Consider the following 54,619-nt stretch of genomic DNA (forward strand, 5'->3'; position numbering starts at 1 on the left):
CGCCTTCCAGCGGGCCGGTTTTGTGGTGGGCGAGCCAGGTGTTGAAGCGGAGGGTGAGGGTTTCGGAGACAGCAAAGGCTTTGAATGTTTTAGCGTCCATCTCCAGCCATGGCTCGTCCTGTCTCTGTTCGTCACTGAGTGCAATCGAGGGTGCCTGCAACGGAGCGCCGACTGCGTAGGCTTCGGCGTACATATGCTGCAACGGAAGTTGCGACATAACATCCTGAGGGCCACCCAGCGACTTGCCCTGATCACCCGGCGGATACCCACCACCGACATCGGAGTGCATGCCGGGGTAGAGGTATTCGACCGTGTTAGTGCGGTAGGTCGAAGGGCAACTCGGGTCATCGGGGTCGTTCTTGCGCCGGATCGAGTCCACCGGGAAACAGGTGCGTTGCTCATGGGCGGCGACCAGATGCACGCAGCGCTCCAGAAACATCTCCGATGTCCGACAGGCGCATGGAGTCATCGGCCCACCCCATATGGCCCTCGGCGAACGGCATCGCGTAGGCCATGCCGGTGGAGGCCACGGTGTCGAACAGGCCCAGGAAGGCAATGCAGATCGGCAGGCCGGCAAACAGGTAACAGGTTTCACCCTCGATTTCGACTTGGGTCAGGCTCTCCAGCCAGGTGGCAAAGGCCCGGGCTTCGGCAGCGCCCCGGGAAAAGCCGTACACGTACAGGCGCAGGCCGATGATCCGCGGTTTGGTCTTGCGCACATGCACGAAGTCGACCTTTTTTTGCAGGGCCAGCAACGGCGCCTGTAAGGCCTCGCGCCGACGGCTGTCACCACTCTTGAGCAACGTCGCGCCGAGCATCTCTTCAGTGAACGAGGTGCCCATTTTTTGCACCAACTCGTAGGCAACGCCAGGATCCAGATACGGCTCGCCGCAAGCCCGGCCCACCGCATCCAGCAGGCGCGTAATGCCCCAATTGATCCGGTTCTCGCCGCCGACCGCGCCAATCAGCCCCAGGTCTTGTGGTTCGAACTCGCCGATTTCCTTGAACTCGGTGCCTACCCCTTGCATGTAATAACGATAGAAACCCATCTGGTTCGCCCGGCTCTGCTCTGTGCCTGAGTCGGCACCGACGCTGGCGTGGTAAAGCCGCGCGACGTTGCTGGTGCTCGGGGGTTGACCGAGTTTGTCCGAGGGCTCGTGGTTGTTGGTGCCGTCGAAGCACAGGGTGATGTTCAGCACATTGATGCACGGCGCACCGGCATACGTTTCACCCGCCGCCTTGGCGGCCCGTTTAGCCGCATAGGCCGCCAGCAGCTTGGGCCGATACTGTGTGCGGTAGTTAAGCGCCACATCCTCGGACGTGCGCGGCAGCAGCCCCTCTTTGGGGAACGGCGGGGTCGGCGTTAAAGGCGCCGGGGCCGGCCGTTGCGAGCCTGAATTCAAGGTAATGGACATTTGGCAGGGACTTCCATTTTGAGGGGGTAGTTGTAGGGGTGATCAGCCATGCCCAGATAGGTAGGGCCCGCAGAGATCTTTACCTGGTCGCAGGGCAGGAAATGCGCCGTGATTGCACCCAGCTTTTCATACGGTGCCACCTCCACGATGGCGCGATGCCGGGTGTTTTTAGACTCGTGTTCCTGCATTCGCTTGTTCCAAGCATCGCTGAACGGGCGCTCAGGCCAATTGCCGTAATCGTGTGGTTTCGGATCCTTCTCCCACTCCACCACCACGGTCAGGCCGGGATGCCACTGGCGCGGCATGCTCACGCAGCAGTTCTGGCTGCCGCCCCCGCCGTAAGGGCCGATGTTCGGCCCGCCGCCGCCGTTGACGATGAAGTAATTGATCGCCGCCGAGGTATGGCTGTACCCCTCGATGGGAATACCGAGGCGCTCGGGCAGTGATTTGCTGCAGGCTTGCAGCGCAAGGCAGGCGAGCGCAGCCGCCGCCCAAAGCGCTGGCCTTCGGCGTGGGGTGCCAGGTTTTAGGGGGCGGGACATACGGCAGGGACTTCCATTTTGAGGGGGTAGTTGTAGGGGTGATTGGGGCGCCCGTGGTAGCTGGGACTGGCGGCGACCTTGACTTGATCGCAAGGCAGAAAATGCACATTGACCAACCCGAGGTGCTCATACGGCGCCACCTCCACGACGGCGCGATGGCGGGTGTTGTTGAGCTTCTCTTTCTTCATTCGCGCGCGCCACGCATCAGTAAACGGGGGTTCAGGCCATTTGCCGTAGGCGTGCGGCGTCGGATCCTTCTCCCACTCCACCACCACGGTCAGGCCGGGATGCCACTGGCGCGGCATGCTCACGCAGCAGTTCTGCTTGCCGCCCCCGCCGTAAGGCCCGATGTTCGGGCCGCCGTTGCCGTTGACCATGAAGTAATTGATCGCCGCCGAGGTATGGCTGTACCCCTCGATAGGCGCACCCAATCGGTCGGGCAGGGATTGGCTGCAGGCTTGCAGCGCAAGGCAGGTCAGCAGGCAAAGCGCGAGCGGACGCCTCATGCCAAGCCGCCGTTCTGCGGCAGGTCTTCGGGCAAGTGTTGGGCCAGCCACTCGATCATAAATGCCCGGTGCTCCTCGCCCTCAAGGTGGAGGTCACTGGCGGCGAGGTGCCCCAAATACAGCAGGGATACCCGTTGTTCCTTGCCGACCCGGTAGTTTCGTTTCGACAGACCGTGGGTTTTCTCCCATTGCTCGGCTTCACTCCAGATGCACACGGACTCGACCTGATACGCGTCCATCATCAAGGGCGTACTGGGGCGGGTAAATTCGTGAAAGGGGAGGTAGTCGCCACCGATGATCTGCGCTTTGTGATCGNGATGATCTGCGCTTTGTGATCGCGGTCGGTCCAGTGCCAACTGATGACGGGCGCATGAAAGTCGCGAGCCGCGTCTTCGATAAACACGCCACTGATGTGCTTGAACAACCGGTTGTCGTAGTAACGCAGGATGCCGCTCTTGGCGCCTTTGTCCCAATGCGCCTGGGTGTAATAACGCAGGTGCTCGCTCAACGCGTCGAACGGCCAGGGGCTTAACAGCGACAGCACGCGGGACTGGCGTTCGAACGCCCTGACAAACGCGCCCAGCCAGTTCACCTGGGCCGTATGTGCCCAGAACACACGAACATGCACAGGGCCTTGTGCGGCCAGTGCGTGTTCAGGCGTGCCCTCAAGCAGTAGTGTGTGCAAGGGCGGCGGGTCGAGTTCGGCCAGCCGTTGCAGCAAGGGATAATCAAGCAACGTGGCGTTGATGATCATGTCGAGGTAGTCGAGGCTTGCTGCGTCTGCGTGTTGTTTCAGGTCGCGCAGACACGCGGGGATTTCAAAGCCCATGGCGGGCTGATGAGTCAGTTTCGGCATTCCGCTGCCCTGCCTTTTGTAAGGAAAGTTGTCCAAGGCATAGTCAGCGAAAGGTTTTTTATCGTCTGTAGGTCAAATCCGTTCGGTATTGCGGGAAAGGTCTGAAATGTTGACCCGCAAAAAAACCGCCGTTCGTGAGAACGGCGGTTTAGGGGGCATCAAGGCGTTATTTGGAGGAAATGGAAATAATAAAATGTGTACGGGCATTCGATAGCGATGCAACGTTGCACGAGTAAGGCGTGGTCGCTCCGCGGACTGTAGAAAATTTCTATCAGTTACAGCTAGCTTGATGGGAGCATTACTGGCTTTACCCCCGCCGCGCATTCTCAACAGAAATCTGGTCATTCAGCGTCCAGAAGTCATACAACACGCCCAGCAGAAAAAATCCGCCGGTGAATAGATAGATGATCCCGGTGATCCATTTGCCTTGATACATCCGGTGCACGCCGAACACGCCAAGAAATGTCAGCAGGATCCAGGCGATGCTGTAATCAATGGAACCTGCGTTGAAGCGCAAATCTGCCTCGCGATCCATGCTTGGGATCAAAAATAGGTCGATCAGCCAACCGATACCCAGCAGACCCAATGTGAAAAACCAGATCGTACCGGTCACTGGCTTGCCGTAATAAAAGCGATGCGATCCGGTAAAACCGACAATCCATAGCAGATAGCCGAGAATTTTGCTGTGGGTGTCCTGAGGTTGGACGTCCTGACGATAGCTGTTCATTCACTGCCTCTTTTAAGCTGATAGAAAAAAATATCCGTAAATTTTGTGACTTTAATGTGGCGCTCCGACGTATGGCAAAAACCTTAAAAGCCTGGCGCAAGCCCTTGTAATTAAGGGCTTTGCCAAAATCCATGTGACACATTACCGCAATAATGGGCACATTCGTTCCGCATTTGTTTCGACCAGCGGGGTCAGAACGACGCAAAAAGCTGTTATAAAGTTGCGCGCTGACCAATAAGAGCCCTGCCTAATGCGTCCAATTTTCAAGACATGGCTAACTATTTGCCTACTTATGCCGCTGGCCGCCCACGCCACCAACCGTGAGCAACAGTTACCGCCAAGCTTCAACGGTTTCACCGCAAAATCCCATTCTTCACCAACACCCGCTTTCACCGCAGCCACCGCTTCTATCGAACCAAAAGCTCCAACCCGGACAAGTCACCGTCCCGCTCACGAAAAATCCCTGAGCAAAACCGCAGCCAAAACCAAGAACAAAGGCAAAACCGGCACCGTCGCACAAATGCCAGTCAAGCAGAGCAGCGCCGTATTGAGCCGTGCAGTTAATGTGCTGGGTACTCCTTATCGTTGGGGCGGTAGCAGCCCAAGTAAAGGGTTCGATTGCAGCGGGCTGGTCAAATACGCCTTCCGCGACGTGAACGAAGCCGATTTACCGCGCACCTCGAATGCCATGGCCGCAGGTCACGGGCAGAAAGTTGAACGCAAGGATCTGAAGCCGGGCGATTTGCTGTTCTTCACGATAAAGAGCAGCAAGGTCAATCATGTTGCCATTTACCTGGGCAATGACCGCTTTATCCATGCCCCGCGCCGCGGTAAAGCAGTGTCTATCGACACCCTGAAGAAGCCTTATTGGGACGACCACTACGTGCTCGCCAAGCGGGTTCTGCCAAAGAACGATCCCGTCCTGCGCATCTCTCAGCGTTGACGGTATAGCCTGCATTAGCGCAGGCAATGCGCCGGAGTGTCCTTCGGCGCATCCTTCCCTCCCCCGCAAATACCTCGCGCTTAGAAGTTATCTGGTGTCTTGGCCTTCTCTCGAGCACCTTCGCGGGTGATCAGGCCTTTGCTCACCAGCTCTTTCAAGCTCATGTCCAGCGTCTGCATGCCCAACGAACCACCCGTCTGGATCGATGAGTACATCTGCGCGACCTTGTCCTCGCGAATAAGGTTACGGATCGCCGGTGTACCGATCATGATTTCGTGTGCGGCGACCCGCCCGCCACCGACTTTCTTGACCAGCGTTTGCGAAATAACGGCCTGCAACGACTCGGACAGCATCGAGCGCACCATCGATTTCTCTTGCGCAGGGAACACATCGACAACCCGGTCGATGGTTTTCGCAGCCGACGTGGTGTGCAGCGTGCCGAACACCAAATGCCCGGTCTCAGCAGCGGTCAGCGCCAGGCGGATGGTTTCAAGGTCACGCATTTCACCCACCAGAATGATGTCCGGGTCTTCCCGCAGGGCCGAACGCAAGGCCTCGGCGAAACCCAGTGTGTCGCGATGGACTTCACGCTGGTTGACCAGGCACTTCTTCGACTCGTGGACGAACTCGATCGGGTCTTCAATCGTCAGAATGTGGTGATGCTTGTTGCTGTTCAGGTAATCGATCATCGCCGCCAGGGTGGTGGACTTCCCTGAACCGGTTGGGCCGGTGACCAATACCAGACCGCGCGGCACGTCGGTAATTTTGCGAAACACTTCTCCCATGCCGAGATCGTCCATGGTCAGGACTTTAGACGGAATGGTCCGAAATACCGCACCGGCACCCCGGTTCTGGTTGAAGGCGTTCACCCGGAACCGCGCAATACCGGGCACTTCGAAGGAAAAGTCAGTCTCCAAAAACTCCTCGAAGTCCTTGCGCTGCTTGTCGTTCATGATGTCGTAGATCAGTTCCTGAACCTGTTTATGGTCCAGTGCTGGCAGGTTGATCCGCCGTACATCGCCATCGACTCGAATCATCGGTGGCAGCCCGGCGGAGAGATGCAAGTCCGACGCGCCCTGCTTGGCACTGAAAGCCAGCAGCTCGGTAATATCCATAGGGCTCCCCAATCACATAGAATGCCGCAGACTTTAGCCCTGCTGGCGCAAATCAATGTCCACGATAGCAGACAACGTTTCCCAAGTTGATGAGCGAATTCGCGCAGCAGCCCTTGCGGCGCAACGCGACCCATCGACCATCGGCTTGCTGGCCGTAAGCAAGACCAAACCTGCCGCTGCCTTGCGCGAGGCGTTCGCCGCCGGACTGCGTGACTTTGGCGAAAACTACTTGCAGGAAGCCTTGAGCAAACAGCTTGAATTAGCTGACCTGCCCTTGTGTTGGCATTTCATCGGCCCCATTCAGTCAAACAAGACTCGCGCTATCGCCGAGCACTTTGCTTGGGTGCACTCTGTGGATCGCTTGAAAATCGCTCAACGTCTGTCAGAACAACGCCCCGCCGAGCTGCCGCCGCTCAACATCTGCATTCAGGTCAACGTCAGTGGCGAAGCGAGCAAGTCTGGTTGCACACCGGACGACCTGCCCGCCTTGGCCGCCGCCATCAGCGCATTGCCGCGTTTGACGTTGCGCGGGCTGATGGCTATTCCCGAACCCACCGAAGACAGCGCCGAACAAAACGCTGCTTTTGCGACGGTACGCCGCCTGCAAGACAGCCTGCACCTGCCGCTGGATACACTGTCCATGGGCATGAGCCACGACCTGGAAGCCGCCATTGCACAAGGCGCGACCTGGGTTCGAATCGGAACGGCTCTTTTTGGTGCCCGCGATTACGGCCAGCCATAAATCCATTTTGCTAACAGGAACTCAGTCATGAGCAACACTCGCATTGCCTTTATCGGTGCCGGAAACATGGCCACCAGCCTGATCGGCGGGTTGCGCGCCCAAGGCGTGGACGCGGCGCTGATTCGTGCCAGCGATCCCGGCGCAGAGCAGCGCGCCAAAGTCGCCGCCGAGCATGGCATTGAGCTGTTCGCCGACAACGCCCAAGCCATCGAAGGCGCGGACGTCGTGCTGATCGCGGTAAAGCCACAAATGATGAAGGCCGTGTGCGAAGCATTGCGCCCGAGCCTCAAGCCCAATCAACTGGTCGTGTCCATCGCCGCCGGTATCACCTGCGCCAGCATGAACACCTGGCTGGGCGAACACCCGATCGTGCGCTGCATGCCCAACACCCCGGCACTCCTGCGCCAGGGCGTCAGCGGCCTGTACGCCACCGCCCGTGTTTCCAGCGAACAACGCCAGCAGGCCGGGCAACTCCTGTCGGCCGTCGGCATTGTGCTGTGGCTGGACGATGAAAAGCAGCTGGACGCGGTCACCGCAGTGTCCGGCAGTGGTCCGGCGTATTTTTTCCTGTTGATCGAAGCCATGACCGCCGCAGGCGAAAAACTCGGCCTGCCGCGCGAGACCGCAGCCCAACTGACCCTGCAGACCGCCTTGGGCGCTGCACTGATGGCCACTGGCAGCGATGTTGATGCCGCCGAGCTGCGCCGCCGTGTAACCTCCCCTGCGGGCACCACGGAAGCCGCTATCAAATCTTTCCAGGCTGGCGGCTTCGAAGCCCTGGTCGAAACAGCACTCACTGCTGCCGCGCATCGTTCGGCAGAAATGGCCGAACAGCTGGGCCAGTAACTTTTTAGGCCATTGAGGAGCACACCGATGATCGGACTGAGCACCGCTGCAATTTATGTTCTGCAAACCGTCGGCAGCTTGTACCTGCTGATCATCCTGCTGCGCTTCGTGCTGCAACTGGTTCGGGCAGACTTCTACAACCCTCTGAGCCAGTTCGCCGTGCGCGCCACCCAGCCGCTGCTCAAACCACTGCGGCGGATCATTCCGAGCATGTTCGGACTGGACATGTCCTCGCTGGTTCTGGCAATCATCGTGCAGTTTTTGCTGTTCGCCCTGATCTTTCTGCTGGCTGTAGGGTACATAAACAACCCGCTGCTGCTGCTGGTCTGGTCGCTGATTGCGGTCACCTCACTGTTCCTGAAGATTTTCTTCTACGCCCTGATCATCAGCGTGATCCTGTCCTGGGTCGCACCGGGCAGCCATAACCCTGGCGCAGAACTGGTCAATCAGATCTGCGAGCCTGCTCTGGCGCCGTTCCGCAAGATTCTGCCGAACCTGGGCGGTCTGGATATTTCGCCGATCCTGGCGTTCATGGCACTCAAGCTGCTGGACATGCTGGTGATCAACAACCTCGCCGCCATGACCTATATGCCTGAAGCCCTGCGCCTGCTGATCTAAGCCTCACTCCGCCATATGCAGGCACCGGCAAGTCCGGTGTTTGCTTGCTGCTAAAGGCCGCGGTCTTTAGACTTACGCCTCATTTATGCGAGAGCAGGGTCGATGCCCACGGTCTTTCCCCACGATTCTGTTGGTCTGGTCACGCCGCAGCTGGTGCATTTCAGCGAGCCGCTGGCGTTGGCCTGCGGTCGTTCGCTGCCTGCCTACGACCTGATTTACGAAACCTACGGCGAGCTCAACGCTGCCCGTAGCAACGCCGTGCTGATCTGCCATGCACTCTCCGGGCACCATCATGCGGCCGGCTTCCATAGCGTCGATGAGCGCAAGCCCGGCTGGTGGGACAGCTGCATCGGCCCCGGCAAGCCTATCGACACCAACACATTCTTTGTCGTCAGCCTGAACAACCTTGGCGGCTGCAATGGCTCGACTGGCCCCAGCAGCATCAATCCCGAGACTGGCAAGCCTTTCGGCGCCGATTTCCCGGTATTGACCGTGGAAGACTGGGTCAACAGTCAGGCACGCCTGGCCGACACCCTCGGCATCCAGCAATGGGCGGCCGTGGTCGGTGGCAGCCTGGGCGGCATGCAGGCGTTGCAGTGGACCATCAGCTACCCGGACCGCGTCCGCCACTGCCTGGCCATCGCATCGGCGCCCAAATTGTCGGCGCAGAACATCGCCTTCAACGAAGTGGCGCGGCAGGCCATCCTGTCCGACCCGGACTTCCATGGCGGTTACTTCCAGGAATACGGTGTGATCCCCAAGCGCGGCCTGATGCTGGCGCGCATGGTCGGGCACATCACGTACCTGTCCGATGACTCCATGGGCGAGAAATTCGGTCGTGGCCTGAAGAGCGAAAAACTCAACTACGACTTCCACAGCGTCGAGTTCCAGGTTGAAAGCTACCTGCGCTATCAGGGCGAAGAGTTCTCCGGGCGCTTCGATGCCAACACCTACCTGCTGATGACCAAGGCACTGGACTACTTCGACCCGGCCGCCAATCACGGCGACAACCTGGCACTGACCTTTGCCGGGGCCAAGGCTGATTTCTGCGTGATCTCCTTCACCACCGACTGGCGCTTCTCACCGGCCCGTTCGAGAGAGCTGGTGGATGCGTTGATGGCGGCGAAAAAGAACGTCTGCTACCTGGAAATCGATGCTCCGCAAGGCCATGACGCCTTTCTGATTCCGATCCCGCGCTACTTGCAGGCCTTCACCAGCTACATGAACCGAATTGCACTCTGAGGACACCATGAGAGCCGACCTGGAAATTATCCAAGACTGGATCCCTGCCGGCAGCCGGGTGCTCGACCTCGGTTGCGGCGATGGCGAACTGCTGGCCTGGCTGCGCGATAACAAGCAAGTCACGGGTTACGGCCTGGAAAACGACGCCGACAACATCGCTCACTGCGTCGCCAAGGGCGTTAACGTCATTGAGCAGGATCTGGACAAAGGCCTGGGCAATTTCGCCAGCAACAGCTTCGATGTCGTGGTCATGACCCAGGCCCTGCAAGCCGTGCACTACCCCGACCGGATTCTCGACGAGATGCTGCGGGTCGGTCGTCAGTGCATCATCACCTTCCCCAACTTCGGTCACTGGCGCTGCCGTTGGTACTTGGCCAGCAAGGGCCGGATGCCGGTGTCCGACTTTCTGCCGTATACCTGGTACAACACGCCGAACATCCACTTCTGTACGTTCGGCGACTTCGAAGAGCTGTGCCGTGGCCGCAAAGCGCGCGTCATCAACCGGCTGGCCGTCGATCAACAACATCGACATGGCTGGGCCAGCAAGCTATGGCCTAATCTGTTAGGAGAGATCGGGATCTACCGCGTCAGTAGCCCTGGCCTGCAAGATCACCAGATCGCGATTTGAACCACTGCCCAAGGAGAACGATCATGCGTCGCTTAGCTCTGTTCCTATGTGCTCTATGCCTGGCCCTGCCGGCCATGGCCGCTGATTACGCCAAGCCCGAACGCCTGGAAAAATTTGGCGATGTGACGGTGCACTACAGTGCCTTCACGTCCAGCTTCCTGCAGCCTGACATTGCCAAGGCCACCGGCCTCGTGCGCAGCAAGAATCAGGGCGTCATGAACATCGCCGTGCTCAAGGCCGACAAGCCCAGCGCAGCCAGCGTCACCGGCACGGTCAAAGACCTGACCGGTCGCAGCACCACCCTGACGTTCAAGCAAATCACCGATCAAGGCGCCGTGTACTACATCGCGCAATTCCCGATCGTGCAGCAAGAAACCCTTACTTTTACTATCAATGTTCAGGCTGGTGGCGCGACCAACAGCTTCAGCTTTAACCAGGAACTGTTTCCAGGCGAATGATGACGTTCACGCAACTTGTTCTGGCCAGCCATAACGCTGGCAAGCTGAAAGAACTCCAGGCCATGCTTGGTGACTCCGTGCACCTGCGCTCCATCGGTGAGTTCAGCCGTGTCGAGCCGGAAGAGACCGGCCTGTCATTCGTCGAGAACGCGATCCTCAAGGCGCGCAATGCCGCCCGGATTTCCGGACTGCCGGCGCTGGCCGACGACTCCGGGCTGGCCGTGGACTTTCTTGGCGGTGCGCCAGGCATTTATTCGGCTCGGTACGCCGATGGCCAGGGCGATGCGGCGAACAACGCCAAGCTGCTGGAGGCGTTGAAAGATGTACCCGCCGACCAGCGTGGCGCGCAATTCGTCTGTGTTCTGGCGCTGGTGCGGCACGCAGACGATCCGCTGCCGATCATCTGCGAAGGCCTGTGGCACGGGCGCATCCTGAGCGCTGCAAGCGGTGAACACGGTTTCGGCTACGACCCGTTGTTCTGGGTGCCCGAACGCGATTGTTCAAGCGCAGAGCTCAGCCCCGTAGAAAAAAACCAGCTCAGCCACCGCGCCCGCGCCATGACGTTGCTGCGTCAGCGCTTGAGCCTGCAATGACACCGGACACGCCTATACAACCGCTGTTTCTGGGTGAGACCGGTTTTTCCTCGGCCGCCCCTTCCACCCAAAGCCCCAGGGCAGGCCTGCCGCACCTGCCGCCCTTGGCGCTGTACATCCATATCCCGTGGTGCGTGCGCAAATGCCCGTATTGCGACTTCAACTCGCACACGGCCAGCCCGGTCCTGCCCGAGCAGGAATACGTCGACGCGTTGCTGGCGGATCTTGATCAGGACCTGCCGCACGTTCATGGCCGCGAGCTGAGCTCGATTTTCTTCGGCGGCGGCACGCCCAGCCTGTTCAGCGCCAACGCGCTGGGGCGTCTGCTCAAGGGCGTGGAGCAGCGCATCCGTTTTGCCAGTGACATCGAAATCACCCTTGAAGCCAACCCTGGTACGTTTGAACAAGCCAAATTCAGCGCGTATCGCGGGCTTGGCATCAATCGGCTGTCGATTGGCATTCAGAGTTTCCAGGAAGAGAAGCTCAAGGCGCTGGGTCGCATCCACAATGGCGACGAAGCGATTCGTGCAGCCGACATGGCGCGCCAGGCTGGTTTTGACAACTTCAACCTGGACTTGATGCACGGTTTGCCGGATCAGTCGCAGGAAGACGCACTGGGTGATTTGCGCCAGGCCATCGCGTTAGCGCCGACGCATCTGTCGTGGTACCAACTGACGCTGGAACCGAACACGGTGTTCTGGAACCAGCCGCCAACCCTGCCGGAGGACGACATCCTGTGGGACATTCAAGAGGCCGGACAGGCGTTGCTCGCAGAGCACGGTTACGCGCAATACGAAGTGTCGGCCTACGCCCAACCCGGCAGGCCTGCACGGCATAACCTCAATTACTGGAGGTTCGGCGACTTCATCGGCATCGGTGCCGGCGCGCATGGCAAGCTCAGCCATCCCGACGGGCGCATCGTGCGCACCTGGAAAACCCGCCTGCCCAAGGATTATCTGAACCCGAACAAGGCGTTCAAGGCCGGCGAGAAGCTGCTCAGCAACGAAGACATGCCCTTCGAATTCCTGATGAATGCCCTGCGCCTGACAAATGGCGTCGACGCGGAGCTATTTCGCGAGCGCACCGGTCTAAGCCTCGACACCCTGGCCAGCGCCCGGCAACAGGCCGAACAGCGCGGCCTTCTGGACACTGATCCGACACGTCTGGTCGCCAGCGCCCGAGGGCAATTGTTCCTCAATGACTTGCTGCACTATTTTTTGACCTAAGGACTTTGCATGGACTTTGTACTCGACCTGCTCGCGACCGTCTCGCGCTGGAGCCGCAGCAACCTTTCCGAAATCGCCCTGGCGTTGGTCGGTTGTCTATTGGTGTTGTTTGGGGCCGACATCAAAGGCTGGCTGGAAGGTCGTATCGGTGGCCTGGCGGGTGCGTTGCGCATACCGGTCATGGCCCTGCTGTGCACAATCGGCAGCGGCGCGGCACTGATCTACGCCACCCCGTGGGTTATCCGCGGGCTGAGCCAGTTCAACAACTACAGCCTTGCGCCCGTGCTGCTGGTGGTGTTGGTCTTGATTGGGGTTGTAGCGGATCGCCGCTAAAGAACACCTGTAGGAGCACGCTTGCCCGCGATAAGGTCGGCACGACCTTCAGGATGCAAGCGCGCGCCTACACGTTTTACGCCAGCTTCTCGAACTTCAAATCCCACACACCATGCCCGAGTCGCTCACCGCGACGTTCGAACTTGGTGATTGGCCGCTCGGTTGGGCGAGGCACGCATTTGCCGTCTTCGGCCTGGTTGCGATAGCCCGGCGCGACGTTCATCACTTCCAGCATGTACTCGGCATAGGGTTCCCAGTCGGTGGCCATGTGCAGAATGCCGCCTACCTTGAGCTTGCTGCGCACCAACTCGGCGAACTCTGGCTGAACGATGCGGCGTTTGTGGTGACGACTTTTGTGCCACGGGTCCGGGAAGAACAGCATCAAGCGGTCGAGGCTGTTGTCGGCGATGCAACGGTTGAGCACTTCGATGGCATCGCAATCGTAGACGCGCACATTGGTCAGCCCCTGGGTCAGCACGCCATTCAGCAGCGCGCCGACACCCGGGTAATGCACTTCGACGCCAATGAAATCGTGCTCGGGCGAGGCCGCCGCCATTTCCAGCAGCGAATGGCCCATGCCGAAGCCGATTTCCAGGGTACGTGGCGCAGAGCGACCGAATACCTGATCAAAGTCCACGGGCGCATCTGCCAGCGGCAGGACGAACAGCGGCCGGCCCTGATCGAGGCCGCGTTGCTGGCCTTCGGTCATACGTCCGGCGCGCATCACGAAACTCTTGATGCGACGGTGTTGGCGCTCTTCGCCCTGTTCGGGAACAGACGGCTCTTGGTTGGAAACGTGCGAATCAGTCATCAACGGGCTCTTACTTGATCAGACCATCCAGCGGCGAGGAGGCGCTGGCATAGAGTTTCTTTGGCATACGGCCAGCGAGGTACGCCAGACGACCGGCAACAATCGCGTGCTTCATGGCTTCGGCCATCATCACCGGATTTTGCGCGTGGGCGATGGCCGAGTTCATCAGCACCGCCTCACAGCCCAGTTCCATGGCAATGGTGGCATCGGAAGCCGTACCGACGCCCGCATCGACCAGAACCGGCACTTTGGCTTCTTCGAGGATGATCTGCAGGTTGTAGGGATTGCAGATACCCAGACCGGTGCCGATCAGACCTGCCAGCGGCATGACCGCGATGCAGCCGATTTCCGCCAGTTGGCGCGCAATAATCGGGTCATCGCTGGTGTAGACCATCACGTCGAAACCATCTTTGACCAGAATTTCGGCGGCCTTGAGGGTTTCGATCACGTTAGGGAACAGGGTTTTCTGGTCGGCCAGGACTTCCAGCTTGACCAGGTTTTTACCGTCGAGCAGCTCACGGGCCAGGCGGCAGGTGCGCACGGCTTCGATGGCATCGAAGCAACCGGCGGTGTTTGGCAGGATGGTGTAACGATCCGGCGGCAGGATGTCGAGCAGGTTCGGCTCACCCGGGTTCTGCCCAAGGTTGGTCCGACGCACGGCGACGGTGACAATCTCGGCACCCGAGGCTTCAATGGCCAGGCGCGTGGACTCCATGTCCGGGTACTTGCCCGTGCCAACCAGCAGGCGCGACTGGAAAGTACGACCGGCCAGAGTGAAAGGCTTGTCGGTGCGAACGTTGCTCATCGGAAATCCTCTTTAAGGTTGAGGTTCTTGCAGATTTGAATCGAAAGACTGACGACCCGCCAGATCGACTGAAGCGGCCTAGCCGCCACCGATGGCGTGCACCACTTCAACCTGATCGCCTTCGCGCAGGGCCGTGGAGACGTGCTGGCTGCGCGGGACAATATCCAGGTTGAGCTCGACCGCCACTCGACGCCCGGTCAGGTCCAGACGGATAAGCAACGCCGCGACGGTTTCACCGTCGGGCAGTTCAAAGGATTCACCGTTCAACTGAATGTGCATGCGATAAGCAGCCATCATTTTAAGGGCCAGCATTCTAGCCCGATCATTACGTATGACCAAGGCAAAGCCACGCCATTCGTCTCAAGTGGAGCCCAAGGGGCAGGCTCGTAATACGTCAGACCGTGCCCAGGCGCCATGCTGCCACGCCCAGCAACAGCCAGCCCGCCAGGAAGGCCAGCCCACCAAACGGGGTAATGATCCCAAGCCGGGTGACACCCGTCAGGGTCAACAGGTACAGGCTGCCGGAGAACAATACAATACCAACGACAAACGAGATGCCCGCCCACGTCATCAAACGGCCAGGGATCTGCACGGCAAGCAATGCAACGGCCAATAAGGCCAAGGTGTGGACCAACTGGTACATCACGCCTGTATGGAAAATCGCCAGATACTCCGCGCTCAGGCGGTCTTTCAGGCCGTGAGCGGCAAACGCGCCAAGGGCTACGCCGGTAAAACCGAAAAAGGCAGCAAGCATCAAGAAGCCACGAAACATCTCAAACTCCAGTCAACGATCATTCGATTGCACAGGGTCTGTATAATGGCCCGCTCAACTGCTCCGGCCAAGCCATCTCTTATGCTGCGTTTCCTCTTCAACCGTGTCGTCAAAGCCCTGTTCTGGTTCGCAGCGGCCAGCGTTGTGCTGGTATTGGTCTTTCGTTGGGTGCCGCCACCCGGCACCGCGCTGATGGTCGAGCGCAAGATCGAATCCTGGACCGACGGCCAGCCTATCGACCTGCAACGCACCTGGCAGCCCTGGGACAAAATCTCCAACGATCTGAAAGTGGCGGTGATCGCGGGTGAAGACCAGAAATTCGCCGAGCACTGGGGTTTCGATGTCGATGCGATTCAGGCGGCGCTGGCCCATAACGAACTCGGCGGCTCGGTACGCGGCGCCAGTACGCTGAGCCAGCAGGTATCGAAGAACCTGTTCCTGTGGTCGGGCCGTAGCTGGCTGCGCAAAGGGCTGGAGGCCTGGTTCACCGGGTTGATCGAGGTGTTCTGGTCCAAGCAGCGGATTCTTGAGGTTTACCTCAACAGCGTCGAGTGGGACGACGGCGTGTTTGGCGCCGAAGCGGCTGCGCGGCATCACTTCGGTGTGAGCGCTGGCGGGCTGTCGATGCAACAGGCCAGCTACCTCGCCGCCGTGCTGCCCAATCCCCGCCAGTGGAGTGCCAGCCACCCCAGCAGCTACGTGGCGCGCCGTGCCGGCTGGATTCGCCAGCAGATGCGTCAGTTGGGCGGGGATGAGTATCTGGTGGGGTTGAACCACAGCCGGAAGTTTTGATTCAGAATCATTGATATCCGGACTGACGCCTTCGCGGCTTATCTGACACAACAAAAAACGCCCCGATCACATGGTCGGGGCGTTTTTGTGTGTCGAGCAGCTGTTTACGCGGCGATCGACAGTTTCAGCTTGTTCATCGCGCTTTTTTCAAGCTGACGAATACGCTCGGCGGAGACGTTGTACTTCTGCGCCAGGTCATGCAGCGTGGCCTTCTCTTCAGACAACCAGCGCTGATAAAGAATGTCACGGCTACGATCATCGAGCACGTCCAGCGCCTGGTGCAGATTGGCGGTGGAGTTATCGGTCCAGTCGGAATCTTCCAACTGCCGTGCCGGGTCGTAACGGTGGTCTTCCAGATAATTGGCAGGCGACTGGAACGCGCTGTCGTCGTCCGCTTCGGCAGCCGGATCGAATGCCATGTCGTGGCCGGTCAGGCGGCTTTCCATTTCGCGTACTTCGCGCGGCTCTACGCCAAGGCTTTCCGCCACGCGATGGACTTCTTCATTGTTCAGCCAGGCCAGACGTTTTTTCTGGCTGCGCAGATTGAAGAACAGCTTGCGCTGCGCCTTGGTCGTGGCGACTTTGACGATGCGCCAGTTGCGCAGAATGAATTCATGAATTTCAGCTTTGATCCAGTGCACGGCGAACGACACCAGGCGCACACCCATTTCCGGGTTGAAGCGCTTGACGGCCTTCATCAGGCCAACGTTGCCTTCCTGGATCAGGTCAGCCTGTGCCAGGCCATAACCGGAATAACTGCGTGCGATATGCACCACAAAACGCAGGTGGGCGAGCACCATCTGCCGAGCCGCCCCTAGATCCTGCTCATAATAGAGACTCTCGGCCAGTTCACGCTCCTGCTCGGGCGTCAGCAAGGGAATGCTGTTGACCGTGTGCACGTAGGCCTCCAGGTTTGCGCCTGGGGCCGCTAATGCATAAACAGGTTGCAAAGAAGTGGTCATACGAAAAAAACCTCCGACTCACATAACTCGTGCAGTTCAGCACTGCGAAATTGACCGGGAACCAATAGACAAGTTCCCTAAACCGCTGAAAGCGTCAATATTAAAAATTAATTCTAACGAGGCGCCAGCTCTCTCAAGTGGCGTGCTACTGCAATCCAAGCACCGATATACCCTAACAATACCGCTCCAAGCAAGAGCGAAAAGCCATCAGCCAGCGGCACACCCGCCAAAGAGAAGTCGCTCCCGTACAGACCCGCCAACCCAACCACGGCATCGTTGAGCCAGTCTAGACCAAAAGCGAGCACACCCCAGGACAGAAAACCGGCCCCCAGGCCATACAGTGCGCCCATATACAGAAAAGGCCGTCGCACGTAGGCGTCAGTGCCGCCGACCAGTTTGATCACTTCGATCTCGACGCGGCGGTTCTCGATGTGCAGACGTATCGTGTTACCAATTACCAGCAGCAGCGCGAGCACCAGCAAGACGGTCAGACCAAAAACAAACCGGTCGCCCAGTTTGAGAATCGCCGCCAGACGTTCGACCCATACCAGATCGAGCTGAGCCTGCTGCACCTTCGGCAGCTCTGCCAAACGCGTGCGCAGCGCTTCCAAAGCGGGTTTATCGACTTCATTCGGCGTCACCAGCACAACGCCCGGAAGCGGGTTCTGTGGCAATTCCTTCAACGCTTCGCCCAGCCCGGATTGCTGCTGAAACTCAACCAGCGCCTGATCCTTGCTGATGTATTCGGCCTCCGCCACGCCGGGCATCCGCTGGATCTGCTCGCGCAGGGCGCTGCCCTCACTGGCACTGGCGTCCAGCTCCAGGTAAAGCGAAATCTGCGCTGCACGCTGCCACGAACCGCCTAAACGCTCGACGTTGTTCAACAGCAGCGACAAGCCCATGGGCAGGCTCAAGGCGATGGCCATTACCAGGCAGGTAAAGAAGCTGCCAATCGGCTGTTTGCCCAAACGGCGCACGCTGTCGAGCACGCTGGAGCGGTGTGCTTCCAGCCAGGCATGCAGCAAGGTGCCGAAGTCCGGACCGTCATCGTCGTCACGAGGCTTTTTCTTTTTCTGCGGTTGCGGTTCGGCCGCCTTGGGGGCGACGCGCTCCGACACTTTAGGGCTGCGTGTGGCGCTCATACGGCCTCCCCGTCGCCGATCAAGCGGCCACGCTGGAGCGTCAGCATGCGATGGCGCATGCGCGCAATCAACGCCAGGTCATGGCTGGCGATCAGCACACTGGTGCCTAAACGATTGATGTCTTCGAATACACCCATGATTTCCGCTGCCAGACGTGGGTCCAGGTTACCGGTCGGTTCATCCGCCAGCAGTAACGCCGGACGGTGGACGATGGCCCGAGCGATGCCGACCCGCTGTTGTTGGCCTGTGGATAAGTCACCGGGGTACAGATCGGTTTTGTCCGAGAGCGCCACGCGCTCCAGGGCCGAGTCGACGCGCTTGGTGATTTCCGCCTTGGACAACCCAAGAATCTGCAGTGGCAAGGCGATGTTGTTGAACACCGTGCGGTCGAACAGTAGCTGGTGATTCTGGAACACTACGCCTATCTGACGACGCAGGAACGGGATTTGCGAGGTGCTGATCTGGCCCAGATCCTGACCGGCCAGCAACAATTTGCCGGTGGTCGGGCGCTCCATGGCCAGGAGCAAGCGCAACAGGGTACTTTTACCGGCGCCAGAATGGCCGGTAACAAACAAAAACTCGCCACGACGCACTCGAAAGCTCAGCTCATGCAAGCCGACGTGTCCGTTCGGATAGCGTTTACCGACCTGTTCGAAACGAATCATGTGCGCTCCCGCTCGGCGAACAGAGCTTGAACAAAGGGTTCAGCTTCAAAGGTACGCAAATCGTCGATGCCTTCACCCACGCCGATATACCGAATCGGCAGGCCAAACTGCTTGGCCAGGGCGAAGATCACGCCGCCTTTAGCGGTACCGTCGAGTTTGGTCAGGGCCAGACCGGTCAAGGTCACGGTCTGATTGAACTGTTTAGCCTGATTGATCGCGTTCTGCCCGGTGCCAGCGTCCAGCACCAATAACACTTCATGCGGCGCATCGGCGTCGAGCTTGCTGATAACCCGGCGAACTTTTTTCAGTTCTTCCATCAGGTTGTCTTTGGTGTGGAGCCGACCCGCGGTGTCCGCGATCAGCACATCAATGCCGCGAGCCTTGGCCGCCTGCACCGCATCAAAGATCACCGAAGCCGAATCCGCGCCGGTGTGCTGGGCGATGACCGGAATGTGATTGCGCTCACCCCAGACCTGTAACTGCTCCACCGCCGCCGCGCGGAAGGTGTCGCCTGCGGCGAGCATGACTTTTTTACCTTCGAGCTGGAGCTTCTTCGCCAGCTTGCCGATGGTCGTGGTTTTGCCTGCGCCATTGACGCCCACCACCAGAATCACGAACGGCTTGTTCTGCCCAGTGATGACCAATGGCTTCTCGACGGGCTTGAGCAAGGCCGTCAGTTCAGCCTGCAACGACTTATAGAGTGCGTCGCTGTCGGTCAGTTGCTTGCGCGCGACCTTCTGGGTCAGGCTTTGAATAATCACCGAGGTCGCGTCGACGCCCACATCGGCGGTCAGCAGCCGGGTTTCGATCTCTTCGAGCAGGTCATCGTCGATCAGCTTCTTGCCGAGGAACAGACTGGCCATGCCCTCGCCCAGACTGGCGCTGGTTTTCGACAAGCCTTGCTTGAGACGAGCGAAAAAGCCGGCTTTACTGGCTTCTGCCGCTGCCGGGGTGACCGGAGCGGGCACGGGAGCAGGAGCAACTTCAGCCACTCGCGCGACCGGCTGGGGTACAGGTACTACAACAGGAACAGGCGCTGGCGCGACAATCGGCTCAGGGGTAATCCGTTCAGGAACAACCACCGGCGCAACCACAACAGCCTGATCAGGTACGACCACAGGCGCCAGCTCGGCAGGCATCGGCGGCACAACCGGCACGCTGTGCACCGGAATCGGCGGCGTCACGTGAGGCTCAAGCTCATCGATCAGCGCCACGGACTCTTCGGCCACCGGTAATATCAGCCAAGGCTGAGACTCTGGAGCCGATTGCGGCGCGCGTTGTGGCTCAACAGCGACCGACGCATGGTCGATGACCACCTCAGGCGCTACTGTGGGTAGGATTTGTGGCTGCTCGGCAACGGTTTCCTGCGGCTTCTTGCGCAGCCATCCGAACAGGCCTTTTTTCTCTGCAGCCGGAGCTGGGGTCTTCTTGTCGTCGTTGGAACCAAACATGGAGGACGGCTATCTCAAGGTAGCGACGCGCCAAAGCGGCGCCTCAGGAAAATTCTGTCAATGCAAAACAGACTGCTTTTGACCCGGCTTGTTCACCCGCGGCCCCGAAATTGTAGGCGTTCACCGGTACAAAAACGTCATTTCAACCCGTTTCAACCGTGCCAGACCAGAACCAATAGTTCACGTAACAGTTCTAGCCGTGGCCGCCGGCCACACGGACCCGTATCCTAACCCCCCCGCGCCCGCCGACGCTAAGTTCAAGCAGGCCGCCTAACAGGTTCAAAACGAATGAATGCTCTAGCCCGCCGCGCCGCAGGCCTGCTGCTCAGCACAGTGTGTCTGCCACTGTCAGCATTGGCTGCAGACCCGCAACCTACTCACGAATTCACCCTGGACAATGGCCTGAAAATCATCGTCCGCGAAGACCATCGCGCGCCCGTGGTGGTTTCGCAAGTCTGGTACAAAGTCGGCTCCAGCTATGAAACCCCTGGCCAGACCGGTTTGTCCCACGCCCTCGAACACATGATGTTCAAAGGCAGCAAAAACGTGGGGCCGGGCCAGGCCTCGCTGATTCTGCGTGATCTGGGCGCTGAAGAAAACGCGTTCACCAGCGACGATTACACCGCGTATTACCAGGTGTTGGCCCGTGATCGCCTGGGAGTAGCCTTCGAGCTGGAAGCCGATCGCATGGCCAGCCTGCTTCTGCCCCCTGAAGAATTCAGCCGCGAAATTGAAGTCATCAAGGAAGAACGCCGCCTGCGCACTGACGACAAGCCCAGCGCCAAAGCCTATGAGCGCTTCCAGGCCATGGCCTACCCCGCCAGCGGTTACCACACGCCGACCATCGGCTGGATGGCAGACCTGGACCGGATGAAGGTTGAAGAGCTGCGTCATTGGTACGAAGCCTGGTACGTGCCGAACAACGCCACATTGGTGGTAGTCGGCGATGTACAGCCCGACGACGTAAAAGCCCTGGCGCAACGTTATTTCGGGCCAATCCCGCGACGCGACGTGCCACCGTCGAAAGCCCCGCTGGAACTGGCTGAGCCGGGCGAACGCAAAATCACCCTGCACGTACAGACTCAATTGCCGAGCCTTATGTACGGTTTCAACGTGCCAAGCCTGTCTACCGCTGCCGATCCACGCTCGGTCAATGCACTGCGCCTGATTTCCGCCCTGCTCGACGGCGGCTACAGCGCACGCATTCCGACCCGTCTGGAGCGAGGCGAAGAGCTGGTTTCAGGCGCCTCGTCGAGCTACGACGCCTACAGCCGTGGCGATAGCCTGTTCATGCTCAGCGCAACCCCTAACACGCAGAAGAAAAAAACCCTGGCCGATGTTGAAGCCGGTATCTGGCGCCTGTTGAATGAGCTGAAAACCAAGCCACCGTCCAATGAAGAGCTGGAACGGGTTCGGGCGCAAGTGATTGCTGGCCTGGTCTACCAGCGTGATTCGATTACCAGCCAGGCCAGCACGATCGGCGAGCTAGAAACCGTCGGCTTGTCGTGGAAACTGATGGACGAAGAACTGGAGGCGCTTAAAAGCGTGACCCCGGCCGATATCCAGAAAGCCGCCCGCACCTATTTCATCCGCGAACGTCTCAGCGTTGCGCACGTTTTGCCCGAGGAGACTGCACATGAGTGAGCAAAAGGGTCCACGTTATGGGCTACTCGGCCTGGGAGCTCTGGGGCTGGTGGTCATGCTTGGCGCCTTTATCGCCCCCCAGGCCGAGGCTGAAAGCATCGCACCTGACAGCACCACGCTGAAGGACACCGTCCAGGCACTCCCTGACAACAACCTGCAATCGCTCAAAGAGCTCGACGGCAAGCCGCCCGCGCGGCGCACCTTGAACATCCAGACCTGGAAAACCGCCGAAGGCGCCAAGGTGATGTTCGTCGAAGCGCGTGAATTGCCCATGTTCAACTTGCGCCTGACCTACGCCGCAGGCAGCAGTCAGGATCAAAGCACCCCCGGCATCGCCGTGCTGACCAACGCCATGCTCAATGAAGGCGTGGCCGGCAAGAATGTTGGCGCCATCGCCGAAGGCTTTGAAGGCTTGGGCGCTGACTTCAGCAACGGCGCTTACCGCGACATGGCCGTGACCTCCCTGCGCAGCCTGAGCGCCGTGGATAAGCGCGAGCCGGCGCTGAAGCTATTTGCCCAAGTCGTCGGTAAACCGACGTTCCCTGCCGATTCACTGGCGCGGATCAAGAACCAGTTGCTGGCTGGCTTCGAATACCAGAAACAAAACCCCGGCAAACTCGCGGGCAATGAGCTGTTCAAGCGTCTCTATGGCGACCACCCTTACGCGCACCCGAGCGAAGGGACGGCCAAAAGCATTTCACCTATCAGCATCGCGCAGCTCAAGGCCTTCCACGCCAAAGCCTATGCCGCAGGCAATGCGGTGATCGCATTGGTCGGCGACCTGTCCCGATCCGAAGCAGAAGCGATTGCTGCCCAGGTTTCCGCTGCCCTGCCCAAAGGCCCGGCGCTGCCGAAAATCGAACAACCGGTCGATCCCAAAGCCGGTGAAACCCACATCGAGTTCGCGTCCAAGCAGACGCACTTGATGCTCGCGCAACTGGGGATCGAGCGTAACGACCCGGATTACGTCGCGCTGACACTCGGCAACTCGGTACTCGGCGGTGGCGGCTTCGGCAGTCGCTTAATGACGGAAGTGCGGGAAAAACGTGGCCTGACCTATGGCGTTTCTTCGGGCTTCACCCCAATGCAGGTGCCCGGCCCGTTCATGATCGCCCTGCAAACCCGCGCCGAACTCAGCGAAAACACCTTGAAGCTGGTGCAAGACATCGTGCGTGACTTCCTCGTCACAGGCCCGACCCAGAAAGAACTCGACGACGCCAAGCGTGAATTGTCCGGCAGCTTCCCGCTGTCCACGGCCAGCAACGCTGATATCGTTGGCCAGCTAGGTGCGATTGGTTTCTACGACCTGCCGCTGACGTACCTCGAAGATTTTATGCAACAGGCGCAAAGCGTGACGGTCGAGCAAGTCAAAGCGGCCATGAACAAGCACTTGAGCGCGGATAAGATGGTGATCGTCACCGCAGGCCCGACGGTGCCGCAAAAGCCGTTGCCACCCCCTACTGATAAACCTACTCAGCAACCTCTCGGGGTCCCGGAGCACTAATGGCCAATCCAAGACCAAAGGGCCATAACGGCCTGGGTCAACTACGCATCATCGGTGGCGAATGGGGCAGCCGTCGCCTGACCTTCCCTGACGCTCCAGGCCTGCGTCCAACGCCGGACCGCGTGCGCGAAACGCTGTTTAACTGGCTGGCGACGCACATCGAAGGCGCGCGCGTACTCGACGTGTTCACCGGCAGCGGCGCGCTTTACCTGGAAGCCCTGTCACGCGGCGCAGGCATGGCCCTGGCGCTGGACAACAACGCCGAGGCCCTCGCCAGCCTGCGACGGAACCTGGACATGCTCGGGTGCACGGTGGGTCAGGTATCACATACCGACAGCCTGCGTTATCTGGAAACCCAGACGCCTGCCCAGTTCGATCTGGTCTTTCTCGACCCGCCCTTCCACCAGAACCTGCTGCCTGCCGCCTGCGCCCTTCTTGAAGCGCGTCAATGGCTGGCGGAAAGTGCCTGGATTTACACCGAAAGCGAAATCTCGCCGTCGTCTGTCGGCTTGCCAGGCAACTGGCGCCTGCACCGGGAGAAGAAAGCCGGGCAGGTGTATTACGCGCTGTGGCAGCGGAGTACCGAGGTAGACGCCTGATCGCGGTGCCAGCATATGCATTCACTCCCGCAGAACCCGCAAGGTCTGCGTGGGGTGGATTCATTGACGAAGGCGTCATGAGTGACACGCAGCAGGCTTCAACCCCTACCGCTGACGAAAAACTCCGGCACGCCTGTCCGCAGTTGTGGCAACGTAGTGTTTATGCAGTAAACGTGAATTGCCGACGAGTTCGAACGTGCCTATCCAACTTGCTACGAACACGCTTCCAGACCCGTTCATCCCCGCTTTAGGACTGGCTAACCCGCACCTGCAAACGCTATGGGGACCCCTGTGGCGAAAAAAAGCAAAGCTTGAACGCCAGCGTGAACGTATCTGGTTGGCCGACGGCGACTTTCTGGATCTGGACTGGCACGGCCCGCATGAGGCAGACACGCCTTTGGTGCTGGTGCTGCACGGTCTGACCGGCTCATCAAACTCGCCCTATGTGGTGGGTTTGCAGCAGGCTTTGGCCTTTCAGGGGTGGGCCAGCGTGGCGTTGAACTGGCGGGGTTGCTCTGGCGAACCCAATCTTTTACCGCGCAGCTACCACTCCGGCGCCAGCGAAGACCTCGCCAGCGTCATTGCCCATCTGCGCACCTTGCGACCGCTGGCACCGCTATATGCAGTGGGCTATTCGCTGGGCGGCAATGTGTTGCTCAAGCACTTGGGCGAAGTGGGCAGCAACAGCTCGCTGCAAGGAGCGGTTGCCGTGTCGGTGCCCTTCCGTCTGGACCAGTGTGCCGACCGCATTGGCCAGGGCTTCTCCAAGGTGTACCAGGCGCATTTTATGCGTGAGATGTTGGTGTACATCAAAGACAAACAGCGGCGCTTTCAGCACGAAGGACTCAGCGAAGGCCTGGCGGAACTGGCGGCACTCGGCTCGCTAGAGAACATGCGCACCTTCTGGGATTTCGATGGCCGGGTCACCGCGCCCCTGAATGGTTTTGCCGACGCCGAGGATTATTACCGTCGCGCTTCCAGCCGGTACTTCCTGGGTGAGATTCGTACGCCCACGCTGATCATCCACGCCGCCGACGATCCTTTTGTATTCCCCCACAGCCTGCCAGAAGCCGACGAGCTGTCGCCCAGCACCCACTTCGAGCTGCAAGCACGAGGCGGCCACGTCGGGTTCGTTGACGGGTCGCTGAAAAACCCGAGCTACTACCTGGAGCGGCGCATTCCACTGTGGCTGAGCACCGCCCATCGTTCGGCCACCCCGTTGAAGTGAATGACAGACGTCGGCGACATTGCACAATCCTTCAAGACAGTCTCTCCCTGACTATTTAAGATGCGGGCTCAAGGAGAGACTCATGTCCCGCTATCAGCTTTATACCCGTGGCATACGCGACAGCGTGCCCATGTTGGTCGGCATCGCACCCTTCGGCATTATTTTCGGCACGCTGGCAGGCGCTGGCGGTTTGTCGTTGTGGCAAGCGCTCGGCATGTCGATGTTCGTGTACGCCGGTTCCGCGCAATTTATCGTCGTCAGCCTGATGGGCGCTGGCGCCAGTGCGGTGGTGATTCTGCTGACCACCTTTATCGTCAATCTGCGTCACGTGCTGTACAGCGCCACGCTGCAACCCCAGGTGAGCGCGCTGCCTCAACGCTGGCGGGTGTTGCTGGCGTTCTGGCTGACCGACGAGACGTTCGCCGTGGTTCAGCGCTTTTATATCGTGCACGGGCGTTCGCCGCTTGGGCATTGGTATTGGGTCGGCGTCGCCAGTGCGCTGTATGCCTGCTGGGTGAGCAGTTCGGTGGTGGGCGTGCTGTTTGGCCAAGCGGTGCCTGATCTGGCGGGCTGGGGGCTGGAATTCGCCATGCTCGCGACCTTTATCGGAATCGTCGTGCCTTTACTGCGCAATCAACCGCAAATCGCGGCGGCACTCGCCGCTGGCGCGGTGGCCTTGATGACGCACACCTGGCCTTACAAACTGGGCCTGATGGCGGCGGCATTCAGCGGGATCGCCGTAGGCGTTTTGCTTGAGCGGCGACGCTCTGGCGCCCGCGACGAAGCGTCAAGCCACGAGGTGCGCTCATGAGTTACTGGTGGCTGATTGGCGGCATGACCGCTATCACGTTCCTGATGCGCTACAGCCTGTTCGCCTGGCCGCATTTGCGCTTTCCGCCCGTGGTACGCCAAGGGCTGCACTATGTGCCGACGGCCGTGCTGACCGCGATTGTGGTACCGGGCATGCTGCTGCCCGATGGCGAGCATTGGCAATTAAATCCCAGCAACGCCTACTTGCTGGCGGGCCTCGCAGCCATCGCCATCGCCGCCTTCAGCCGCAACTTGCTGGCGACCATTGGCGGCGGCTTGCTGGTGTTCTTTCTGCTGCGCTGGGCGCTGGGGCAGATTTAGTTCTAAAAATCGCCAGCGCGGGCAAGCGCGCTCCTACAGGTCAGGGCCCGGTAGCGATGGCGCGCTTCGGATCGGTAATCCATTCGCTCCACGATCCGGCGTACAGCGAACCCAGTGGATACCCCGCCAGGCACAGCGCGAACAGGTTATGGCAGGCCGTGACGCCTGAGCCGCAGTAGGCCACCAGATCATCTGGCGAACGATTACCCAACACTGCCGCAAAGCGTTGCTTGAGCTGGTCTGCTGGCAGAAAACGGCCGTCGGCACCCAGGTTTTCGTTGAACGCAACACACTGCGCACCCGGAATATGGCCGGCGACCGGATCGATCGGCTCCACTTCACCACGGAAACGCGGTGCGGCGCGGGCATCGAGCAGCGTCATGTCTGGCTGGCCCAGACGCGCTTGCAACGCCTGGGCACTGAGCAGCAACGAATCATCCGGCTTACCGGTGAACGTCCCTTTCTTGTTTTGCGGCGCATCCAGACTCAACGGCAAACCCGCCGCATGCCAGGCCTTGAGGCCGCCATCCAGCAAGTACACGCCGTCACGCTTGCCCAGCCACGCCAGCAACCACCATCCGCGAGCAGCAAACGCGCCGGGACCGTCGTCGTACAGCACAACATCGCTGTCCTGGCTGATGCCCCACTCCTGCAATCGCTGAATCAGCACGTCCGGCTTTGGCAAAGGATGACGGCCTGTGACGCCCTTGATCACCTTGTCACTGAAATCACGCTCCAGATCAGCGAACCTCGCGCCCGCGATATGCCCTTCGGCATAACTGCGCTGGCCATAGTCAAGGTCTTCGAGGGCGAAGCGACAATCGAGAATCACCAGCCCCGGTTGCTGTTGGCGAGCGGCCAGTTGTTCCGGGCTGATCAGTTGCGCAATGGGCATGGCAGGTTCCTGTGAGAAAAATTCAGATCAATGTTATGACAAAAAAAACGTCAGGGCGTTTCCTCTAATGCCCGCCCCAACGGCACATAAAACTCTTCACACAGCGCATTCACCGCGTCCCGTGCCTCTGGCGTGACGTAACCCATCTCCAGCATCAGCACTTGGTACACGCCTCGGCGCATGGCTTCTTCACTGAGTCGCGTGGCGTCTTCGCGCGTGGTGCACAAAAACCGCACCCACGACGTAAGGATAATCCACACATTGAGGGTCAACGACTCAATCTGCACCTTGTCCATGCGCAAGATACCGGCCTCGACGAAGCCGCTGTAGATGGCCATGCCCTGAATCAGGCAGTGCTGGGAAAACCGTCGGTAACGCGCAGCCAGTTCTGGATCGGCGTCGAGCAGGTGCTCCAGATCGCGATGCAGGAAACGGTAGCGCCACATGCCGTCGAGCAGCTCCATCAAATAGAAACGCTTGTCCTCGACACTCGGCAGACGCCCCTTGGGCGGACGCAAAAAGCTGTCCACAAGGGCTTCGTACTCGGTAAACAGCTCGGCGATGATCGCCTGCTTATTGGGGAAGTGGTAATACAGATTGCCTGGCGACATTTCCATGTGTGCAGCAATGTGATTGGTGCTGACGCTGCGCTCGCCCTGCTCATTGAACAGCTCCAGGCTGTTTTGCACGATGCGTTCGCGGGTTTTGATGCGTGGTGCCATGGTTCAGCTCGACCGCTTAAACGTGTGGAGAATATGCCGCATCTTAGCGCAGGCGATGTCGGGTATCCCGCCTTCGCGCAGTTCAATTTGACTTTATAGAGCAATGACTCTAAAAACATAGCATAACGCTAATACGAGCCACGACCATGCCCGCCGAAATCGCCTATCAGCAAGAGTCCGAGCAAGCCTTCAATGAGCTTGAGCAACTGTTCAACAGCCAGCGTAAGGCCTTCGCGGCCAACCCGATGCCGCTCGCCGGGCAGCGTCTGCAATGGCTCAAGACCTTGCGCACGCTATTAAGCGATGAGCGGCAGGCGCTGGTCGACGCCATCAACAGCGATTTTAGCCACCGCAGCGCCGATGAAACCCTGCTGGCTGAGTTGATGCCAAGCCTGTTGGGCATCCAGTACGCCAGCAAGCATCTGAAAAAATGGATGAAGCCTTCGCGGCGACACGTTGGCATGGCGTTTCAACCGGCGTCGGCCAAAGTGATCTATCAACCACTGGGCGTGGTCGGGGTGATCGTGCCGTGGAATTACCCGCTATTTCTTGCCATCGGCCCGCTGGTCGGCGCGCTGTCTGCGGGTAACCGGGTGATGCTCAAGCTCAGCGAATCGACGCCAACCACCGGCCAGTTGCTCAAGCGCCTGTTCGCCCAAGTGTTCCCTGAAGACTTGGTTACGGTTGTGCTGGGTGAAGCCGAGGTCGGCATGGCCTTCTCGAAACTGCCTTTTGATCATTTATTGTTCACCGGCGCCACCAGCATCGGTAAGCACGTGATGCGCGCCGCTGCCGAGAACCTGACCCCGGTCACCCTGGAGCTGGGCGGAAAATCCCCGGCCATCGTTTCACACGATGTGCCGCTCGAGGACGCCGCCGAACGCATCGCTTTCGGTAAAACCCTGAACGCCGGACAAACCTGCGTCGCGCCCGACTACGTGTTAGTGCCCGAAGACCGGGTAGACGGGTTTGTCGACGCCTACCGAAAAGCGGTGCAGAAGTTTTATCCGACGCTGATCGACAACCCGGACTACACCGCGATCATCAACGACCGACAGTTGGCCCGACTCAATCGCTACCTCGACGACGCCAGCAGCAAAGGCGCGCGGGTGATTCCGCTGTTCGAGCAGGGCCAGGGACGGCGCATGCCGTTCAGTCTGCTGCTCAACGTCAGCGACGACATGACCGTGATGCAGGACGAAATCTTCGGCCCGCTGCTGCCCATTGTTCCCTACGGCCGCATTGATCAGGCGTTTGCCTACATCAATCAGCGCCCGCGCCCATTGGCGTTGTACTACTTCGGCTACAACAAGGCCGAGCAGCAGCGCGTACTGGAGCAGACCCACTCCGGCGGCGTGTGCCTGAACGACACGCTGATGCATGTTGCCCAGGACGACATGCCTTTCGGCGGCGTCGGCCCTTCCGGCATGGGCCACTACCATGGCCATGAAGGCTTCCTGACCTTCAGCAAGGCCAAGGGTGTCTTCATCAAGCAGCGCTTCAATGCGGCCCGGTTGATCTATCCGCCGTACGGCAAGGCGATCCAGCGGCTGGTGTACAAACTGTTCATTCGCTAGCCCTGACTGACAACCGCCACCCAACAGATCCGTAAGAACAGGGCCATAAAAACAATGAACGACAGCCTGTCTGAAAGCCCCAACCTGTCACGTCGGGGCGTGCTGAAAATCGGCCTGTGTGCCGGCGCCTTTCTGTCCACTGCCGGGCTCGCGGCGAGCCTGAGCGGTTGCTCGGCCAGCATGCCTGCCAGCGGTTTTGCCGTGCTGCGCAGCAGTGATCTGCCATTCCTGCGCGCACTGATCCCGGTGATGCTCAAAGGCAGCCTGGGCAAGATTGCGCTATCGAACGCCATCGCGGGCACCCTGCAAAGCATCGACGCCAGCCTTGATCGACTGTCGCCGGAAATGCTCAAGCTGACGCAGCAACTGTTCGATGTCCTGGCGCTGCCGGTCACCCGCGGTCCGTTGACCGGTGTCTGGGGCGGCTGGGAAAACGCCAGCCCGCTGCAAATGACGGCCTTCCTCAATCGCTGGGAAAACAGCGCGTTGAGCCTGTTGCGCATGGGCCATGGCGCCTTGCTGAAGCTGGTGACGATGGCCTGGTACAGCCGGTCGGAGTCCTGGGCGCATTGCGGTTATCCCGGCCCGCCGACTGTTTGAGTCGCACACGTCCCACCCCCCAACAAAAATAAATAGATCGAGGCCCTATGCCGGTTCCTGATGTGTTTCGAGAAGGCCTTGCCCGTGGCTGGAAAACCTACAACGGCGCGCAATTGACCCAAGACCTGACGCTGGAGGCGGATGTCGCGATCATCGGCAGCGGCGCTGGCGGCGGCACCACGGCAGAAATCCTCAGCGCTGCCGGCTATAAGGTATTGCTGATCGAAGAAGGCCCGCTGAAAACCAGCAGCGACTTCAAGATGCTCGAAGATCAGGCTTATTCCAGCCTTTATCAGGAAGGCATCGGCCGCATGAGCAAGGACGGCGCAATTACCATCCTCCAGGGACGAGCCGTCGGCGGCACCACGCTGATCAACTGGACGTCGAGCTTTCGCACCCCCGAACCGACTCTGGAACACTGGGCCAAAGAACACGCGGTCAAAGGCCACAGCGCAGCCGAAATGGCGCCGTGGTTCGCCAAAATGGAACAGCGTCTGGGCGTTGCCCCGTGGGTCATGCCGCCCAACGCCAACAACGACGTGATCCGCAACGGTTGCGAGCAGTTGGGTTACAGCTGGAAAGTCATCCCGCGCAATGTGCGCGGTTGCTGGAACCTGGGTTATTGCGGCATGGGCTGCCCGACCAATGCCAAACAATCGATGCTGGTCACGACCATCCCCGCGGCTCTGGATAAGGGCGGCGAGCTGCTGTACCTGGCCCGCGCAGAACGGCTGGTGATCAAAGGCGACAAGGTTGTCGGCCTGCAATGCCTGGGTATGGATGAGCGCTGTGTGGCGCCCAACGGTCGCAGTATCACGGTCAAGGCAAAGCATTACGTACTGGCCGGTGGCGGTATCAACAGCCCAGCCTTACTGATGCGTTCCGACGCCCCGGACCCGGACAAGCGCGTGGGCAAGCGCACGTTTCTGCACCTGACGAGCTTTTCCGCAGCGTTGTTCGACCGGGTGATCAATCCGTTTTACGGCGCACCGCAGTCGATTTACTCCGACCATTTCCAATGGACCGACGGTACCACCGGGCAGATGTCTTACAAACTCGAAGTACCGCCCCTGCAACCGGCGCTGGCCAGCACCTTGCTCGGCGGCTTCGGTCAGGAAAACGCAGCGCGCATGGCCCAGTTGCCTAACACCCACATGATGCTGGCCCTGATGCGTGACGGTTTTCACCCTGGCAGCCCGGGCGGCAGCGTGGAACTGCGCGGCGACGGCTCGCCAGTGCTCGATTATCAGGTGTCGTCTTACGCCTGGGATGGCATTCGCCGGGCTTATCACAGCATGGCCGAGATCCAGTTTGCTGGCGGGGCCAAGGCGGTGATGCCGGTACATGAAGACGCTGGCTACGTGAAAAGCCTGGCCGAGGCGCGATCAGTCATCGACGGTTTGAGCCTGGAAACGTACCGCACCCGACTGGGCAGCGCCCATGTGATGGGCGGTTGTGCCATGGGTGAAGAGCCAAAAACTGCGGTGTGCGACAGCCTTGGCCGGCATCATCAGGTGAGCAATCTGTCGATCCATGACGGCTCCTTATTTCCCACCAGCATCGGTGCCAACCCGCAACTGTCGGTCTATGGACTGACCGCGCAACTGGCGACTTTGCTGGGTGAGAGACTGAAGTCTGCTTAGATGCGGAGCACTGGCAGATGCTCTAAAAACCGGGGAAAACCCTCATTTGCGTAGGCAATAGCACCCCTGCTATCCATCAGCCGACTTGGCCCACCGGGATTGCTGCGCTACCATCCGAGTCCCCAACGGACTCCGACCAGGACGACGCGATGAACCGAGTGTTGTACCCAGGCACCTTCGACCCTATCACCAAGGGCCATGGCGATCTGGTCGAACGCGCCTCGCGCCTGTTCGACCAAGTGGTCATCGCCGTCGCTGCCAGCCCGAAGAAAAACCCGCTGTTTCCCCTGGAACAGCGCGTGGCGCTGGCCCGAGAGGTCACTAAACACCTGCCCAATGTCGAAGTGGTAGGTTTCTCCACCTTGCTGGCGCACTTCGCCAAAGAGCAGAACGCCAACGTGTTCCTGCGCGGGTTGCGGGCGGTATCGGATTTCGAATACGAGTTCCAGCTGGCCAACATGAACCGCCAATTGGCCCCAGACGTGGAAAGCCTGTTCCTTACTCCGTCCGAGCGTTATTCGTTCATTTCCTCAACGCTGGTCCGTGAAATTGCGGCACTGGGCGGCGATATCACCAAGTTTGTACACCCGGCAGTGGCTGAGGCATTGACCGAACGGTTCAAACGCTAAGGTGCATCGAACGGACTAATGCGGCACAATTCGCCGCATTAGTTTTCATATGCCCCGGCGCTGACCGTGGCAGGAGTGCTTCATGTCCCTGATCATCACCGACGACTGCATCAATTGCGACGTCTGCGAACCCGAGTGCCCGAACGAAGCGATTTCTCAAGGTGAGGAGATCTACGTGATCAATCCGAACCTGTGCACCGAATGCGTTGGCCATTACGACGAACCGCAGTGCCAGCAAGTCTGCCCCGTGGATTGCATCCCGCTGGATGAAACCCACGTCGAGAGCAAAGACGAGCTGATGGCCAAATACCTGATTTTGACCCACAAAGCCTAGCCCCTTCGACGCTCCTGCACTCGCCAGCCGGGCTGCACTGCCTGTCGACAAAAGCGAGTTCCGGATGACCCGTACGCTGAATCGTCTCCCCTCCCTGCTCGGCGCCCTGCTTTTGCTGTGCGCCCTTGCTGCTCAGGCCAAGGCACCGCAACAGGCCGCCGTCTCCAGCCCCCATCCGCAAGCCACAGCCGCCGGTCGGGAAATATTGTTCATCGGTGGCAATGCGTTCGACGCTGCCGTGGCGGTCAGTGCCGCGCTGGCGGTGGTCGAGCCTTACGCTTCAGGGCTGGGCGGTGGCGGGTTCTTCCTGCTGCGGCAAAGCGCTGAGCCGATTCGCTATCAGTTCCTTGATGCCCGCGAACGCGCACCCCTCCAGGCCAACCAGAACATGTATCGCCGCGACGGCAAGGTACAACCCACGCTGTCGCTCAACGGACCACTGGCCGCCGCCATCCCGGGCTTGCCAGCGGCGCTGGTCGAACTGGCCGAGCATTACGGCAAACTGCCGCTGAAAACCTCGCTGGCCCCGGCCATCCGCCTGGCGTATCAGGGGTTTGCCGTCGATCCCGTGTACCGGGAGCGCGCTGGCTGGCGTTTGTCCGCCTTGCGCGACGACCCGGAGAGCGCCCGGCTGTTTCTGCGCCACGGGGACATTCCGACGCTGGGCGAGATCATCAAACAACCGGAACTGGGGCTGACCCTTGATCGCCTTGGCGACAAGGGACGCGCCGGTTTCTACGAAGGCCTGACCGGTCAGGCGCTGGTCAGCGGGGTCAGGTCCGCTGGCGGCATCTGGACAGACGACGATCTGCAGCGCTATCGAGTGGTTGCCCGCGCGCCGCTACGCTTCCCGTTAGCGGATAACCGCGAGCTGATCAGCGCCCCGCCACCGTCCGCAGGCGGCATCGCGTTGGCCCAGAGCCTGACGATGTTGCAGCAGTTGCCGTGGCGTGAGGCCGACAAGGTGCAGCGTGCCCACTACGTGGTCGAAGTGCTGCGTCGGGCTTACCGCGACCGGGGCTTGCTGGGCGATCCGGATTTTGTCAGTAACCCATTGGCCCATGTGCTTGATCGCGACTATTTAAAGCAACTGGTCAGCAGCATCGACCCCCGCGACGCGACGCCCAGCGCCAGCCTGCCGCCTGCGCCTAAATGGCGTGAGGGCGATCACACCACTCATTTCGCCATTCTCGACAGAGATGGCAATGCGGTCGCTGCGACGCTTTCGGTGAATCTGCCGTTCGGCTCGGCCTTTAGCGTGCCCGGCACTGGCGTGATATTGAATAACGAAATGGACGACTTTGCTGCCGACCCGCAAGGCAGCAACGCTTACGGCCTGGCCGGCAGCCAGGCGAACGCCATCGCGGCGGGCAAGCGGCCGTTGTCGAGCATGAGCCCAAGCTTTATTGAAAGTCCGACCGAGTTCAGCGCCTTCGGCACACCGGGCGGCAGCCGTATTCCAAGCATGGTGCTGTTGGCGATCCTGCAATACCTGGACGGACAACCCGTTGCGACATGGCCTGCCGTGCCGCGCTATCACCACCAGTATTTGCCTGATGTTATCGAATACGAACCCGACGCCTTTTCTCCAGAGCAACTGACTGAGCTGCAAGCACGCGGCTACAGCCTCAAGGACACTAAGCGCGCCTATGGCAATCAGCAGGTGCTGTTCTGGAACAAGGACAACGCCAAGGTCGAAGCCGCGAGCGATCCTCGCGGGCTGGGGATTCCAGCAGTATTCGACCCGACAGTCAGGCAAGCCACGCCTTAGCGGTCATGGCGACGCCGGTTATTCGCGTTTGTTGTAGCCATCGCCCGTGCAACCCAGGCAGCGGACGAACGCCGACTTGCCAGGGTCCACCACCAACGCCTTGCCTGTGTCGCCAATGCCACCGCCAGTTGCGGTAAACGGCAGCGCCACCACGAACAGCACGGCACCCACCAGGGTTGCCGCGATCAGCAACGGCCGGGCAATCAACAGGTCGCCGATCATGGCGTAGGCCGGGGGCGCTTCGAGGGAGTAGGTTGGATCTCCGCTCCCGTGTGACTCAGCTTGAGCCTGTGCAGGCAGCACCTGCAATCCGAACAGCAAGGCCAAGGCAACAGCGAGGGTACGAAACGGACTCATGGCGTGATCCTTCAAGCTCAACGGTAGTAATGATCGTCACTATAAACAGCGGCGCTGGTTAAGCAAGGTTTGCAGCTGTCAGATGCCACTTCAGGCAGGCGCAGGCAAGCCCGCGCTTACAAGGTCTTTATGTCTGGCAACGCGGGCAGTACACGCTGGTACGTTGACCGAGTTTTACTTCGCGCAACTCAGTACCGCAGACCTTGCATGGCTGATTGCCGCGACCGTAAACGAACAGCTCCTGCTGAAAGTAGCCGGGTTGGCCATCGCCGCCGATAAAATCCTTGAGGGTGGTGCCGCCGCGCTCGATGGCGTGGATAAGAATCCGCTTGATCTCGATCGCCAGCTTCATATAACGCGCCCGGGAGATGCTCTTGGCCTCGCGACGCGGGTCGATACCCGCGGCAAACAAGGCTTCAGTCGCGTAAATATTGCCGACTCCGACCACCACCGCGTTGTCCATGATGAAGGGTTTGACCGCCATTGAGCGCCCACGGGAACGTTCGAACAAACGCTCCCCATCGAACAGATCGGTCAACGGCTCCGGCCCGAGACGAATCAGCAATTCGTGATTGAGCGGGTCGAGGCTCCAGAGCATTGCGCCAAAACGGCGCGGGTCGGTGTAGCGCAGGGCCATGCCCGACTCCAGCTCGATATCCACATGCTCATGCTTGGCCGCAGGCAATCCGGCTTCGACCAGACGCAAATTACCCGACATGCCCAAATGACTGATCAATGTCCCGACTTCGGCATTGATCAACAGGTACTTGGCGCGACGCGCCACCGATACAATCCGCTGCCCGGACAGGCGCACGTCCAGGTCCTCGGGGATCGGCCAGCGCAAACGCCGGTCACGAACGATCACGCGACTGACGCGCTGACCTTCCAGATACGGCGCGATGCCCCGGCGGGTAGTTTCGACTTCAGGTAATTCAGGCATTGGCGACCCGGACAAAGGAACGAGTGATCGGGCTAGCGGACGCCCAACTCGTGAATGGATTCTTTGAGGTTCTCAAAGTCGTAATCGGACAGCCCCACGTAATCCAGAATCAGATGACCGATGCTGTTCCACTCATGGTCTTCACCCTGATTGCCCAGCACCCGATGGGACGCACAGACATGTTCGGCCATTTTCAGGATCGCCAGCAAGTTCTTCAGTTGGCTGTTGTGACCCGACTCGTCCTGAAAGATTGCCAACGCATTGTGATGGTTGGCAATGGCGTTGCTGACATGCTCCGGCAAACGCCAGGACTTGGCGGTGAAATAACCGACCACCGCATGGTTGGTATTGAATGCATGGTTCTCTGTGTCCACCACACGACAGGTCGGGCTCGCCTTGGCGTAAGCGTCTTCCAGCACACTCATGTAGTTGGGGAAGCGCTTGAGCATCAGCGGAATACCACAGTCATGGAACAGCCCCAACGCATAGGCCTCGTCCACCGCTTGTGAGCCGGTGCGCTTGGCCAGCGTCAGGCTGGTCATCGCCACATCCTGCGCGGTGTCCCAGAAGCGGTTGAGGGTGACGATGGTTTCGTCGGTCATCTCGCCCTTGATCGACTGCGCGTTGATCAGGTTGATGATCGAGCCACTGCCCAGCAGATTTACCGCGCGCTCAATCGAGGCGATTTTATTGGTCAGGCCGTAATACGGTGAATTGACGATCTTCAACAATGCGCCGGACAAGCCCGGATCTTGTGCGATCAACCGGGCAATCGCCCCCAGATCCGGATCAGGCATGTATTGCTCCATCTGCAAGTCCACCATGATCTGCGGCTGAGGCGGCACACTGATGCCTTGCAAGGCCTGCTGAATCTGTTCGGTGGTTAGCGATTGGGACATAAGTACACACTCAGGACTAGGCGGCGATTTTAACCTCTGCGCGGGGGCATCCGACAACACTCAGAACGATGCAATAGACTCTGCCAGTGGTTTATTCCAGTGATCTGGGCCCCGAGCGTGGATGACGCGTTATAATCTCGCTCTTTTTTCCGGAGCGACGTCATGTCCCTGCCTAGCTTGCGCCTCAAAGCCAATGCCGACCGTCGCTTGCGCGCCGGCCACTTGTGGGTCTACAGCAACGAAATCGATGTAGCCGCCACCCCGCTCAACGGCTTTGCTGCGGGCGATCAAGCCATTCTGGAAGCCGCTGGCGGCAAGCCGTTGGGCATTGTGGCGATGAGCCCCAACAACCTGATCTGCGCACGCCTGCTGTCTCGCGACATCAAGGTGCCGCTGGATAAATCGTTGCTGGTACACCGCCTGAACGTAGCGCTGTCGTTGCGCGAACGCCTGTTCGACAAGCCTTATTACCGCTTGGTGTTTGGCGACTCCGACCTGCTGCCGGGTCTGGTGGTCGATCGTTTTGGCGACATCCTGGTGGTGCAACTGGCTTCCGCCACCATGGAAAACCATAAGGAAGACCTGCTCGCGGCCTTGATTCAAGTGATCAAGCCGAGTGGCATCCTGTTCAAGAACGACTCCGCCGCGCGCGATGCCGAAGGCCTCAACCGTTACGTCGAGACCGCCTTCGGCCTGGTGCCTGAGTGGGTTGCGCTGGAAGAAAACGGGGTGAAATTCGAAGCGCCGGTCATGGCCGGACAGAAAACCGGCTGGTTCTATGACCACCGCATGAACCGTGCGCGCATGGCACCGTACGTCAAAGGCAAGCGCGTCCTGGACCTGTTCAGCTACATCGGCGGCTGGGGCGTGCAAGCGGCCGCTTTCGGTGCCAGCGATGTCACCTGCGTCGACGCATCCTCTTTCGCGCTGGACGGCGTTGAACGTAACGCGGCGCTCAACGGTTTCACCGACAAAGTGGCGTGCATCGAAGGCGACGTGTTCGAAGCACTGAAGGAGCTGAAAAACGGCGAAGAGCGTTTCGACGTGATCGTTGCTGATCCGCCGGCCTTCATCAAACGCAAAAAAGACCTGAAAAACGGCGAAGGCGCTTACCGCCGTCTCAACGAACAGGCCATGCGCCTGCTCAGCAAAGACGGGATCCTGATCAGCGCCTCCTGTTCGATGCACCTGCCGGAGGACGATCTGCAAAACATCCTCCTGACCAGCGCCCGCCACCTGGACCGCAACATGCAGTTGCTGGAACGCGGCGGCCAAGGCCCGGACCACCCGGTGCACCCGGCAATTGCCGAAACGCGTTATATCAAGAGCATGACCTGCCGGTTGCTGCCGAACAGCTGATCACTGCTTCGCGGCCTATCGCGGGCAAGCCCGCTCCTACAGCAGGAGCGGGCTTGCCCGCGATAGCACCTTCACAGCCAAACAGCATCCCACAGCGGATAATCCCCTATCCTCGCTACCAGTCCGGCACGCACCGGGTTGGCAACGATATAGCGAGCAAACCTTTTCAGATCCTCTTCACGGCGCACAGCCTGGTCGTAATACCCCTTCTGCCATAGACAATCGCTGCGGCTCAGCGCTGCATTGACCGCCCTCGCACTTCTCGATTTGGTCCCTCGCATTAGATCAGGCAACGTCCCACTCTTCAGCTCGATCAACCAATGAAAATGGTCAGGCATGACCACCCATGCAAGCGAATCAGCCCAACCTTGATCCTGAGCGTCTCGAAATTCGCTCACCACTAATCGGCCTAACCGCCAATCTGCGAAGATAGATAACCGGTTATGAACGACCGAGGTAAGCAGATAAATGCGCCCGGTTTCCGAGAACCTTCCAACGCGCATTTGGTGACTACGATGTGAGTCAGGCATTCCATTGCCTCCTTCGTTGGGTCCTCTAAACCGAAGATTAGGTCAGTGCGTCTGCCTCCTCCCGCAAGACATTGACTCTGAATGTGTCTATTCGGACTACAACGCCCTCTAGGAGCAGGCTTGCCCGCGATTAAGGTCCGAACGACCTTCGGCATTCCTTCCTGGCGCCGCAGGTGTAGAATCTGCGCTATTCATCGCCAGTCATCCCCGGCGGGTTTATGAGCTCAGGCCGAGCGCGCGGCGATCCCGTGGCGTTATCGGTTCACCGCAGCATCCGGTCACTGCCGGGTGTTTGTGTCGTTAATAGAAGCTCTCCCCCCTTTCCTGATACCTGATTGCCGCCAGGAGCGCTCCATGCCTGATTACCGTTCGAAAACGTCCACCCACGGCCGCAATATGGCCGGCGCTCGCGCTTTGTGGCGCGCCACCGGGATGAAAGACGCCGATTTCAAGAAACCGATCATCGCCATCGCCAACTCGTTCACCCAGTTCGTGCCCGGCCATGTGCACCTCAAAGACATGGGCCAACTGGTCGCTCGTGAAATCGAACGCGCCGGTGGCGTGGCCAAGGAATTCAACACCATTGCCGTGGATGACGGCATCGCCATGGGTCACGACGGCATGCTGTATTCGCTGCCGAGCCGCGAGATCATCGCCGACTCCGTGGAATACATGGTCAACGCCCACTGCGCCGACGCCATCGTGTGCATTTCCAACTGCGACAAGATCACCCCTGGCATGTTGATGGCCGCCTTGCGCCTGAATATCCCGGTGATCTTCGTGTCTGGTGGCCCGATGGAAGCTGGCAAGACCAAACTGGCCAGCCACGGTCTGGACCTGGTCGACGCGATGGTGATCGCCGCTGACTCCGAAGCCAGCGATGAAAAAGTCGCCGAGTACGAGCGCAGTGCGTGCCCGACATGCGGCTCCTGCTCCGGCATGTTCACCGCCAACTCGATGAACTGCCTGACCGAAGCCCTGGGCCTTGCGCTGCCGGGCAACGGTACGCAGCTGGCGACCCACAGCGACCGCGAGCAACTGTTCCTGCAGGCTGGCCGCACCATCGTCGACCTGTGCCGCCAGTACTACACCGAGAACGATGAGTCGGTACTGCCGCGCAATATCGCCAACTTCAAAGCCTTCGAAAACGCCATGACCCTGGACATTGCGATGGGTGGTTCGACCAACACCATCCTGCATTTGCTGGCGTCGGCGCAGGAAGCTGAAATCGATTTCGACTTGAAGGACATCGACCGCCTGTCGCGCAAAGTGCCGCAACTGTGCAAGGTCGCGCCGAATATCCAGAAGTACCACATGGAAGACGTGCACCGTGCCGGCGGGATTTTCAGCATCCTCGGCGAACTGGCTCGCGGTGGCTTGCTGCACACCGATCTGCCGACCGTCCACAGCAAGACCATGGCCGAAGGCATTGCCAAATGGGACATCACCCAGACTGACGACGAAGCGGTACACACCTTCTTCAAGGCTGGTCCTGCGGGCATTCCGACCCAGACTGCATTCAGTCAGTCGACTCGTTGGGAAACCCTGGATGACGACCGTGAGAACGGCTGTATCCGCAGCGTAGAACACGCGTACTCGCAAGAAGGCGGACTGGCCGTGCTGTACGGCAACATCGCGCTGGACGGCTGCGTGGTGAAAACCGCAGGCGTCGATGAGTCGATCCATGTCTTTGAAGGCAACGCAAAGATCTTCGAAAGCCAGGACAGCGCCGTACGCGGCATCCTCGCCGACGAAGTGAAGGCTGGCGACATCGTGATCATCCGTTACGAAGGTCCGAAAGGCGGCCCGGGCATGCAGGAAATGCTCTACCCGACGTCGTACCTGAAATCCAAAGGCCTGGGTAAAGCCTGCGCCTTGCTCACCGACGGTCGTTTCTCTGGCGGCACCTCGGGCTTGTCCATCGGCCACGCATCGCCAGAAGCAGCAGCGGGCGGTGCGATTGGTCTGGTGCGCGATGGCGACAAAGTACTGATCGACATTCCGAACCGCTCGATCAATCTGTTGATCAGCGATGAAGAAATGGTCGGACGCCGTGCCGAGCAAGACGCCAAAGGCTGGAAGCCGGTCGAGAAGCGCCCACGTAAAGTGACGACGGCTCTGAAAGCCTACGCCCTGCTGGCGACCAGCGCCGACAAAGGCGCGGTGCGTGACAAGGCGATGCTCGATAAGTTGATGCCATAAGACCGTTATCGCGGGCAAGCCCGCTCCTACTGTAGGAGTGGGCTTGCCCGCGAGGCAGTCACCTCGGTTTTACTGAATTTCCTCCGGCTTCACGATCACCCAATTCTTGTCCGCCGTCACAGCCAGGCCTTCTTTGGCCTGGGCAGCCGCGTTGGTGGTCATCATGCCGTTGAGTTGAGTCATGTACTTGTCTTTGCGGTTGACCCACAGGTGAACGCCACCTTTGGCCACGTCAACGCTGTGAAACAGCATGTAGCCGTCACTGGTTGGGGTGTCGCCACCGACCAGCACCGGTTTTTTCCACTGGTCGATGTACGTCAGGATTGCCGCTTGTTTGCCTGCCATCCAGGTTGCAGGCGTCCACAGGTACGGCGTCAGCTCCAGACCCAGGTTGCTCTTCTCATCGTATTTGCCCGCCGTGATCTGCTTGCGCGCAGTCGTCAGTTCGCCTGTCGTGCGATTTTTCAGTAGCGTGGTCACGCCAATCACGTTCTGCGGTTTGACGTTGTAGCCGTACTTGGGATCAGCCGCGACCATGCGCACCAATTCCTCGGAAGCAGCGGTCATCACGTAGACCTCGATGCCGTTCTCCATCAGCTTGTTGTACAGCTCGGCCTGCCCGGTGAAGACCTTGGGTGGCTGGACGTCGATATTTTTGACCGTATCGCCATCGTAATACGTGCTCGGCACCGGTTTGCCCGACGCCATCAGCTCATCGACGTAACCCTTGAGTTCCGCGAGCGTGAACCCGGAGAACACCTGAGCCACCCATGGGTAGCACACCATGTCGTCGATTTCACACAGACGGTAGTAGTAGCTGAACAGGCTTTCCTTGTGGTCGGCCGTGTCCTTGAACGGGATCAATTTAAGAGAGGGATCGAGGCTTTCGCGGGTGATCAGGCCCTTGTTTTCCATGAACGGCAGCAGCGACTCTTCCAGATCGTAGCGATAGCTGGTGTTGTCCATGTCGAACACGGCGAAGTTACCCTTGTTGGCGTTGGCTTCGATCATGGCATTGAGCTGCTTGGCCGCAGGTGCAGGCCAATGGGTCAATTCGGTGGCAAACGTCTGGCTGGCAAGCGCTACGCTCAGTCCCAACGTCAGCATGGCGGCAAACAGTTTTGGCGCGAGATTCATAACGGGGTCCCTCCTCAAGGTTGAGGACTGACCGTAGCAAAATCTCGTGACATCTCTAGCGCATCAACGACCGCCCGTGTCGTGAAGACGTCATGCTGATAACGATTCGCGACACGCGCGTCAAAAACGACAAGGCCCACAAGGGATCTGTGCCTGGGTTTACATTTTTTCCCACACTTCAAAGCTGTAAGCCGGCTTGTCGTCCTGCGCCGGGTTAGGGGTGTTGGACACCAGCGTCCACTGCGCGGTATCGAACTCGGGGAACCAGGCATCGCCTTCAGGGCTGAGCGCCACGCGGGTCAGGTACAGGCGGTCTGCCTGCGCCAGGCCTTGCGCATACAGCTGCGCCCCGCCAATCAGCATCACTTCATCGACGCCCTGCTCCCGCGCCCATTGCTCGGCACGGACCACGGCGGCGTCGAGTGAAGTAAACACCTCCGCGCCTTCGAGCTGCAGATCGGCCTGGCGACTGACCACCAGATTCAACCGCCCCGGCAAGGGCCGGCCCAGAGAGTCCCAGGTTCTACGACCCATGATGATTGGCTTGCCGAGGGTCCTGACTTTAAAGTACTTAAAATCGCCCGGTAAATGCCAAGGCATGGAATTATTCCAGCCGATCACTCGGTTTTCACCGATGGCCGCGATAAGGCTGAGAGAGAGAGAGTTTTTCATGGCGGCGAGGATACCAAAGCTCCTGCCTTGCTGAAACGACCAATCTAACTAGTCGGCAGACGGCGCTTTTCTTTTAAGGATTCCCAACGGTTATGCTCTCCTCTTTCATCGCCAAAAGAGACGACGCGTGATTGCTGCTATTTCTCCTTCCCCAGATAAGTTGGATAGCCTCTGGCTGACTGAAGCCGTGCGCCTGCGCGAAGAACACGCGGGCCCTTTGGAAGACCTGGAGGCCAATCGCCGCGCCCGCGCCACCGCAGGTGACCTGCCGACACGCATTCAGAACCGTGCCCTGTGGCTGGCCGAGCGCGATGGTTTGCTAAACGCTCTGCATCACTGGAAACAAGGCGCGCGACTGGCGTTGATTGTCCTGGCCATGATGGTCGTGATCACCGGCGCCGGCTTGGCGTTTGCGGCACTGGGCAACGGGCAAGCGCCGGTCAATGTGTTCTGGGCCCTGGGCAGCCTGCTGGGGCTCAATCTGATCCTGCTGCTCAGTTGGGCGCTGAGCATGCTGTTCGCCGGGGAAAGCACTGCCAGCCTTGGGCGGCTGTGGTTATGGCTGAGTGAAAAGCTCGCCCGCGATGCCCAGGCGGCGCAACTGGCGCCCGCGCTGGTTCTGTTGCTGCAACGTCAACGGCTGAACCGCTGGGCGTTGGGTATGGTGGTCAACGGCGCGTGGCTGCTGGCGCTGCTCAGCGCGCTGGTGATTCTTCTGATGCTGATGGCGACCCGGCGCTATGGGTTTGTCTGGGAAACCACTATTTTGCGGGGTGATACGTTCGTCACCGTCACCCAGGCCCTCGGCGCGCTGCCCGCGTTGCTGGGGTTTAGCGTGCCGACTGAAACCATGATCCGCGCCAGCGGCGACAGTGCATTGAGCATCGAAAGCGCGCGCCAGGCGTGGGCGGGCTGGTTGGTCGGCGTATTGCTGGTCTACGGGATCGTCCCGCGTCTGCTGTTGGCCCTGGTCTGCCTGTGGCATTGGCGACGTGGCCGTGCCGCCCTCAGCCTCGATCTGAACATGCCCGGTTACAGCCAGCTCCGCGAACGCCTGATGCCCAGCAGTGAGCGTCTGGGTATCAGTGATGCCGCGCCCGAGCAACTGCACAGCACGCAATCAGGCACTGTAGCGCCCGACAGCGACGGCGCGTTGCTGGTCGCCATCGAACTCGACGATCAGCGCCCATGGCCGCCGAGTCTGCCGAAGAGCGTCATAGACGCGGGGATTCTCGACAGCCGCGAATCCCGACAAAAGCTGCTCGATCAACTGACCCGCTTTCCACCTGCGCGTCTGACCATCGCGTGCGACCCGCGCCGCTCGCCAGACCGTGGCAGCTTGGCGCTGATTGCAGAACTGGCCCGCTGTGCCGGGGCAACGCGGATCTGGCTGCTGCAAGCACCGCCCGGCCAGGCACTGGACGCAGAGCGTTTGGGCGACTGGCATTCAGCGCTGCAAAAACTCGACATCACCTACGCCGACAGCGCGCCGCTGAAGTGGCTGGAGACCGGCCATGACTAAAGCGCTCAAGCTGGCGGTGGTGGGCCACACCAATGTCGGCAAAACCTCGTTGCTGCGCACCCTGACCCGCGATGTCGGTTTCGGTGACGTCTCACACCGCCCCAGCACCACGCGGCATGTGGAGGGTGCTCGGTTGTCGGTGGACGGCGAGGCCCTGCTGGAGCTTTACGACACGCCCGGCCTCGAAGATGCCATCGCCCTGCTCGATTATTTAGAGCGCCTGGACCGTCCCGGTGAGCGTCTGGATGGACCGGCACGCTTGGCGCGTTTTCTCGACGGCAGCGAAGCTCGCCAGCGCTTCGAGCAGGAAGCCAAGGTGCTGCGCCAGTTACTGGCCTCGGATGCCGGCTTGTATGTGATCGACGCACGCGAACCGGTGCTGGCTAAATACCGTGATGAATTGGAGGTACTGGCCAGTTGCGGCAAACCGCTGCTGCCGGTGCTGAATTTTGTCAGCAGTGCCGAACACCGCGAAGCAGACTGGCGCGAAGCCTTGGCGCGTCTGGGCCTGCATGCGCTGGTGCGATTCGACAGCGTTGCGCCGCCGGAAGACGGCGAGCGCCGACTGTACGAAAGCCTTGCCCTGTTGCTGGAAAATTCCCGTGAGCAACTGGAACGACTGATTATCGACCAGCAAGCGCAACGTCTGGCACGCCAGCAAAGCGCGGCTCGCCTGATCGCTGAACTGCTGCTGGATTGTGCCGCCTGCCGTCGCAGCGTCGCCACCGGATCAGGTCAGGAGCAAATCGCCATCGACGCGCTGCGCAAGGCCATCCGCCTGCGCGAGCAACGCTGCGTCGAAGCCCTGCTCAAGCTGTACGCCTTCCGCCCGCAAGACGCTACTGCCACTGACTTGCCGCTGCTGGATGGGCGTTGGGGCGACGATTTGTTCAACCCGGAAACCCTCAAGCTGCTGGGCGTACGCCTGGGCGGAGGGATCGCCGCGGGCGCAGCAGCCGGAGCGGGCGTGGATTTGTTGGTGGGCGGGATTACCTTGGGCGCCGCAGCGTTGGTCGGGGCAATTGCCGGTGGCGCGCTGCAAACGGCTCGCAGCTACGGCTCGCGCCTGCTTGGCAAGCTCAAGGGCCAGCGCGAGCTGACGATCGACGATGCAGTGTTGCGCCTGCTCGCCCTGCGCCAACGGCAATTGCTCCAGGCCCTTGACCTACGCGGTCATGCAGCCATGGACAGGATCACGCTGAGCACCCCTCAGAACAAAGCCTGGCGCGAAGGGAAACTCCCCGACAGCCTGCAAAAAGCCCGCGCTCACCCGCAATGGTCATCCCTCAATCTGCATGCGCGCCTGACCCAGGCCGAGCGCCAGGAGCAGATTGAGGCGTTGGCCAAGTTGCTGACTCAGACCTGACAAGCGTCACTCAAACGACGCCGACAGTCGTATAAGCAATTTTTGCTTACGCGAATTCCGCCAGCCCCGGTATCATCCCGCGCCCGATACACCCGGAACCTGAGCACATGAAGCCCAACCTGATCGCCGCCGCAGAAATCGACCGAATCGATACCTGGGCCAAATACTCCAGCACCATGTGCGGTGGCTGCGTATCCAGCTGTTGCACCTTGCCGGTGGAAGTGAAGATCAAGGATTTGATCCGCATCGGCATCGTCGACGAATTCGAGCGCGGCGAACCGGCGAAGAACATTGCCAAGCGCCTGCAAAAGGAAGGGATCGTCGAGCGCTATAACCAGAAGTCGGAAATCTTCACCCTACAGCGCATGAGCAACAACGATTGCCTGTACCTGGATCGCAAAAGCCGACTGTGCACGATCTATGAAAAACGTCCCGACACCTGCCGCAACCACCCGAAAATCGGTCCGCGACCAGGGTATTGCGCCTACGTGCCAAAAACCCCTGAGCGCAAGGTCGCCGACAACACGCTGTACATTTTTTGACCTGATCGTCTTTCCCGGTCAGATGGCCTGCGTCTGATACGTCTACCCGGCCATCGCCCCTTGTGCCCACTCTCGCACCTGCGCGTAAGGGTAATTCTCGAGCGCGGCAAAGCCCCTGATGCCGCGCGCTTTGAGTTTGGTGAACAGCGGCACGCTGATCCCACAGAGAAACCGGGTCAGGCATTCGGCACTGGGGGCGCTGCCACTGTAGTCCTGATGCCTGTGCACGAACGCGTCGCATAGCCCATGAAAGCCTTCCTCAACCAGGGCCGGCAATGTCGGCGGCTCAGGCAAGCGGGCGATATGGCCGTGGCACACTGAACAGTGTCCGCACTGTTCAGGCGCCTGATAATCGCCAAAATAAAGTGCCAGGCGATAACTCAGGCATTGCTCGGTCGCAAACAGGTCGAGCATGGCGTGGATACGGGCGATTTCCGTGACTTCGTGCTGCTTGAAGTAATCGTGCAGCTCAAGGGCTAGCGCTTGAGGGTCGAAGTCGCAGATGAGCAGGCTATACACCTCGGTCATCTGTTTGCTTTCCAGCTCGATCCAGCCTTTCTCCTGGAAATAATCCAGCGCGGTAACCACCCTGCTCCGCTCGGCCTGGTGCTGCTGATACAACGCCTCGAAGCTTACCGTGGCCCACGTCCGCGCCCGACTCGAGGTCTCGATAATCGCCTCGACGAACTGCTTCCGCTCGCCTTCGAAGCGCTGCAATAACACCTCTGGTTCGATCAGAAACTTGAAACGGTATTCAGCAAAATAGGAAAAACGCGGCGCGATAATCCCGCGCAACTCCAACTGCACCAGCAAGGTTTTCAGCGGCAGTTGGCGGATATTGCTTTGATCGGCCAAGGGCCCAAGGAGCAATTCCCATTGCCCGTCCACGGCCGCCGTCAGCAACTCATCGAGCACGTTACGAATGCCCGCGTACTCCGGCGTATCGCCGTAAACGAAGTTCTCCAGCACGTTAAGGCTGTCGCGGTTGGCCAACACCAGGCAGTCAGACGGCTGACCGTCACGCCCCGCCCGGCCGATCTCCTGGCTGTAATTCTCGATCGATTTCGGCAGATCGAAATGCACGACATTGCGGATATCGCTCTTGTCGATGCCCATCCCGAAAGCGATGGTTGCCACGATGCAGTTCAACTGTCCCGCCATAAACTGCCGCTGGATGGACTCACGCTGATCGTGGGGCAAGCCGGCGTGATACGCGCTGGCCGTGATGCCGTTCTGACTCAGGTGCGCGGCGATCTGCTCGGCCGTCTTCTGCAGGGTGACGTAAACGATGGTCGGCTGACCGCCCCGCTCGCCTAGCCACTCCACCAGCCGCCGACGTTTGTCGCGGCCACTCACCGGTTCCACCAGCAGATTGAGATTGGGACGGTAGAACCCGGTGGTCACCACATCGTCCGGCGCGATGGCAAACTTGGCCTGCATGTCGGCGATCACCTGAGGCGTGGCTGTCGCGGTTAGTAACAGCACCTGCGGGATCTTGAACTGACGCTGGTAGTCCGGCAGCTTGAGGTAGTCCGGGCGAAAGTTATGGCCCCACTCGGAAATGCAGTGCGCTTCGTCCACCACCAACAACGAAATCGGCACCTGCGCGATGAAATGGCGAAAGCGCTCGTTTTTCAGGCGCTCCACGGAAATCATCAGAATCTTCAATTCGCCTGATCGGGCGCGCGCCATCACCTGCGCCACCTCATCACGACTTTGCGCCGAGTCGATACTCGCCGCCGCAATGCCATGGCGCTGTAAAAACGCCAACTGATCCTGGATCAATGCCAACAAGGGCGACACCACCAGCGTCAGGTGCGGCAGCAACAGCGCCGGCAACTGGTAGCACAACGACTTGCCCGAGCCGGTCGGAAAAATAGCCGCCGCCGAACGCCCCGCCAGCACCGCCGCAATCGCCGTTTCCTGCCCAGGACGAAACTGTGGATAACCGAAAACCTGTTCAAGACTTTTATACATAAGCTGCCACTCCATTGACCGCCGGGAAGGTGCCAGACCTTAACGCGAAGCGGTTGATTGCACACGCATGAGGGCGCACCTGGATCGTCTCGGGAAATTTCATCCTATTCTCCTGGCAAGCAGTGCTGGCAAACTGATATCAGCCGGTTTAACCTTTCTGAAACAACATTGCAGGAGGTCCGGCTGCCGTCGAAAATCAGAGCACACCGTGCTCGACGGCTCGCCCAACAAGCGAAATGGACAGTATGAAACAGCCGGATGATGACGGCCTCACACGTATTCAACGCTTAAGCCCTGAGCACTTCGATGTCGTACTCGGTGCCCACCCCGGCAAGCGTAAAGCCGCAGACCCACCCGCACCCAGATCCTTTGCCCGCCTGGCTATTTATCTCGTCGTGCTCGTGATCGGCACCTATCTGCTCGCCACCCAACCTCACGCCAGCAAACCGACCGTTAACGCAGCACCGGCCAAGGTCGCTCACGAGTAGCCATTGCCGCGAGCATCTGCGCCAAACCCACGGAACGACGAACGGATGCCATGAAACGCCAGAATCAGGACGATTTCACCCCTCATGACGACTTCAGTGCCGACTACAACGACGCCCCGCCCGGGCTTCGTCGTAAAAAAAACCTCACCACCTCGACCTTGTACCGCAATGTCTTCGCGCTGCTCGCTTTATTTACGGTCGTTATCTATCTCCTGACACACCGCCCTGACTTCAGCCTACCGCTTACCGCCAGATCAACCGGTGTTCAGGCCCCCATGACGCAGCCGCCGAGGCCACCCGGCGACATCGCATCAGTCACCCCCACCATTCAAACCATCAACGCCCCGGCCCGTGCCCCGCAAGCCCTCGCCGACTGCATCAAGCCCGGCAACGTCATCGACGCAAGCGTCGTCACCTGTCGCTATGGCGAATTCCCACCACCCAGCCAGAAACAGCATGCGCAAGGCATGGTCTCTGCTGAGTACCTGGCGCAATACGAGGCCGACAAAACCAACCGTCAAAATCGCCCACGCGGCAACGTCGATCAAGGCGTCAACCAGGCATGGGTCCGCCAATGGGACGGACGCGGCAGCTACCTTGCCCAATGGACAACCTACGGCAACCGCATCGACGGCAGTAGCGTCTGCGGCAACCACCGAAGCGGTTCAATCGACTATCGGGAATGTCGCAAGGGCGCGAAGGTGTACTTCAAAGAGGAGTGCAGAGCGTGGGGCAAGCGCTGGGAGAGTGGTCGAGCAGACTTGAGCAAGGCAATGGAGGAACGGTATTGCAGTGCGGCTAACGGGTTTAGTCCGATGGGATGAACCCGGCTATAGGCCAAACTCTGGAAACTCAGCCAAAAAAAACCGCCCCTGAAGGCGGTTTTTTTATTCATCCAGCAACCATCACATCAAAGCTGAGGGCCGGCATTTTTGATCGCGTCTGAAACATCAAACTTCTTGAAGTTCTCAACGAACAAACCTGCCAGTGCTTTAGCCGATTCGTCGTAGGCCGCTTTGTCCGCCCAGGTGTTGCGTGGGTTGAGCAGTTCGGTGTCTACACCCGGGACCAACTTCGGTACGTCGAGGTTGATGATGCCCAGGTGTTCGGTTTCTGCGCCGATCAGTGCGCCACTCTGGATGGCTGCAATGACGCCACGGGTGGTCGGGATGTTGAAGCGTTTGCCAACGCCGTAGCCGCCGCCGGTCCAGCCGGTGTTGACCAGGTAGACCTTCGAGCCGAAGCCACGGATGCGCTTGATCAACAGCTCAGCGTATTCGCCAGCTGGACGCGGGAAGAACGGTGCGCCGAAGCAGGTGGAGAAGGTCGACTTGATGCCGCTGCCCGAACCCATTTCAGTAGAACCAACCAGTGCGGTGTAACCCGACAGGAAGTGATAGGCCGCTTGTTCTTCGCTGAGGATCGACACGGGTGGCAACACGCCGGTCAGGTCGCATGTCAGGAAGATCACTGCGTTTGGCTCGCCACCGAGGTTTTTCGGTGCGCGTTTTTCGATCAGTTCACGCGGGTAAGCCGCACGGCTGTTCTGGGTCAGGCTGTCGTCGGCGTAGTCTGCTTTTTTAGTGACCGGGTCCAGTACGACGTTTTCCAGCACGGCGCCGTGCTGGATGGCTTTCCAGATAACAGGCTCGTTCTTCTCGGACAGGTCGATGCACTTGGCATAGCAACCGCCTTCGATGTTGAACACCACGCCCACGCCCCAGCCGTGTTCGTCGTCGCCGATCAGGTAACGGCTTTCATCAGCGGACAGGGTGGTTTTGCCGGTGCCGGACAGGCCGAAGAACAGCGTTACATCGCCCTCTTCGCCCATGTTGGCCGCGCAGTGCATTGGCAGCACGTCGACCGCTGGCAGCAGGAAGTTCTGTACCGAGAACAAGGCTTTTTTCATTTCGCCGGCGTAAAGCATGCCCGCGATCAGTACTTTTTTGGCCGCGAAGTTGATGATCACGGTGCCGTCGGAGTTGGTGCCGTCACGCTCAGGCTCACAGACGAAAGCCGGAGCATTGATGACCTGCCATTCGGTGTGGCCGGACGGGTTGTACTGTTCAGGGTTGATGAACAGGCACCGACCGAACAGGTTGTGCCATGCAGTCTCGGTGGTCATTTTGACCGCGAGGTAGTGCGCAGGGTCAGAACCTACATGAACATGGGACACAAAACGCTCGCGCTCGCCCAGATAGGCTTCAACGCGGTTCCACAGGGCGTCGAACTTGTCGGCCGGGAACTTGCGATTGATCGGGCCCCAGGCGATGGCAGCCTGAGTGGTTGGCTCTTCAACGATGTAACGGTCAATCGGCGAACGGCCAGTACGATGACCCGTTTGCACGACCAGCGCGCCAGTATCGGCAAGCACGCCTTCACCGCGATTCAGGGCTTCTTTAACCAGATCATCGATGCACAGATCGGTGTAAACGGCGTTATTAGCTTGCGTCATGAGGTTCCCCGTCGGCCACTGGCCGAGTGCTCCAAACGTTTTGTAGTAGAAATTCCCACACTACTACAGCGGAAAAAGTGGGCCGGATTATGCCAGAAACACCGAAAATAAGGTAGGACCCTCCTGTCAGAACAGCTGCGAAGCGTCCCGTACGGCGTTTCAAGGCGTGTTAGCCCATGTTTAATGGCGCGTATCAGATGGCGAATCAACACCCCCGCCAGAGAACAACTGCGCAACATCAGTGGCATCGAACAAGTAGCGTTGATTGCAGAACTGACAGTCGATTTCGATGCTGCCGTTGTGCTCGATCACCAGTTGCTGCGCGTCTTCCAGGCCCAGACTGACCAACGCATTGCCCGAGCGCTCTCGCGAGCAGCTGCAACGGAACTGTAGCGGCTGAATATCGAACATGCGTACCGCGTCTTCGTTGAAGAGGCGATGCAGCACGGTTTCATTGTCCAGGCTGAGCAATTCTTCGGCGGTCAGGGTGCTGGCCAGCGTCGTGACATGCTGCCAACTGGCGGCGCGGTCTTCCGGGTCGGTCAGACGGTCGGCGGGCAGTTGCTGCAACAGCAAGCCACGGGCGCGCGTGCCGTCCGCGTTGAGCCAGAAGCGCGTCTGCAATTGTTCGGACAGGGCAAAGTACGACGTCAGGCTTTCCGACAGATCAACGCCGTCCAAAGCAACGACGCCTTGATAGCGCTTACCCTGACGCGGGTCGACGGTCAGGGTCAGGGTGCCGTCGGGCATCAAGTCGCGCAGCCCTGCGTCGGGAGTAATCTGCTCAGCGTCGTAACGCGCAATGCCGCGTATTTCACGATCGCTGGAGCATTCCACCATCAGCAATGATACCGGCCCGCTAGAGCTCGCCTGAAGTACCAGCAACCCGTCGAATTTGAGTGTGCCTACCAGCAAGGCCGCGGCCGCGAGCAGCTCACCGAGCAACTGGGCGACCGGCTCGGGGTAGTCATGTTTGGCCAGCACGCCAGCGTAACTACGCTCCAGCGCGACCAGCTCGCCGCGCACGTCGCTTTCTTCGAAAATAAAACGCTGGGTGTAATCGTTGTCCGGAAAATCAGGCATAGGAGAAGGTATCTAAAGTGATGACAAAATAAGGAAAAGCGCTGACTGAACGCTATTTAGCACCTGATAACCAGATGCTGTAAGCCATGCCGACGGAAGGCATTTTATGAACAATCCCGAATTCTTCCAAGACAGATCGAACAGCATCGGGGCAACGGTGCGTTAAAGATGACGCCGAATTCAATCGTCACTGCCCGTGTCGCGAAACTGATGAAGCTGCCGACGCTGCTTCTTGGTCGGTCGCCCTTCAGTGCTGATGCCTAAACCGCCTGCTTTGCGCATGGCTGCAGCGTTTTCACGCTTGGCGATGCTTTCGGCTGTCTCGGCATAAAGCGCCTGCGCTTCTGGCGCACCACGGCGCACGGTCGATAATGCCTGAACCACCACCGTGCGCTCATCAAAACCTGCACGAATCTGAAACTCGTCTCCGATGTGCGGCTCCTTGCCGGGCTTGCACCGCTCTCCCCGCCAGTGAACCTTGCCATTTTCGATAGCAGCCTTGGCCAAGGCGCGAGTTTTGAAGAATCTCGCCGCCCAAAGCCATTTGTCCAGGCGAACTTTGTCGTCCTCTTCTGGTTTTTGTGCCATTAGAATTCCTCAATCGTGCAATAGTCAGAACTGTACTACGTCACGTCGAGCAGGCGCCAAACCAATCCCTGGATTAATATGCCGCCTATGTTGAAGGTCCATTTCGCACTGGAGTGCCACGTGACTGATTTCCCAAGCTCGTTGACCTCTCCTAAGGCGGGTTGCCAAGGATGTCAAAGCAGCCCCGCTCTGGATTTTACCTTTGCGTTTGCCTATCAACCGATTGTCGATCTACGCGACCGCTCGGTGTTCGCCCATGAAGCGCTGGTGCGTGGCACCAACGGCGAAGGGGCATTGTCGATCCTGAGCCAGGTCAACGAGCAGAATCGCTACCGCTTCGACCAGCGCTGCCGCACACAGGCGATTCAGGGGGCCGCGCAGTTAGGCATGAAAGAAAACTTGTCGATCAACTTTATGCCCAGTGCGGTCTATCGTCCCGAACTGTGCATCCGCAGCACGCTGGAAGCAGCCAAGGAACATGATTTCCCACTGGATCGGCTGATTTTCGAAACCCTGGAAAGCGATCATTTAGATAACAATCGCCATTTGACCAATATTCTGCGTGAATACCGCGAATTCGGCTTCAAGACAGCCATCGACGATTTTGGCGCGGGGTATTCCGGGCTTAATCTGCTGGCCGATTTTCAGCCCGATCTGATCAAACTCGACATGGCGCTGATCCGCGACATCGATCACGATCGCGTTCGTCAGATTATCGTTCGTGGGGTTGTCACAATCTGTGAAGAGTTAGGCGTTACAGTCATCGCCGAAGGCATCGAAACGCCTGGGGAGCGAGACTTTCTCGCTGACTGCGGGATTTTCCTGATGCAAGGCTTCTGGTTCGCCAAACCTGCATTTAAAGCCCTGGCCCAGATAGATCCTGGTGCTTGGCGGACTGTTTGAGGCGCACGGAATCGTTTTGAAAACATTTGATCATTTAACAGTCGTTGGCCTTCGCGAGTGGGTGGCGCTGCCTGATTTAGGGGTGGCAGGCCTGCGCGCGAAAATCGATACCGGGGCGAGCACCTCAAGCCTGCACGCGACCGAGATCGAGCCGTTCGAACGCGACGGGGAAAAGTGGGTGCGCTTCAACGCGCACCTCGGCACGGTGGTGCAACTGCGCCATCGCCGTTGCGAAGCGCAACTGGTCGCGATGAAAACCATAAAGAGCTCCAATGGCCAGGCACAGGTCCGCTACGTCATCCGCACCACCCTGGCGTTGGGTGATCGGGTCTGGCCGGTGGAGTTCACGCTGGCCTGCCGTAAAGCCATGCGCTATCGGCTGCTGCTCGGCTCAAACGCTTTGATCGACGGCCAATTGGTGGTCAATCCAGGCATTACATACGTTCAGGACAAGCCGGCATTCCCGGCCTCTACTACCTCTACCAAAGGTGCTGCATGAAGATCGCTGTGCTGTCGCGTAACCCGCGTCTGTATTCCACCCGTCGCCTAGTCGAAGCGGGCATCGAGCGTGGCCATGAGATGGTGGTGATCGACACCTTGCGCGCCTATATGAACATCGCCAGTCATAAGCCGCAGATCCACTACCGTGGCAAGCCGCTGGAAGGTTTTGATGCGGTGATTCCAAGGATTGGTGCTTCGGTGACGTTCTATGGCTGCGCCGTGCTGCGCCAGTTCGAAATGATGGACGTCTTTCCGCTCAACGAGTCGGTCGCTATCGCGCGTTCCCGGGACAAGTTGCGCTCGCTGCAATTGCTTTCTCGCCGTGGCGTCGGCCTGCCGGTCACCGGTTTCGCGCACTCCCCGGACGACATCCCTGACCTGATCCAGATGGTCAACGGCGCCCCGCTGGTGATCAAGGTACTGGAAGGGACTCAAGGCATTGGTGTGGTGCTGTGTGAAACGGCCACTGCCGCCGAATCGGTGATCGAGGCGTTCATGGGCCTGAAACAGGACATCATGGTTCAGGAGTACATCAAGGAAGCCGGCGGTGCGGATATTCGCTGCTTCGTGGTCGGCGACAAGGTCATCGCCTCAATGAAGCGTCAGGCCAAACCGGGGGAGTTTCGCTCCA

General features: G+C 59.5%; 61 protein-coding genes (1 of these 61 cut by a window edge). 33 read left to right on the plus strand and 28 right to left on the minus strand.

The genetic code is table 11. The features are described from left to right. From K0F75_RS25795 to K0F75_RS15845, 7 genes are all read right to left on the minus strand, one after another. Positions 1-421 (minus strand): DUF2235 domain-containing protein (locus K0F75_RS25795; RefSeq protein ID WP_257604403.1); only part of this gene is annotated, 421 nt, incomplete at its 3' end. Beyond that, positions 399-1,415, minus strand: a complete 1,017-nt coding sequence (locus K0F75_RS15820) for a DUF2235 domain-containing protein (RefSeq protein WP_257604404.1) — start codon at positions 1,413-1,415, stop codon at positions 399-401. The genes K0F75_RS25795 and K0F75_RS15820, both read right to left, overlap by 23 nt. Next, the gene (locus tag K0F75_RS15825; protein ID WP_219062829.1) at positions 1,400-1,957 is read right to left on the minus strand and encodes a DUF3304 domain-containing protein; all 558 of its coding nucleotides are present in this window, start codon (positions 1,955-1,957) and stop codon (positions 1,400-1,402) included. The genes K0F75_RS15820 and K0F75_RS15825 overlap by 16 nt, the downstream gene beginning before the upstream one ends. Then, on the minus strand, positions 1,942-2,463 hold the full coding sequence (locus K0F75_RS15830; RefSeq protein ID WP_219062830.1) for a DUF3304 domain-containing protein: 522 nt from the start codon (positions 2,461-2,463) through the stop codon (positions 1,942-1,944). Before K0F75_RS15830 ends, K0F75_RS15825 begins: the two co-directional genes overlap by 16 nt. Continuing rightward, on the minus strand, positions 2,460-2,705 hold the full coding sequence (locus K0F75_RS15835; protein WP_219062831.1) for a hypothetical protein: 246 nt from the start codon (positions 2,703-2,705) through the stop codon (positions 2,460-2,462). The genes K0F75_RS15830 and K0F75_RS15835 overlap by 4 nt, the downstream gene beginning before the upstream one ends. Next, complete coding sequence (locus K0F75_RS15840; RefSeq protein WP_219062833.1) at positions 2,705-3,319, minus strand: DUF4123 domain-containing protein; 615 nt, start codon at positions 3,317-3,319, stop codon at positions 2,705-2,707. The genes K0F75_RS15835 and K0F75_RS15840 overlap by 1 nt, the downstream gene beginning before the upstream one ends. A gap of 307 nt (positions 3,320-3,626) precedes the next feature. Then, positions 3,627-4,046 carry a TM2 domain-containing protein gene (locus K0F75_RS15845; protein ID WP_219062834.1) on the minus strand — a complete coding sequence of 140 codons (420 nt, stop codon included), beginning with the start codon at positions 4,044-4,046 and terminating at the stop codon, positions 3,627-3,629. Between the two features lie 250 nt (positions 4,047-4,296). Here K0F75_RS15845 and K0F75_RS15850 point away from each other — a divergent pair, with 250 nt between their 5' ends. Then, a complete protein-coding gene (locus tag K0F75_RS15850) occupies positions 4,297-4,989 on the plus strand; it encodes a C40 family peptidase (RefSeq protein WP_219062835.1) in 693 nt (230 codons plus the stop codon). Positions 4,990-5,069: 80 nt separating this feature from the next. Here K0F75_RS15850 and K0F75_RS15855 read toward each other — a convergent pair whose 3' ends face one another. Then, complete coding sequence (locus tag K0F75_RS15855; RefSeq protein WP_219062836.1) at positions 5,070-6,104, minus strand: type IV pilus twitching motility protein PilT; 1,035 nt, start codon at positions 6,102-6,104, stop codon at positions 5,070-5,072. Between the two features lie 55 nt (positions 6,105-6,159). Between K0F75_RS15855 and K0F75_RS15860 the strand changes: the two genes are divergently transcribed. The 9 genes from K0F75_RS15860 to K0F75_RS15900 all read left to right on the plus strand — a co-directional run bounded on the left by K0F75_RS15860 (position 6,160) and on the right by K0F75_RS15900 (position 12,790). Then, complete coding sequence (locus K0F75_RS15860) at positions 6,160-6,846, plus strand: YggS family pyridoxal phosphate-dependent enzyme (RefSeq protein ID WP_219062838.1); 687 nt, start codon at positions 6,160-6,162, stop codon at positions 6,844-6,846. 27 nt (positions 6,847-6,873) lie between these two features. Then, the gene (gene proC, locus K0F75_RS15865) at positions 6,874-7,692 is read left to right on the plus strand and encodes a pyrroline-5-carboxylate reductase (RefSeq protein WP_219062839.1); all 819 of its coding nucleotides are present in this window, start codon (positions 6,874-6,876) and stop codon (positions 7,690-7,692) included. A 27-nt stretch (positions 7,693-7,719) separates the two neighbouring features. Then, entirely contained in the window at positions 7,720-8,310 is a 591-nt protein-coding gene (locus tag K0F75_RS15870; protein ID WP_219062840.1) for a YggT family protein, read from the plus strand. Positions 8,311-8,412: 102 nt separating this feature from the next. Beyond that, positions 8,413-9,552 (plus strand): homoserine O-acetyltransferase, encoded by a 1,140-nt coding sequence (locus K0F75_RS15875; protein WP_219062841.1) that lies wholly within the window; start codon positions 8,413-8,415, stop codon positions 9,550-9,552. A 7-nt stretch (positions 9,553-9,559) separates the two neighbouring features. After that, positions 9,560-10,180 (plus strand): methionine biosynthesis protein MetW, encoded by a 621-nt coding sequence (gene metW, locus K0F75_RS15880; protein WP_219062843.1) that lies wholly within the window; start codon positions 9,560-9,562, stop codon positions 10,178-10,180. Positions 10,181-10,203: 23 nt separating this feature from the next. Beyond that, the gene (locus K0F75_RS15885; RefSeq protein WP_219062844.1) at positions 10,204-10,638 is read left to right on the plus strand and encodes a DUF4426 domain-containing protein; all 435 of its coding nucleotides are present in this window, start codon (positions 10,204-10,206) and stop codon (positions 10,636-10,638) included. Beyond that, the gene (gene rdgB, locus K0F75_RS15890; protein ID WP_219062846.1) at positions 10,635-11,231 is read left to right on the plus strand and encodes an RdgB/HAM1 family non-canonical purine NTP pyrophosphatase; all 597 of its coding nucleotides are present in this window, start codon (positions 10,635-10,637) and stop codon (positions 11,229-11,231) included. The genes K0F75_RS15885 and rdgB overlap by 4 nt, the downstream gene beginning before the upstream one ends. After that, positions 11,228-12,457, plus strand: coding sequence for a radical SAM family heme chaperone HemW (gene hemW / locus K0F75_RS15895; protein ID WP_219062848.1), 1,230 nt, complete (start codon positions 11,228-11,230; stop codon positions 12,455-12,457). Before rdgB ends, hemW begins: the two co-directional genes overlap by 4 nt. Positions 12,458-12,466: 9 nt before the next feature. Further along, positions 12,467-12,790: a DUF3392 domain-containing protein gene (locus tag K0F75_RS15900; RefSeq protein WP_219062849.1), complete on the plus strand. Its 324-nt coding sequence runs from the start codon at positions 12,467-12,469 to the stop codon at positions 12,788-12,790. A gap of 76 nt (positions 12,791-12,866) precedes the next feature. Here the strand turns inward: K0F75_RS15900 and trmB are convergent, their stop codons facing one another. From trmB to K0F75_RS15920, 4 genes are all read right to left on the minus strand, one after another. Further along, positions 12,867-13,514, minus strand: coding sequence for a tRNA (guanosine(46)-N7)-methyltransferase TrmB (gene trmB, locus K0F75_RS15905; protein WP_219063095.1), 648 nt, complete (start codon positions 13,512-13,514; stop codon positions 12,867-12,869). Between the two features lie 97 nt (positions 13,515-13,611). Next, entirely contained in the window at positions 13,612-14,406 is a 795-nt protein-coding gene (locus K0F75_RS15910; RefSeq protein ID WP_219062850.1) for a thiazole synthase, read from the minus strand. Positions 14,407-14,484: 78 nt separating this feature from the next. Next, on the minus strand, positions 14,485-14,685 hold the full coding sequence (gene thiS, locus K0F75_RS15915) for a sulfur carrier protein ThiS (RefSeq protein ID WP_219063096.1): 201 nt from the start codon (positions 14,683-14,685) through the stop codon (positions 14,485-14,487). A gap of 115 nt (positions 14,686-14,800) precedes the next feature. Next, positions 14,801-15,178, minus strand: coding sequence for a DUF423 domain-containing protein (locus K0F75_RS15920; RefSeq protein WP_219062851.1), 378 nt, complete (start codon positions 15,176-15,178; stop codon positions 14,801-14,803). 81 nt (positions 15,179-15,259) lie between these two features. On the opposite strand from K0F75_RS15920, the gene mtgA reads away from it, so the two are divergent. Next, positions 15,260-15,970 (plus strand): monofunctional biosynthetic peptidoglycan transglycosylase, encoded by a 711-nt coding sequence (mtgA, locus tag K0F75_RS15925; protein WP_219062853.1) that lies wholly within the window; start codon positions 15,260-15,262, stop codon positions 15,968-15,970. A gap of 104 nt (positions 15,971-16,074) precedes the next feature. Here the strand turns inward: mtgA and rpoH are convergent, their stop codons facing one another. The 4 genes from rpoH to ftsY all read right to left on the minus strand — a co-directional run bounded on the left by rpoH (position 16,075) and on the right by ftsY (position 20,190). Then, positions 16,075-16,932 carry an RNA polymerase sigma factor RpoH gene (gene rpoH, locus K0F75_RS15930; RefSeq protein WP_219062854.1) on the minus strand — a complete coding sequence of 286 codons (858 nt, stop codon included), beginning with the start codon at positions 16,930-16,932 and terminating at the stop codon, positions 16,075-16,077. 113 nt (positions 16,933-17,045) lie between these two features. After that, positions 17,046-18,074, minus strand: a complete 1,029-nt coding sequence (ftsX, locus tag K0F75_RS15935) for a permease-like cell division protein FtsX (RefSeq protein ID WP_219062855.1) — start codon at positions 18,072-18,074, stop codon at positions 17,046-17,048. Beyond that, positions 18,071-18,739, minus strand: coding sequence for a cell division ATP-binding protein FtsE (ftsE, locus tag K0F75_RS15940; protein ID WP_219062857.1), 669 nt, complete (start codon positions 18,737-18,739; stop codon positions 18,071-18,073). The genes ftsX and ftsE overlap by 4 nt, the downstream gene beginning before the upstream one ends. Beyond that, on the minus strand, positions 18,736-20,190 hold the full coding sequence (gene ftsY / locus K0F75_RS15945; protein ID WP_219062858.1) for a signal recognition particle-docking protein FtsY: 1,455 nt from the start codon (positions 20,188-20,190) through the stop codon (positions 18,736-18,738). The genes ftsE and ftsY overlap by 4 nt, the downstream gene beginning before the upstream one ends. A gap of 288 nt (positions 20,191-20,478) precedes the next feature. Here ftsY and K0F75_RS15950 point away from each other — a divergent pair, with 288 nt between their 5' ends. The 6 genes from K0F75_RS15950 (at position 20,479) to K0F75_RS15975 (ending at position 26,296) form a co-directional block, all read left to right on the plus strand. Then, on the plus strand, positions 20,479-21,834 hold the full coding sequence (locus K0F75_RS15950) for a pitrilysin family protein (protein WP_219062859.1): 1,356 nt from the start codon (positions 20,479-20,481) through the stop codon (positions 21,832-21,834). Then, positions 21,827-23,338: a pitrilysin family protein gene (locus K0F75_RS15955; RefSeq protein ID WP_219062861.1), complete on the plus strand. Its 1,512-nt coding sequence runs from the start codon at positions 21,827-21,829 to the stop codon at positions 23,336-23,338. The genes K0F75_RS15950 and K0F75_RS15955 overlap by 8 nt, the downstream gene beginning before the upstream one ends. Next, positions 23,338-23,937, plus strand: coding sequence for a 16S rRNA (guanine(966)-N(2))-methyltransferase RsmD (gene rsmD / locus K0F75_RS15960; RefSeq protein WP_219062863.1), 600 nt, complete (start codon positions 23,338-23,340; stop codon positions 23,935-23,937). The genes K0F75_RS15955 and rsmD overlap by 1 nt, the downstream gene beginning before the upstream one ends. Positions 23,938-24,133: 196 nt before the next feature. Then, positions 24,134-25,165, plus strand: coding sequence for a hydrolase (locus K0F75_RS15965; RefSeq protein WP_219062864.1), 1,032 nt, complete (start codon positions 24,134-24,136; stop codon positions 25,163-25,165). 82 nt (positions 25,166-25,247) lie between these two features. Further along, positions 25,248-25,976: an AzlC family ABC transporter permease gene (locus K0F75_RS15970; protein ID WP_219062866.1), complete on the plus strand. Its 729-nt coding sequence runs from the start codon at positions 25,248-25,250 to the stop codon at positions 25,974-25,976. Further along, the gene (locus K0F75_RS15975; protein WP_219062867.1) at positions 25,973-26,296 is read left to right on the plus strand and encodes an AzlD domain-containing protein; all 324 of its coding nucleotides are present in this window, start codon (positions 25,973-25,975) and stop codon (positions 26,294-26,296) included. Before K0F75_RS15970 ends, K0F75_RS15975 begins: the two co-directional genes overlap by 4 nt. Positions 26,297-26,336: 40 nt before the next feature. Here K0F75_RS15975 and K0F75_RS15980 read toward each other — a convergent pair whose 3' ends face one another. Both K0F75_RS15980 and K0F75_RS15985 read right to left on the minus strand, forming a co-directional pair. Beyond that, on the minus strand, positions 26,337-27,191 hold the full coding sequence (locus K0F75_RS15980) for a sulfurtransferase (protein WP_219062869.1): 855 nt from the start codon (positions 27,189-27,191) through the stop codon (positions 26,337-26,339). 50 nt (positions 27,192-27,241) lie between these two features. Then, positions 27,242-27,913, minus strand: coding sequence for a TetR/AcrR family transcriptional regulator (locus tag K0F75_RS15985; protein ID WP_219062870.1), 672 nt, complete (start codon positions 27,911-27,913; stop codon positions 27,242-27,244). A gap of 146 nt (positions 27,914-28,059) precedes the next feature. On the opposite strand from K0F75_RS15985, the gene K0F75_RS15990 reads away from it, so the two are divergent. From K0F75_RS15990 to ggt, 6 genes are all read left to right on the plus strand, one after another. After that, entirely contained in the window at positions 28,060-29,490 is a 1,431-nt protein-coding gene (locus K0F75_RS15990; protein ID WP_219062872.1) for a coniferyl aldehyde dehydrogenase, read from the plus strand. 54 nt (positions 29,491-29,544) lie between these two features. Beyond that, positions 29,545-30,090: a twin-arginine translocation pathway signal protein gene (locus K0F75_RS15995; RefSeq protein ID WP_219062873.1), complete on the plus strand. Its 546-nt coding sequence runs from the start codon at positions 29,545-29,547 to the stop codon at positions 30,088-30,090. 47 nt (positions 30,091-30,137) lie between these two features. Further along, entirely contained in the window at positions 30,138-31,733 is a 1,596-nt protein-coding gene (locus K0F75_RS16000) for a GMC family oxidoreductase (protein ID WP_219062875.1), read from the plus strand. Between the two features lie 149 nt (positions 31,734-31,882). Next, positions 31,883-32,362 carry a pantetheine-phosphate adenylyltransferase gene (gene coaD / locus K0F75_RS16005; protein ID WP_219062876.1) on the plus strand — a complete coding sequence of 160 codons (480 nt, stop codon included), beginning with the start codon at positions 31,883-31,885 and terminating at the stop codon, positions 32,360-32,362. An 82-nt stretch (positions 32,363-32,444) separates the two neighbouring features. Further along, positions 32,445-32,696, plus strand: a complete 252-nt coding sequence (locus K0F75_RS16010; RefSeq protein WP_219062877.1) for a YfhL family 4Fe-4S dicluster ferredoxin — start codon at positions 32,445-32,447, stop codon at positions 32,694-32,696. Between the two features lie 64 nt (positions 32,697-32,760). Next, positions 32,761-34,467 carry a gamma-glutamyltransferase gene (gene ggt, locus K0F75_RS16015; protein ID WP_219062878.1) on the plus strand — a complete coding sequence of 569 codons (1,707 nt, stop codon included), beginning with the start codon at positions 32,761-32,763 and terminating at the stop codon, positions 34,465-34,467. Positions 34,468-34,485: 18 nt separating this feature from the next. Here ggt and K0F75_RS16020 read toward each other — a convergent pair whose 3' ends face one another. From K0F75_RS16020 to K0F75_RS16030, 3 genes are all read right to left on the minus strand, one after another. Then, positions 34,486-34,824 (minus strand): multidrug transporter, encoded by a 339-nt coding sequence (locus tag K0F75_RS16020; RefSeq protein ID WP_219062879.1) that lies wholly within the window; start codon positions 34,822-34,824, stop codon positions 34,486-34,488. A gap of 127 nt (positions 34,825-34,951) precedes the next feature. Beyond that, complete coding sequence (gene mutM / locus K0F75_RS16025) at positions 34,952-35,764, minus strand: bifunctional DNA-formamidopyrimidine glycosylase/DNA-(apurinic or apyrimidinic site) lyase (RefSeq protein ID WP_219062880.1); 813 nt, start codon at positions 35,762-35,764, stop codon at positions 34,952-34,954. A gap of 32 nt (positions 35,765-35,796) precedes the next feature. Beyond that, entirely contained in the window at positions 35,797-36,609 is an 813-nt protein-coding gene (locus K0F75_RS16030) for an HDOD domain-containing protein (RefSeq protein ID WP_219063097.1), read from the minus strand. 216 nt (positions 36,610-36,825) lie between these two features. Between K0F75_RS16030 and K0F75_RS16035 the strand changes: the two genes are divergently transcribed. Beyond that, on the plus strand, positions 36,826-38,022 hold the full coding sequence (locus K0F75_RS16035; protein WP_219062881.1) for a class I SAM-dependent rRNA methyltransferase: 1,197 nt from the start codon (positions 36,826-36,828) through the stop codon (positions 38,020-38,022). Positions 38,023-38,093: 71 nt separating this feature from the next. On the opposite strand, the gene K0F75_RS16040 is transcribed toward K0F75_RS16035, so the two are convergent. Further along, positions 38,094-38,552, minus strand: a complete 459-nt coding sequence (locus K0F75_RS16040) for a transposase (protein WP_219062882.1) — start codon at positions 38,550-38,552, stop codon at positions 38,094-38,096. Positions 38,553-38,906: 354 nt separating this feature from the next. On the opposite strand from K0F75_RS16040, the gene ilvD reads away from it, so the two are divergent. Beyond that, positions 38,907-40,754 (plus strand): dihydroxy-acid dehydratase, encoded by a 1,848-nt coding sequence (gene ilvD, locus K0F75_RS16045; RefSeq protein WP_219062883.1) that lies wholly within the window; start codon positions 38,907-38,909, stop codon positions 40,752-40,754. A gap of 69 nt (positions 40,755-40,823) precedes the next feature. Here ilvD and K0F75_RS16050 read toward each other — a convergent pair whose 3' ends face one another. Both K0F75_RS16050 and K0F75_RS16055 read right to left on the minus strand, forming a co-directional pair. Further along, complete coding sequence (locus K0F75_RS16050) at positions 40,824-41,861, minus strand: haloacid dehalogenase-like hydrolase (protein WP_374028798.1); 1,038 nt, start codon at positions 41,859-41,861, stop codon at positions 40,824-40,826. 189 nt (positions 41,862-42,050) lie between these two features. Then, positions 42,051-42,563 carry a dihydrofolate reductase gene (locus tag K0F75_RS16055; protein WP_219062887.1) on the minus strand — a complete coding sequence of 171 codons (513 nt, stop codon included), beginning with the start codon at positions 42,561-42,563 and terminating at the stop codon, positions 42,051-42,053. A 127-nt stretch (positions 42,564-42,690) separates the two neighbouring features. On the opposite strand from K0F75_RS16055, the gene K0F75_RS16060 reads away from it, so the two are divergent. From K0F75_RS16060 to K0F75_RS16070, 3 genes are all read left to right on the plus strand, one after another. Continuing rightward, on the plus strand, positions 42,691-44,085 hold the full coding sequence (locus K0F75_RS16060) for a DUF2868 domain-containing protein (RefSeq protein ID WP_219062889.1): 1,395 nt from the start codon (positions 42,691-42,693) through the stop codon (positions 44,083-44,085). Beyond that, positions 44,078-45,451, plus strand: coding sequence for a GTPase/DUF3482 domain-containing protein (locus K0F75_RS16065; protein WP_219062891.1), 1,374 nt, complete (start codon positions 44,078-44,080; stop codon positions 45,449-45,451). Before K0F75_RS16060 ends, K0F75_RS16065 begins: the two co-directional genes overlap by 8 nt. Before the next feature lie 107 nt (positions 45,452-45,558). After that, positions 45,559-45,993, plus strand: coding sequence for a YkgJ family cysteine cluster protein (locus K0F75_RS16070; protein WP_219062893.1), 435 nt, complete (start codon positions 45,559-45,561; stop codon positions 45,991-45,993). Between the two features lie 42 nt (positions 45,994-46,035). On the opposite strand, the gene K0F75_RS16075 is transcribed toward K0F75_RS16070, so the two are convergent. Next, positions 46,036-47,970, minus strand: a complete 1,935-nt coding sequence (locus K0F75_RS16075; RefSeq protein ID WP_219062894.1) for an ATP-dependent DNA helicase RecQ — start codon at positions 47,968-47,970, stop codon at positions 46,036-46,038. A gap of 245 nt (positions 47,971-48,215) precedes the next feature. Between K0F75_RS16075 and K0F75_RS16080 the strand changes: the two genes are divergently transcribed. Beyond that, positions 48,216-48,458, plus strand: coding sequence for a hypothetical protein (locus K0F75_RS16080; protein ID WP_219062895.1), 243 nt, complete (start codon positions 48,216-48,218; stop codon positions 48,456-48,458). Between the two features lie 50 nt (positions 48,459-48,508). Continuing rightward, the gene (locus K0F75_RS16085) at positions 48,509-49,282 is read left to right on the plus strand and encodes a hypothetical protein (protein ID WP_219062896.1); all 774 of its coding nucleotides are present in this window, start codon (positions 48,509-48,511) and stop codon (positions 49,280-49,282) included. 86 nt (positions 49,283-49,368) lie between these two features. Here K0F75_RS16085 and K0F75_RS16090 read toward each other — a convergent pair whose 3' ends face one another. The 3 genes from K0F75_RS16090 to K0F75_RS16100 all read right to left on the minus strand — a co-directional run bounded on the left by K0F75_RS16090 (position 49,369) and on the right by K0F75_RS16100 (position 52,584). After that, positions 49,369-50,913, minus strand: a complete 1,545-nt coding sequence (locus tag K0F75_RS16090) for a phosphoenolpyruvate carboxykinase (protein ID WP_219062897.1) — start codon at positions 50,911-50,913, stop codon at positions 49,369-49,371. A gap of 180 nt (positions 50,914-51,093) precedes the next feature. After that, positions 51,094-51,996, minus strand: coding sequence for an Hsp33 family molecular chaperone HslO (gene hslO, locus K0F75_RS16095; protein WP_219062898.1), 903 nt, complete (start codon positions 51,994-51,996; stop codon positions 51,094-51,096). Between the two features lie 180 nt (positions 51,997-52,176). Then, the gene (locus K0F75_RS16100) at positions 52,177-52,584 is read right to left on the minus strand and encodes an RNA-binding S4 domain-containing protein (RefSeq protein ID WP_219062899.1); all 408 of its coding nucleotides are present in this window, start codon (positions 52,582-52,584) and stop codon (positions 52,177-52,179) included. Positions 52,585-52,704: 120 nt separating this feature from the next. Between K0F75_RS16100 and K0F75_RS16105 the strand changes: the two genes are divergently transcribed. The 3 genes in view from K0F75_RS16105 to rimK are tightly spaced (at most 16 nt apart) and all read left to right on the plus strand, a layout consistent with a single transcriptional unit that may run on beyond the window. After that, the gene (locus tag K0F75_RS16105) at positions 52,705-53,487 is read left to right on the plus strand and encodes an EAL domain-containing protein (protein WP_219062901.1); all 783 of its coding nucleotides are present in this window, start codon (positions 52,705-52,707) and stop codon (positions 53,485-53,487) included. A 16-nt stretch (positions 53,488-53,503) separates the two neighbouring features. Then, positions 53,504-53,986 (plus strand): ATP-dependent zinc protease, encoded by a 483-nt coding sequence (locus K0F75_RS16110; protein WP_219062902.1) that lies wholly within the window; start codon positions 53,504-53,506, stop codon positions 53,984-53,986. Beyond that, positions 53,983-54,619: the 5' portion of a 30S ribosomal protein S6--L-glutamate ligase gene (gene rimK / locus K0F75_RS16115; protein WP_219062904.1), read on the plus strand. The gene runs 269 nt beyond the window's last position; 637 of the gene's 906 nt are visible here — the first part of the coding sequence; its start codon is at positions 53,983-53,985; its stop codon lies off the right edge, out of view. Before K0F75_RS16110 ends, rimK begins: the two co-directional genes overlap by 4 nt.

It is taken from the genome of Pseudomonas sp. UMAB-08 (assembly GCF_900095225.1).
In the GTDB taxonomy this organism is placed as follows: domain Bacteria; phylum Pseudomonadota; class Gammaproteobacteria; order Pseudomonadales; family Pseudomonadaceae; genus Aquipseudomonas.

What these genes read in the sequence shown, in the direction of transcription:
- K0F75_RS15820 (WP_257604404.1), bottom strand. Translation starts at nt 1,415, where the DNA reads ATGTCCATTACCTTGAATTCAGGCTCGCAACGGCCGGCCCCGGCGCCT.
- K0F75_RS15825 (WP_219062829.1), bottom strand. Translation starts at nt 1,957, where the DNA reads ATGTCCCGCCCCCTAAAACCTGGCACCCCACGCCGAAGGCCAGCGCTT.
- K0F75_RS15830 (WP_219062830.1), bottom strand. Translation starts at nt 2,463, where the DNA reads ATGAGGCGTCCGCTCGCGCTTTGCCTGCTGACCTGCCTTGCGCTGCAA.
- K0F75_RS15835 (WP_219062831.1), bottom strand. Translation starts at nt 2,705, where the DNA reads ATGATGGACGCGTATCAGGTCGAGTCCGTGTGCATCTGGAGTGAAGCC.
- K0F75_RS15845 (WP_219062834.1), bottom strand. Translation starts at nt 4,046, where the DNA reads ATGAACAGCTATCGTCAGGACGTCCAACCTCAGGACACCCACAGCAAA.
- K0F75_RS15850 (WP_219062835.1), top strand. Translation starts at nt 4,297, where the DNA reads ATGCGTCCAATTTTCAAGACATGGCTAACTATTTGCCTACTTATGCCG.
- K0F75_RS15855 (WP_219062836.1), bottom strand. Translation starts at nt 6,104, where the DNA reads ATGGATATTACCGAGCTGCTGGCTTTCAGTGCCAAGCAGGGCGCGTCG.
- K0F75_RS15860 (WP_219062838.1), top strand. Translation starts at nt 6,160, where the DNA reads ATGTCCACGATAGCAGACAACGTTTCCCAAGTTGATGAGCGAATTCGC.
- proC (WP_219062839.1), top strand. Translation starts at nt 6,874, where the DNA reads ATGAGCAACACTCGCATTGCCTTTATCGGTGCCGGAAACATGGCCACC.
- K0F75_RS15870 (WP_219062840.1), top strand. Translation starts at nt 7,720, where the DNA reads ATGATCGGACTGAGCACCGCTGCAATTTATGTTCTGCAAACCGTCGGC.
- K0F75_RS15875 (WP_219062841.1), top strand. Translation starts at nt 8,413, where the DNA reads ATGCCCACGGTCTTTCCCCACGATTCTGTTGGTCTGGTCACGCCGCAG.
- metW (WP_219062843.1), top strand. Translation starts at nt 9,560, where the DNA reads ATGAGAGCCGACCTGGAAATTATCCAAGACTGGATCCCTGCCGGCAGC.
- K0F75_RS15885 (WP_219062844.1), top strand. Translation starts at nt 10,204, where the DNA reads ATGCGTCGCTTAGCTCTGTTCCTATGTGCTCTATGCCTGGCCCTGCCG.
- rdgB (WP_219062846.1), top strand. Translation starts at nt 10,635, where the DNA reads ATGATGACGTTCACGCAACTTGTTCTGGCCAGCCATAACGCTGGCAAG.
- hemW (WP_219062848.1), top strand. Translation starts at nt 11,228, where the DNA reads ATGACACCGGACACGCCTATACAACCGCTGTTTCTGGGTGAGACCGGT.
- K0F75_RS15900 (WP_219062849.1), top strand. Translation starts at nt 12,467, where the DNA reads ATGGACTTTGTACTCGACCTGCTCGCGACCGTCTCGCGCTGGAGCCGC.
- trmB (WP_219063095.1), bottom strand. Translation starts at nt 13,514, where the DNA reads ATGCGCGCCGGACGTATGACCGAAGGCCAGCAACGCGGCCTCGATCAG.
- K0F75_RS15910 (WP_219062850.1), bottom strand. Translation starts at nt 14,406, where the DNA reads ATGAGCAACGTTCGCACCGACAAGCCTTTCACTCTGGCCGGTCGTACT.
- thiS (WP_219063096.1), bottom strand. Translation starts at nt 14,685, where the DNA reads ATGCACATTCAGTTGAACGGTGAATCCTTTGAACTGCCCGACGGTGAA.
- K0F75_RS15920 (WP_219062851.1), bottom strand. Translation starts at nt 15,178, where the DNA reads ATGTTTCGTGGCTTCTTGATGCTTGCTGCCTTTTTCGGTTTTACCGGC.
- mtgA (WP_219062853.1), top strand. Translation starts at nt 15,260, where the DNA reads ATGCTGCGTTTCCTCTTCAACCGTGTCGTCAAAGCCCTGTTCTGGTTC.
- rpoH (WP_219062854.1), bottom strand. Translation starts at nt 16,932, where the DNA reads ATGACCACTTCTTTGCAACCTGTTTATGCATTAGCGGCCCCAGGCGCA.
- ftsX (WP_219062855.1), bottom strand. Translation starts at nt 18,074, where the DNA reads ATGAGCGCCACACGCAGCCCTAAAGTGTCGGAGCGCGTCGCCCCCAAG.
- ftsE (WP_219062857.1), bottom strand. Translation starts at nt 18,739, where the DNA reads ATGATTCGTTTCGAACAGGTCGGTAAACGCTATCCGAACGGACACGTC.
- ftsY (WP_219062858.1), bottom strand. Translation starts at nt 20,190, where the DNA reads ATGTTTGGTTCCAACGACGACAAGAAGACCCCAGCTCCGGCTGCAGAG.
- K0F75_RS15950 (WP_219062859.1), top strand. Translation starts at nt 20,479, where the DNA reads ATGAATGCTCTAGCCCGCCGCGCCGCAGGCCTGCTGCTCAGCACAGTG.
- K0F75_RS15955 (WP_219062861.1), top strand. Translation starts at nt 21,827, where the DNA reads ATGAGTGAGCAAAAGGGTCCACGTTATGGGCTACTCGGCCTGGGAGCT.
- rsmD (WP_219062863.1), top strand. Translation starts at nt 23,338, where the DNA reads ATGGCCAATCCAAGACCAAAGGGCCATAACGGCCTGGGTCAACTACGC.
- K0F75_RS15970 (WP_219062866.1), top strand. Translation starts at nt 25,248, where the DNA reads ATGTCCCGCTATCAGCTTTATACCCGTGGCATACGCGACAGCGTGCCC.
- K0F75_RS15975 (WP_219062867.1), top strand. Translation starts at nt 25,973, where the DNA reads ATGAGTTACTGGTGGCTGATTGGCGGCATGACCGCTATCACGTTCCTG.
- K0F75_RS15980 (WP_219062869.1), bottom strand. Translation starts at nt 27,191, where the DNA reads ATGCCCATTGCGCAACTGATCAGCCCGGAACAACTGGCCGCTCGCCAA.
- K0F75_RS15985 (WP_219062870.1), bottom strand. Translation starts at nt 27,913, where the DNA reads ATGGCACCACGCATCAAAACCCGCGAACGCATCGTGCAAAACAGCCTG.
- K0F75_RS15990 (WP_219062872.1), top strand. Translation starts at nt 28,060, where the DNA reads ATGCCCGCCGAAATCGCCTATCAGCAAGAGTCCGAGCAAGCCTTCAAT.
- K0F75_RS15995 (WP_219062873.1), top strand. Translation starts at nt 29,545, where the DNA reads ATGAACGACAGCCTGTCTGAAAGCCCCAACCTGTCACGTCGGGGCGTG.
- K0F75_RS16000 (WP_219062875.1), top strand. Translation starts at nt 30,138, where the DNA reads ATGCCGGTTCCTGATGTGTTTCGAGAAGGCCTTGCCCGTGGCTGGAAA.
- coaD (WP_219062876.1), top strand. Translation starts at nt 31,883, where the DNA reads ATGAACCGAGTGTTGTACCCAGGCACCTTCGACCCTATCACCAAGGGC.
- K0F75_RS16010 (WP_219062877.1), top strand. Translation starts at nt 32,445, where the DNA reads ATGTCCCTGATCATCACCGACGACTGCATCAATTGCGACGTCTGCGAA.
- ggt (WP_219062878.1), top strand. Translation starts at nt 32,761, where the DNA reads ATGACCCGTACGCTGAATCGTCTCCCCTCCCTGCTCGGCGCCCTGCTT.
- K0F75_RS16020 (WP_219062879.1), bottom strand. Translation starts at nt 34,824, where the DNA reads ATGAGTCCGTTTCGTACCCTCGCTGTTGCCTTGGCCTTGCTGTTCGGA.
- mutM (WP_219062880.1), bottom strand. Translation starts at nt 35,764, where the DNA reads ATGCCTGAATTACCTGAAGTCGAAACTACCCGCCGGGGCATCGCGCCG.
- K0F75_RS16035 (WP_219062881.1), top strand. Translation starts at nt 36,826, where the DNA reads ATGTCCCTGCCTAGCTTGCGCCTCAAAGCCAATGCCGACCGTCGCTTG.
- K0F75_RS16040 (WP_219062882.1), bottom strand. Translation starts at nt 38,552, where the DNA reads ATGCCTGACTCACATCGTAGTCACCAAATGCGCGTTGGAAGGTTCTCG.
- ilvD (WP_219062883.1), top strand. Translation starts at nt 38,907, where the DNA reads ATGCCTGATTACCGTTCGAAAACGTCCACCCACGGCCGCAATATGGCC.
- K0F75_RS16050 (WP_374028798.1), bottom strand. Translation starts at nt 41,861, where the DNA reads ATGCTGACGTTGGGACTGAGCGTAGCGCTTGCCAGCCAGACGTTTGCC.
- K0F75_RS16055 (WP_219062887.1), bottom strand. Translation starts at nt 42,563, where the DNA reads ATGAAAAACTCTCTCTCTCTCAGCCTTATCGCGGCCATCGGTGAAAAC.
- K0F75_RS16065 (WP_219062891.1), top strand. Translation starts at nt 44,078, where the DNA reads ATGACTAAAGCGCTCAAGCTGGCGGTGGTGGGCCACACCAATGTCGGC.
- K0F75_RS16070 (WP_219062893.1), top strand. Translation starts at nt 45,559, where the DNA reads ATGAAGCCCAACCTGATCGCCGCCGCAGAAATCGACCGAATCGATACC.
- K0F75_RS16075 (WP_219062894.1), bottom strand. Translation starts at nt 47,970, where the DNA reads ATGTATAAAAGTCTTGAACAGGTTTTCGGTTATCCACAGTTTCGTCCT.
- K0F75_RS16080 (WP_219062895.1), top strand. Translation starts at nt 48,216, where the DNA reads ATGAAACAGCCGGATGATGACGGCCTCACACGTATTCAACGCTTAAGC.
- K0F75_RS16085 (WP_219062896.1), top strand. Translation starts at nt 48,509, where the DNA reads ATGAAACGCCAGAATCAGGACGATTTCACCCCTCATGACGACTTCAGT.
- K0F75_RS16090 (WP_219062897.1), bottom strand. Translation starts at nt 50,913, where the DNA reads ATGACGCAAGCTAATAACGCCGTTTACACCGATCTGTGCATCGATGAT.
- hslO (WP_219062898.1), bottom strand. Translation starts at nt 51,996, where the DNA reads ATGCCTGATTTTCCGGACAACGATTACACCCAGCGTTTTATTTTCGAA.
- K0F75_RS16100 (WP_219062899.1), bottom strand. Translation starts at nt 52,584, where the DNA reads ATGGCACAAAAACCAGAAGAGGACGACAAAGTTCGCCTGGACAAATGG.